At 34.9% G+C, this 57,671-nt stretch carries 45 protein-coding genes and 3 tRNA genes (1 of these 48 running past the window's edge); 37 read left to right on the top strand and 11 right to left on the bottom strand.

The genetic code is table 11. The features are described 5' to 3' along the window. On the bottom strand, nucleotides 1-466 hold the 5' portion of the coding sequence (locus ACI6PS_RS11220) for a DUF6607 family protein (protein ID WP_421012661.1). It extends 428 nt beyond the left edge of the window; 466 of the gene's 894 nt are visible here — the first part of the coding sequence; its start codon is at nucleotides 464-466; the stop codon falls past the left edge of the window. Nucleotides 467-580: 114 nt separating this feature from the next. Here ACI6PS_RS11220 and ACI6PS_RS11215 point away from each other — a divergent pair, with 114 nt between their 5' ends. The 3 genes from ACI6PS_RS11215 to ACI6PS_RS11205 are packed head-to-tail and all read left to right on the top strand — an operon-like array spanning nucleotide 581 to nucleotide 5,372. Next, nucleotides 581-2,698 carry a TonB-dependent receptor plug domain-containing protein gene (locus ACI6PS_RS11215; protein WP_421012660.1) on the top strand — a complete coding sequence of 706 codons (2,118 nt, stop codon included), beginning with the start codon at nucleotides 581-583 and terminating at the stop codon, nucleotides 2,696-2,698. A gap of 4 nt (nucleotides 2,699-2,702) precedes the next feature. Then, nucleotides 2,703-4,103, top strand: a complete 1,401-nt coding sequence (locus ACI6PS_RS11210; RefSeq protein WP_421012659.1) for an HmuY family protein — start codon at nucleotides 2,703-2,705, stop codon at nucleotides 4,101-4,103. Between the two features lie 21 nt (nucleotides 4,104-4,124). Continuing rightward, the gene (locus ACI6PS_RS11205) at nucleotides 4,125-5,372 is read left to right on the top strand and encodes a T9SS type A sorting domain-containing protein (RefSeq protein WP_421012658.1); all 1,248 of its coding nucleotides are present in this window, start codon (nucleotides 4,125-4,127) and stop codon (nucleotides 5,370-5,372) included. An 89-nt stretch (nucleotides 5,373-5,461) separates the two neighbouring features. Here ACI6PS_RS11205 and ACI6PS_RS11200 read toward each other — a convergent pair whose 3' ends face one another. Beyond that, on the bottom strand, nucleotides 5,462-6,094 hold the full coding sequence (locus ACI6PS_RS11200; RefSeq protein WP_421012657.1) for a MarC family NAAT transporter: 633 nt from the start codon (nucleotides 6,092-6,094) through the stop codon (nucleotides 5,462-5,464). Nucleotides 6,095-6,211: 117 nt separating this feature from the next. On the opposite strand from ACI6PS_RS11200, the gene ACI6PS_RS11195 reads away from it, so the two are divergent. Together ACI6PS_RS11195 and ACI6PS_RS11190 are read left to right on the top strand one after the other, a co-directional pair. After that, nucleotides 6,212-7,330 (top strand): carboxypeptidase-like regulatory domain-containing protein, encoded by a 1,119-nt coding sequence (locus tag ACI6PS_RS11195; protein WP_421012656.1) that lies wholly within the window; start codon nucleotides 6,212-6,214, stop codon nucleotides 7,328-7,330. Nucleotides 7,331-7,373: 43 nt separating this feature from the next. Further along, the gene (locus ACI6PS_RS11190) at nucleotides 7,374-7,739 is read left to right on the top strand and encodes a CoA-binding protein (protein WP_421012655.1); all 366 of its coding nucleotides are present in this window, start codon (nucleotides 7,374-7,376) and stop codon (nucleotides 7,737-7,739) included. Between the two features lie 167 nt (nucleotides 7,740-7,906). Here ACI6PS_RS11190 and ACI6PS_RS11185 read toward each other — a convergent pair whose 3' ends face one another. After that, on the bottom strand, nucleotides 7,907-9,409 hold the full coding sequence (locus ACI6PS_RS11185) for a sodium:solute symporter (protein WP_421012654.1): 1,503 nt from the start codon (nucleotides 9,407-9,409) through the stop codon (nucleotides 7,907-7,909). A 188-nt stretch (nucleotides 9,410-9,597) separates the two neighbouring features. On the opposite strand from ACI6PS_RS11185, the gene recR reads away from it, so the two are divergent. The 20 genes from recR (at nucleotide 9,598) to ACI6PS_RS11085 (ending at nucleotide 34,108) form a co-directional block, all read left to right on the top strand. After that, complete coding sequence (gene recR, locus ACI6PS_RS11180) at nucleotides 9,598-10,218, top strand: recombination mediator RecR (RefSeq protein WP_421012653.1); 621 nt, start codon at nucleotides 9,598-9,600, stop codon at nucleotides 10,216-10,218. A gap of 71 nt (nucleotides 10,219-10,289) precedes the next feature. Next, nucleotides 10,290-11,090, top strand: coding sequence for a polysaccharide biosynthesis/export family protein (locus tag ACI6PS_RS11175; protein WP_421012652.1), 801 nt, complete (start codon nucleotides 10,290-10,292; stop codon nucleotides 11,088-11,090). Between the two features lie 4 nt (nucleotides 11,091-11,094). Then, nucleotides 11,095-13,554 carry a polysaccharide biosynthesis tyrosine autokinase gene (locus tag ACI6PS_RS11170; RefSeq protein ID WP_421012651.1) on the top strand — a complete coding sequence of 820 codons (2,460 nt, stop codon included), beginning with the start codon at nucleotides 11,095-11,097 and terminating at the stop codon, nucleotides 13,552-13,554. A 189-nt stretch (nucleotides 13,555-13,743) separates the two neighbouring features. Beyond that, nucleotides 13,744-15,141, top strand: coding sequence for a UDP-glucose 6-dehydrogenase (locus tag ACI6PS_RS11165; RefSeq protein WP_421012650.1), 1,398 nt, complete (start codon nucleotides 13,744-13,746; stop codon nucleotides 15,139-15,141). Nucleotides 15,142-15,146: 5 nt separating this feature from the next. Continuing rightward, nucleotides 15,147-16,193 (top strand): dTDP-glucose 4,6-dehydratase, encoded by a 1,047-nt coding sequence (rfbB, locus tag ACI6PS_RS11160; protein ID WP_421012649.1) that lies wholly within the window; start codon nucleotides 15,147-15,149, stop codon nucleotides 16,191-16,193. 131 nt (nucleotides 16,194-16,324) lie between these two features. After that, the gene (locus ACI6PS_RS11155) at nucleotides 16,325-17,308 is read left to right on the top strand and encodes an SDR family oxidoreductase (protein WP_421012648.1); all 984 of its coding nucleotides are present in this window, start codon (nucleotides 16,325-16,327) and stop codon (nucleotides 17,306-17,308) included. Nucleotides 17,309-17,323: 15 nt separating this feature from the next. Further along, complete coding sequence (locus tag ACI6PS_RS11150) at nucleotides 17,324-18,604, top strand: nucleotide sugar dehydrogenase (protein ID WP_421012647.1); 1,281 nt, start codon at nucleotides 17,324-17,326, stop codon at nucleotides 18,602-18,604. A 50-nt stretch (nucleotides 18,605-18,654) separates the two neighbouring features. Beyond that, entirely contained in the window at nucleotides 18,655-19,665 is a 1,011-nt protein-coding gene (locus tag ACI6PS_RS11145; protein ID WP_421012646.1) for an NAD-dependent epimerase, read from the top strand. Between the two features lie 6 nt (nucleotides 19,666-19,671). After that, a complete protein-coding gene (locus tag ACI6PS_RS11140) occupies nucleotides 19,672-21,108 on the top strand; it encodes a lipopolysaccharide biosynthesis protein (protein ID WP_421012645.1) in 1,437 nt (478 codons plus the stop codon). Continuing rightward, nucleotides 21,098-21,622 (top strand): acyltransferase, encoded by a 525-nt coding sequence (locus ACI6PS_RS11135; protein WP_421012644.1) that lies wholly within the window; start codon nucleotides 21,098-21,100, stop codon nucleotides 21,620-21,622. Before ACI6PS_RS11140 ends, ACI6PS_RS11135 begins: the two co-directional genes overlap by 11 nt. A 574-nt stretch (nucleotides 21,623-22,196) precedes the next feature. Beyond that, nucleotides 22,197-22,844, top strand: a complete 648-nt coding sequence (locus ACI6PS_RS11130) for a hypothetical protein (RefSeq protein ID WP_421012643.1) — start codon at nucleotides 22,197-22,199, stop codon at nucleotides 22,842-22,844. After that, a complete protein-coding gene (locus ACI6PS_RS11125; RefSeq protein WP_421012642.1) occupies nucleotides 22,828-23,907 on the top strand; it encodes a glycosyltransferase in 1,080 nt (359 codons plus the stop codon). The genes ACI6PS_RS11130 and ACI6PS_RS11125 overlap by 17 nt, the downstream gene beginning before the upstream one ends. A 1-nt stretch (nucleotide 23,908) precedes the next feature. Continuing rightward, nucleotides 23,909-25,279, top strand: coding sequence for a phenylacetate--CoA ligase family protein (locus tag ACI6PS_RS11120; protein ID WP_421012641.1), 1,371 nt, complete (start codon nucleotides 23,909-23,911; stop codon nucleotides 25,277-25,279). Then, on the top strand, nucleotides 25,276-26,433 hold the full coding sequence (locus ACI6PS_RS11115) for a glycosyltransferase family 4 protein (protein ID WP_421012640.1): 1,158 nt from the start codon (nucleotides 25,276-25,278) through the stop codon (nucleotides 26,431-26,433). The genes ACI6PS_RS11120 and ACI6PS_RS11115 overlap by 4 nt, the downstream gene beginning before the upstream one ends. A gap of 11 nt (nucleotides 26,434-26,444) precedes the next feature. Further along, nucleotides 26,445-27,047 (top strand): sugar transferase, encoded by a 603-nt coding sequence (locus tag ACI6PS_RS11110; RefSeq protein WP_421012639.1) that lies wholly within the window; start codon nucleotides 26,445-26,447, stop codon nucleotides 27,045-27,047. Beyond that, on the top strand, nucleotides 27,037-27,657 hold the full coding sequence (locus tag ACI6PS_RS11105; RefSeq protein ID WP_421012638.1) for an acetyltransferase: 621 nt from the start codon (nucleotides 27,037-27,039) through the stop codon (nucleotides 27,655-27,657). Before ACI6PS_RS11110 ends, ACI6PS_RS11105 begins: the two co-directional genes overlap by 11 nt. Before the next feature lie 6 nt (nucleotides 27,658-27,663). Next, nucleotides 27,664-28,803 (top strand): DegT/DnrJ/EryC1/StrS family aminotransferase, encoded by a 1,140-nt coding sequence (locus ACI6PS_RS11100; RefSeq protein ID WP_421012637.1) that lies wholly within the window; start codon nucleotides 27,664-27,666, stop codon nucleotides 28,801-28,803. A 227-nt stretch (nucleotides 28,804-29,030) separates the two neighbouring features. Next, nucleotides 29,031-30,878 carry a polysaccharide biosynthesis protein gene (locus ACI6PS_RS11095; protein WP_421012636.1) on the top strand — a complete coding sequence of 616 codons (1,848 nt, stop codon included), beginning with the start codon at nucleotides 29,031-29,033 and terminating at the stop codon, nucleotides 30,876-30,878. Nucleotides 30,879-30,942: 64 nt separating this feature from the next. Further along, entirely contained in the window at nucleotides 30,943-31,728 is a 786-nt protein-coding gene (locus ACI6PS_RS11090) for a polysaccharide biosynthesis/export family protein (protein ID WP_421012635.1), read from the top strand. A gap of 1 nt (nucleotide 31,729) precedes the next feature. Then, on the top strand, nucleotides 31,730-34,108 hold the full coding sequence (locus tag ACI6PS_RS11085; protein WP_421012634.1) for a GumC family protein: 2,379 nt from the start codon (nucleotides 31,730-31,732) through the stop codon (nucleotides 34,106-34,108). 119 nt (nucleotides 34,109-34,227) lie between these two features. On the opposite strand, the gene ACI6PS_RS11080 is transcribed toward ACI6PS_RS11085, so the two are convergent. Beyond that, nucleotides 34,228-35,694, bottom strand: a complete 1,467-nt coding sequence (locus tag ACI6PS_RS11080; protein WP_421012633.1) for a S41 family peptidase — start codon at nucleotides 35,692-35,694, stop codon at nucleotides 34,228-34,230. Between the two features lie 146 nt (nucleotides 35,695-35,840). Between ACI6PS_RS11080 and ACI6PS_RS11075 the strand changes: the two genes are divergently transcribed. The 5 genes from ACI6PS_RS11075 to ACI6PS_RS11055 are packed head-to-tail and all read left to right on the top strand — an operon-like array spanning nucleotide 35,841 to nucleotide 38,395. Continuing rightward, a complete protein-coding gene (locus tag ACI6PS_RS11075; RefSeq protein WP_421012632.1) occupies nucleotides 35,841-36,350 on the top strand; it encodes an RNA polymerase sigma factor in 510 nt (169 codons plus the stop codon). Further along, nucleotides 36,337-36,792: a hypothetical protein gene (locus ACI6PS_RS11070; protein WP_421012631.1), complete on the top strand. Its 456-nt coding sequence runs from the start codon at nucleotides 36,337-36,339 to the stop codon at nucleotides 36,790-36,792. Before ACI6PS_RS11075 ends, ACI6PS_RS11070 begins: the two co-directional genes overlap by 14 nt. Nucleotides 36,793-36,826: 34 nt before the next feature. Further along, nucleotides 36,827-37,294, top strand: a complete 468-nt coding sequence (locus ACI6PS_RS11065) for a DUF4252 domain-containing protein (protein WP_421012630.1) — start codon at nucleotides 36,827-36,829, stop codon at nucleotides 37,292-37,294. Between the two features lie 25 nt (nucleotides 37,295-37,319). Next, complete coding sequence (locus ACI6PS_RS11060) at nucleotides 37,320-37,853, top strand: DUF4252 domain-containing protein (RefSeq protein ID WP_421012629.1); 534 nt, start codon at nucleotides 37,320-37,322, stop codon at nucleotides 37,851-37,853. Continuing rightward, entirely contained in the window at nucleotides 37,853-38,395 is a 543-nt protein-coding gene (locus tag ACI6PS_RS11055) for a DUF4252 domain-containing protein (RefSeq protein ID WP_421012628.1), read from the top strand. Before ACI6PS_RS11060 ends, ACI6PS_RS11055 begins: the two co-directional genes overlap by 1 nt. Nucleotides 38,396-38,632: 237 nt before the next feature. Here ACI6PS_RS11055 and ACI6PS_RS11050 read toward each other — a convergent pair whose 3' ends face one another. From ACI6PS_RS11050 to ACI6PS_RS11035, 4 genes are read right to left on the bottom strand one after another with little or no spacing between them, the layout of a single operon-like run. Then, nucleotides 38,633-39,076, bottom strand: coding sequence for a beta-carotene hydroxylase (locus ACI6PS_RS11050; RefSeq protein ID WP_421012627.1), 444 nt, complete (start codon nucleotides 39,074-39,076; stop codon nucleotides 38,633-38,635). Nucleotides 39,077-39,086: 10 nt separating this feature from the next. After that, nucleotides 39,087-39,926 (bottom strand): phytoene/squalene synthase family protein, encoded by an 840-nt coding sequence (locus ACI6PS_RS11045; protein WP_421012626.1) that lies wholly within the window; start codon nucleotides 39,924-39,926, stop codon nucleotides 39,087-39,089. A gap of 3 nt (nucleotides 39,927-39,929) precedes the next feature. Further along, a complete protein-coding gene (locus tag ACI6PS_RS11040) occupies nucleotides 39,930-41,390 on the bottom strand; it encodes a phytoene desaturase family protein (protein ID WP_421012625.1) in 1,461 nt (486 codons plus the stop codon). 58 nt (nucleotides 41,391-41,448) lie between these two features. Further along, nucleotides 41,449-42,348, bottom strand: coding sequence for a MerR family transcriptional regulator (locus ACI6PS_RS11035; RefSeq protein WP_421012624.1), 900 nt, complete (start codon nucleotides 42,346-42,348; stop codon nucleotides 41,449-41,451). Between the two features lie 224 nt (nucleotides 42,349-42,572). On the opposite strand from ACI6PS_RS11035, the gene ACI6PS_RS11030 reads away from it, so the two are divergent. The 7 genes from ACI6PS_RS11030 (at nucleotide 42,573) to ACI6PS_RS11000 (ending at nucleotide 57,309) form a co-directional block, all read left to right on the top strand. After that, nucleotides 42,573-46,778 (top strand): hybrid sensor histidine kinase/response regulator transcription factor, encoded by a 4,206-nt coding sequence (locus ACI6PS_RS11030; protein WP_421012623.1) that lies wholly within the window; start codon nucleotides 42,573-42,575, stop codon nucleotides 46,776-46,778. Nucleotides 46,779-46,961: 183 nt separating this feature from the next. Then, the gene (locus ACI6PS_RS11025; RefSeq protein WP_421012622.1) at nucleotides 46,962-50,021 is read left to right on the top strand and encodes a SusC/RagA family TonB-linked outer membrane protein; all 3,060 of its coding nucleotides are present in this window, start codon (nucleotides 46,962-46,964) and stop codon (nucleotides 50,019-50,021) included. Between the two features lie 17 nt (nucleotides 50,022-50,038). Beyond that, complete coding sequence (locus ACI6PS_RS11020) at nucleotides 50,039-51,502, top strand: RagB/SusD family nutrient uptake outer membrane protein (RefSeq protein ID WP_421012621.1); 1,464 nt, start codon at nucleotides 50,039-50,041, stop codon at nucleotides 51,500-51,502. Nucleotides 51,503-51,590: 88 nt separating this feature from the next. Next, complete coding sequence (locus ACI6PS_RS11015; protein WP_421012620.1) at nucleotides 51,591-52,643, top strand: glycoside hydrolase family 130 protein; 1,053 nt, start codon at nucleotides 51,591-51,593, stop codon at nucleotides 52,641-52,643. A 5-nt stretch (nucleotides 52,644-52,648) separates the two neighbouring features. Next, nucleotides 52,649-53,941 carry an MFS transporter gene (locus ACI6PS_RS11010; protein WP_421012619.1) on the top strand — a complete coding sequence of 431 codons (1,293 nt, stop codon included), beginning with the start codon at nucleotides 52,649-52,651 and terminating at the stop codon, nucleotides 53,939-53,941. Nucleotides 53,942-53,959: 18 nt separating this feature from the next. Then, a complete protein-coding gene (locus ACI6PS_RS11005; RefSeq protein WP_421012618.1) occupies nucleotides 53,960-55,678 on the top strand; it encodes a hypothetical protein in 1,719 nt (572 codons plus the stop codon). Between the two features lie 128 nt (nucleotides 55,679-55,806). Then, nucleotides 55,807-57,309: an alpha-glucosidase gene (locus ACI6PS_RS11000; protein WP_421012617.1), complete on the top strand. Its 1,503-nt coding sequence runs from the start codon at nucleotides 55,807-55,809 to the stop codon at nucleotides 57,307-57,309. Nucleotides 57,310-57,363: 54 nt separating this feature from the next. Here the strand turns inward: ACI6PS_RS11000 and ACI6PS_RS10995 are convergent. The 3 genes from ACI6PS_RS10995 to ACI6PS_RS10985 all read right to left on the bottom strand — a co-directional run bounded on the left by ACI6PS_RS10995 (nucleotide 57,364) and on the right by ACI6PS_RS10985 (nucleotide 57,671). Beyond that, nucleotides 57,364-57,446 (bottom strand) — tRNA-Leu (locus ACI6PS_RS10995). A gap of 40 nt (nucleotides 57,447-57,486) precedes the next feature. Further along, a tRNA-Lys gene (locus tag ACI6PS_RS10990) sits at nucleotides 57,487-57,559 on the bottom strand. Nucleotides 57,560-57,599: 40 nt separating this feature from the next. Continuing rightward, nucleotides 57,600-57,671 (bottom strand) — tRNA-Lys (locus tag ACI6PS_RS10985).

Here is a 57,671-nt window from a genome sequence, read left to right as displayed (position 1 = left end):
GTCTTCCGTCAACGTGAACCCATGTAGCTGAACCTTCATATCTTGGACTGTCATCAACTTGGTAAACTCTTTGTGTCCATTGTCCTTTTACAGCCTCTTTTGGTAAAGTTTGGAACTTCCAAGTTCTGTCTTTAAAGAATTGGTAGAATTTAGTGTTTTCATATTCCCAATCTTGTCTCCAGTGCTTGATGATCATAGTATCGCTAACAATCAACAAATGTTGCATAACGATTTTGTTGGGTGTGTCTTCTAGTAATTCTACCCATTCCAAAGCTTTTTCATGCTTGGTTTTAGATGGTTTGTAGTTTTCATCTTTCGAATAATTGAAAGTTTCTGCAAAGTTGAACTCAACTTCATAACATCCGCACATCGACTTAATGGCTTTGATGTCTTCTTTTTTGTTGTTTTGTGCATTTCCGCTGAAAGAAAGCAATGCGACAGCTGATAAAGCAATCAGGGTTTTCATTTTATAGTTGTTTAAAAATTTCTGGTGCAAAAATATTTAAAATTTATTTAGAACAAGTAAAAATAACTTATATATTTGCAAAAAATATTTAATTATTAAGATTAAGTCTAAATAATGCGAAACAAAACCCTTTTTCTTCTTTTGCCTTTCTTATCTCTTACTGCTTTTAGTCAGGAAAAAGAAAACGATTCAATAAATAATCTTTCAGAAGTTGTAATAACAGGTCAATATAATGCCCAATCAGTAAAGAAATCTGTATTCCAGGTAAAAGTAATTTCCCGTGAAGACATCGATAGACAGGCAGGAAACAATCTTGCTGATTTATTGAATCAGACTTTGAATATCAATATCATTCCAAATGCTTCAACAGGGAAATCTGGAGTGCAGTTATTTGGATTGGATGCTCAATATTTTAAAATTCTTGTTGATAATATTCCAATTATCAACGACGAAGGACTAGGGAATAATACCGATTTGACACAAATCAATTTAGATGATATTCAGCAAATAGAAATTGTGGAAGGTTCCATGGGAGTTGAATATGGTGCAAATGCCGTTTCAGGAATCATCAACATTATTACCAAAAAGAATTCTAAGTATAAATGGGAAATCACACCCTATATTCAGGAAGAAACCATTGGCAGTGAGTACAATTTGGTTGACAGAGGAAGGCATATTCAATCGTTGAAAGTAGGACATAACTTTAATGAAAAATGGTATGCAAATGCGGTAGTCACTACAAATGATTTCAAAGGTTTTTTAAATGATAAGAAAGGTCCTAATCATATAGAGAATGACGGTTTAAGAGGTTATGAATGGTTGCCGAAAGAACAATTAAATGTAAAATCTCTAATTAGCTACAACTTGATGGACCACCGTTTCTTTTACAAGTTTGAATTTTTTAAAGAAACGACCGATCGATTTGGCTCATTTGTAGAGCTAAATGAAAATACCCAAACCGGTACCAACGATCCAAAATCTGCTGATGCAATTTTTAATTCGGAACGTTTTTTTCATCATTTGAATTTTACAGGAAAGTTTGAAAACATTATGAACTATGATGCCTCATTTTCATATCAACAGCAAAAAAGAAACGTAGAAGAATTTTTCTATTGGATTAGAAGAGGAGAAAAGACGGATGTAAATAAATTTGAATATGAATCCAGAGATGGTTTTTATTCAAAGGCAAACTTTAGTAATTTTTTAGATAACAAGACCGTGGATTTTCAGGTAGGCTATGAAGTAAGCGAGATAAATGGTTATTCTTCGAGCCTTGCGGGAACCGGAATGTTCCAGGATAATATTGAAAGAAGATTGGGTTCTTATGATGTATATGGATCAAGCGAAATCAATATCAATGATAAAATCTCCATCCGACCAGGGATAAGAGCTTTGTTTTCTTCTCAATTTGATACACAAACAGCCTTGTCGCTTAGTAGCAGATTTCTTTTGAAGAACGATTATGAGCTAAGAGCAATTGTAGGAACATCACCACGTTTGCCAAATTATGAAGAGCTTTACACCTATCTGGTGGATGTGAATCATAACGTTCAGGGAAATCCGGATTTAAATCCTGAGCAAGGAGTTTCTGCTTTCTTGCATTTGAATAAAACTTCTAAATTAAAAGAAGGAATCCAGTTAAATAATAAATTTTCAGCTTGGTATATCGATGTAAAGGATAGGATTGAGCTTGTAATTGTTAATGAAACGCCTTTAGAATACAAGTATAGAAATATTGATATCTATAGAACCATCGGAACTTCATTTACCACTTCGTTGAATTATAAAAACTGGATTGCAAATGCAGGAGTAACGTTTGCCGGAGTTTCAAAAGTTTTGGATAGCGGAGAAAATTACAACGACGACTTCTTATATGGTTTTCAAGTAAATGCAAACCTTTCTTATAAAATTGAAAAAATTAATACCGTTTTTTCTGCTTTTGTAAAATACAGCGGGCCTCAGTATCTGTTTGTAAACAAGCGAAATGAAGCAAACGAATCAATATTGGTGAGAGGAAAACAAGATGGATTTACATGGCTTGATGCAACTGTAAAAAAATCATTTTTCAAGAACAACTTTGAAGTTACGGTAGGAGCCAGAAACATAATGGATATTACAACTATCAACACAACTGCTGTTGAAGGTGGAGCACATTCTGGACCTGCGACCAACATCTTGATGGGATATGGAAGATCCTATTTTATGAAATTACTATACAAATTAAACTTTTAATAAGATGAAATTTAGACTTTACGCAGTAGCCCTATTTTTTATTCTATTCGGAATAAACGCCTGTCAAACCGATGATTCAATTCCATCTCAACCTTTTGTAATTGCGTTTGATAAGCTGTCATACGATTTTTCAAAGATTCAAGATGTTCAAGAAATAAAGCTTGTTTTTTCAGAAAAAGCCCAAGTTGATGGATCTGTCTTAGTTCGTATAACCCCAACCAATGCTACCTACGGCGTAGATTTTTCTACACTACCATTAGCTCAAAATAATACGCTAGATTTGCCTTTCCAAACAGGTCAAAAGACCATTTCTTTCAGTTTTAAGAACCTTATTTTTCCGTTTGATAGCGATACTAAGGCTGTTGAATTTGAAGTTATAAAAATCAATTACAATTCAGAAACGGCTATTCAAGGCTATACCAAGTCCATAATTTCATTTGAGCGTTCTATCGGTGCAGTGATGCAACCAGAAGTAGGAGGTCCAAACCAAGGCGATCAAGTGTTTATTGATTTGAGTACGGAGGAAATAACAAAAGCCCGAAGAGACAGCTGGGATCTAGGTTTTTATGGAGGTGAAGCTTCTAGAGTAACCATAAACGGATCGATTTATATGGCCGTTAAGCAACTTGATGCAACCAATATTGATGCCGTTACCCAGTCAAGTGTGGAGCAATTTTTTCCGAGTGTTGCAATAGGTACTTTCGACCCAACGAATGAAAATTACATCGACAATCCAAACGGACATCTAAACCAAACTGCCATTGAGGAGATTTCTGATATTGCAGAAAATAATAAAGTTTATTTGGTAAATATGGGCTATACGGTTGGTACATCAACACCACCGGTAGGAAGTGTGGCTGTAGCCGGAGATTCAAGAGGTTGGAAGAAGATCAGAATTTTGAAACAAGCCAATGGCTATCTGCTTCAACATGCTGATTTGAATAGTACTACTCACGAAGAAATAAGTATTTCTAAAAATAATGCCTACAATTTTACATTCTTCAGTCTTGCAACAAAAAGTATTGTTGCCGTAGAACCAGAAAAAGCAAAGTGGGATTTATGCTTCACTGTTTTTACCAATACAATTGACGGTGCAGGTTCTTATGGATATTCCGATTTTGTTCTGAATAATCTAAAAGCCGGTGTAAAATTATACCGCGTCAATACAAACGTAAAAGCGTATGCCGATTATAAATTGTCGGATGTAAGTGAAGACAGTTTCCAAAACGATCAGCGCGTTATCGGTGCAGATTGGAGAGATGTTTTTACAGGGGGCGCTTTTGCAGATAGATACTACATCATCAAAGATATCGATAACAATTACTACAAGATAAAAATGCTTGGCTTTCTTAATGATAGCGGCGTTAGAGGCTATCCTAAATTTGAATATCAACTTTTACAATAACATAATTTAATACTCACAATCATGAAAAAAAGTTTACTTTTATTTTCGTCCTTACTTTTCAGTGCACTTGTATCTGCTCAGGTAACAACAAGTACTGTAACAATGGGACCATCTTATGGCAACCAAGTCTATTTTAAATTAGCTAATCAAACAGCAACACCTTTTGCTAATACATTATGGGATATTGCTTTCTACAGAAAAAGCAGTATGAGCATGGCAATTAGAACTAATGACGCGAAGGGAATTCAAACTTTTGAAGCTTCAAACAATCTAGCGGATTGGGCAAACATTAACGTAGCTAATGAGGCTAACTGGACACGTCTTTACAACAGCGAAACAATTTGGGAAAGAGGAGCATTTGACAATGGTAGCGCATCAACACCTCCTTTTGGATTTGGTTGGGGAACTTACAACGTAGCCACTCATAAGGTAACAGGAACAATCATATTTGTTTTGAAGTATGCTAACAATACTTATAAGAAAGTAAAAATGGTTGAATACTTTGGAGGTTATACTTTCATTTACTCTAGCTGGGACGGAACGGCTTGGTCTGCAGATCAAACGGTTGCTCTACCTAATACAGCAAACCCTACAAACAATTTCAACTACTATTCTTTGGAAACAAATGCTCAAGTAGTGGCTGAGCCTGCAAATACAGAGTGGGATTTATTGTTTACAAAATATGAAGCAATGCAACCAAGTCAAGTAATGTATCCAGTAACTGGAGTTCTACACCACCCAGATGTTCAAGTTGCAGAAAGCGCTAGTGGAACTGCTACAGATTTGACATATTCAGAAGATATCAATACTATTGGTTATGATTGGAAAACGTTCAATATGTCTACCTTTGGTTATAATGTTGACTCTCAAAAATCATTCTTCGTTAAGTTGCTGAATGGTTCAATCTATAAAATAAATTTCCAAACTTTCGTAGGAAGTAGTACTGGTGTAATCACTTTTAATCAAGAAGATGTAACCGCACAGCTTGATAGCGAAAAATTTGAAAACAACGTGACTTTTGGTGTATATCCAAACCCGTCAACAGACAAGAAAATCAACTTGGTATATGAAATGCCATCTGGAAACAGTGATAAGAATGTAGTAACAATCTACAGCATGACAGGTGCACAAGTGTACCAGACTTCAATCAACAGCAATGGAGGTTTTTTCAGCAGAGAATTAGATTTGAATTTCTTGAATTCAGGAGTTTACCTTTTGAAGTTTGATGCAGGAGATTATTCTACCACTAAAAAAATCATTCTTAAATAATTAAGAACAAAATATAGAAGACAGTTTTTTTGTTTGAATTTTTTTGAAGTTTATTTAATGGAAACCTTCACTTTCGAGTGAAGGTTTTTTTATGACATTAAGTTTCCTTTGATTATCGTTACGATAGCGCTCACTATATATTGGATACCAATTGCAATAACAATAAAACCAACAATCCTAGAAATAGCAACAATACCCGAAGCTCCAAGTATTTTAGATAAATAATGGGCGCTTCTTAATATAATAAAAATAGAAAAAGCAACAGCCAAAATTGCCAAACTCGCAATTATAATTTCATGCGTTTCCTGATGATCTTGATAAAAAGCAATCAATAAAGAAATAGAACCCGGACCAGCTAACATAGGAATTGCTAGAGGCGTCAAGGCAATATCATTTCGGTTTTGAACATCATTTTCCACCTTTTTATTAATCCCCCTGGTTTTTTTAAACTTTCCCGTCAGCAACGAAAATCCCGAACTCACGATAATCAAACCACCCGCAATTCTCAATGCTTCAATGCTTATTCCGAAGAAGTCCAGAACATATTGGCCTACAAAAAAGGAAATAATCAAAATTAGGAATACATCAATTGCAGTCCATAACGAAATTCTTGAACGTTCCTTTTTATCATCGTGCTGTGTCAGACCCACAAAGATAGGAACAGTGCCAATCGGATTCAAGACTGAAAAAAGAGCGGCAAAAATGTAGATAAATAATTCCATAGTTTTTTTGGCAAAATTAAGGTTCGTGGTTTTGGTTACTCGTAAAGTTATGAATAAATAATTATTACGATATAGAAAAAAAAATTAAAGCGATATATTTGTAAAAAACCCAGACAAATGGACAAAACCTACAAACTCATTCTGTTGCTTGTTTTTATACTATCCAATACTGTAATGGTAGCCCAAGTGCTCGAAGGTACTGTCGTAGATAGTAAGACCAAAGAAACACTTCCCGGGGCAACGGTCTATCTGGATGGTACAACCATCTCTACAATCACAGACCCTAACGGCTATTTTAAAATTTATACCAAAAACAATAATGCTTCTTTGGTCGTAAGTTTTGTGGGCTATTCGACCTATAGATTGGATAATACTTTACAATATGCCGGTAAAAAACTCAAAGTGCTTCTGGAAGAAGAGTCCATCCACCTGGATGAGGTAGTCGTGGGCAGAGGCCCTTTTAGTCGAAAGCAGATGATGAAAGTGTTTAAAGAAGAATTTCTCGGAGAGTCTAAAGCTGGCAGATCCTGTAAAATTCTCAATGAGAATGATATTGTCCTGTACTATGATGTTACCAACAACACGCTTAACGCTACCGCGAGAAATCCTCTAAAGATTGTAAACAAGCATCTGGATTATGAAGTAAATTTTGATCTGGAAGACTTCAAAGTGTTCTACACCTATAAAAGTCTGAGTAAATTTAATCAAAGCCGTAGCTTTTTCGCAGGAACTACCTTCTACAAAGATATTTCCAAAAACAAGCGCGCCGATAAGAAACGTAAGGAAGCCTTCTACGGATCTGCCACACATTTTGCGCTTACAGTAGCTAACAATGCATGGCAAGAGAATGAAACCCGACTTTTTGTAGAGGGATTTCAAGTAAATCCGAACGATTATTTCCAAATGAAAGATACCCTTGGGCTAAAAAAAGTGACGCTTATCAAGGAGCCACAAAAAGAGGTTTCAAGTGTAAAAGTCCAGGAAAATCTAAACAATACCATCCGACTTTCGAAAACAAAGAACAATAAATTTGTAAAAACCAATTTCAACATACTTTATAAAAAGGACAAACAGTCTATTGTGGAATTCACCGATAAGGTAATTTATGTGGACAGAAATGGTAATTATAGCCCCATCTACGGAATACTTTATGGAGGTTATATTGGCAGTTTGAAAGCCGGTGACATGCTTCCGGTGGATTACTACGAAACTATTAAAGAAATGCAAAAGGAATAAAAACTTCCATTGATAAACACTACATTTATATAAAATATAAGCTATGAAAAACAAGAAAACATTGGTGCTCGGGGCATCCGAAAATACATCGCGATATTCCAATATGGCCATCAAAAGGTTATTGGGAAGCGAGCAATCGGTTGTGGCTATCGGGCAGAAGGAAGGCGAGGTAGAAGGAGTGAAGATCCAAACCAAGCAAGTGCCTTTCACGAATGTCCACACCGTGACCCTATATTTGAATCCTTCGCGTCAAAGGGACTATTACAATTACATCGTAGGGCTACAGCCAAAACGTGTCATCTTCAATCCGGGAACCGAAAATCCTGAGTTTTATCAATTATTGAAGCTTAATAATATAGAAGTTTCCATTGGATGCACGCTTGTGATGCTTTCAATGAGGCAGTACTAATATGATTCTTTGCCATATTTAGGAGCGAGAGGTGGTTTTGTATTTTTAATCCATGTTCCCACTTTCCACTACTATCCTTTTTTTCTTGTCCCGAAGCTTCGGGACAAGAAAAAAAGGATAGTAGCTCCAATCGGGGCTAGGGAACAATCCATTTTTGTTCCCGAAACTTAAAACCTCGTTTGCTGTGTCGCCTTCTTGCTGATGAGCATCAAACCGATAAAAGTCAAGGCGCCGTTCAGGATAATCAACTCTTCCGCAAATTCATAATTGCCAAAAAGTTCCTTCGAATAAGCACTGATTACAAAAGTTATGGCTGGAGCCAAAAGACAAATGATGGGAACAAACTTATCCTTCACCGTTTTTGTTTTCATAAACAGCCCAAACGTATACAATCCCAAAAGCGGACCGTAGGTATAGGAAGCAATCTTGAAAATCAAACTCACGACAGAATCGCTGTTCAGCAGATAGATGATGACAATCACGACAAACATCAACGCCGAAAAACCAATATGAACCAGGTGTCTTGTCCTAACCATGTTTGGATTCGAAGCATTTTCGGCTTTGTCCATCCCAAGAAAATCTACGCAGAAAGAGGTTGTCAAAGCCGTCAATGCCGAATCGGTTGTGGCAAAAGTCGCAGCCGTCAAACCAAGAAGAAAGACAATTGCGGGAATCAAGGTAAGATGATTGAAGGCAATTTCTGGGAACAATAAATCGGTTCTTGGTTTTCCGGTAAAACTGTCCAATGGCACCGAGATTCCGTTTTTCTCGGCATACATATATAATAATGCACCAACGCTCAGGAAAAAGATGTTGATGATGACAAAAATTCCCGTAAAGGTGAACATGTTTTTTTGGGCTTCGCCAATGTTTTTACAGCTCAGGTTTTTCTGCATCAAATCTTGGTCGAGTCCTACCATTGCAATGGTTACGAAAATACCACCGAGAATTTGTTTCACTACAAAATTACTCTTGAGCCAATCTTCATAAAAGAAAATCTTTGAGTAATTACTGTTCTTCACGGCTTCAAATGCCTGTGGGATATTATAATCAAGGCTGTCGCAGATAAAATAAATGGTGAAAATTACCGATGAAACCAAGAAAACGGTTTGCAAAGTGTCAGTAATAATAATCGTTTTGAGTCCGCCGCGATAAGTATAAGCAAAAATCAAGGCCAAAGATCCAAAGACCGTTACCCAAAACGGAACACCAAAGGCATCAAAAACATAGCGCTGCAGGACGATAACCACCAGATACAAGCGTGCTGCCGAACCTATTGTCCTGCTTATTAAAAATATCGAAGCTGCCGTTTTATAGGAAACAATCCCAAGCCGTTGCTCGATATAACCATAAATTGAAGTGAGGTTCATCCTATAATAAAGTGGCAGGAGGACTTTTGCAATCAAAATAAAACCGATGGCATTTCCCAGTACAAACTGGAAATATTTAAACTGAATGTCGGGCGACCCCACTTGTCCCGGAACGGAAATGAAAGTAACGCCAGAAAGTGCTGTTCCAATCATTCCAAAGGCCACCAAATACCATTTTGAGTTTTTATTGGCTTTGAAAAAAGCATCGTTTCCGCTGTCTTTCTTGCTTACAAAATGCGAAATCAGGAATAGGATTCCGAAATAAATAATGATTAAAACGAGGATTGTAATCGGTGTCATCAGCTGGTTTTTATTTAAAGCCAAAGTAGAAAAAAAATGTTTATTTGACTATTTGTTTATACGATTATTTGACCAAGTTCTCAAATCGGTTTTATCTAAGGAATAAACCATTTATTTTGATGGCAAAAGTCATGGAATTACCCAAATAATCGAAGCATCAAATAAACAATTTCCTTACTTTTGCACCTATGGAATTTTCTTCAAAATTATTAGAAAAAGCAGTAAACGAAATGTCGCAATTGCCGGGAATTGGCAAGCGAACGGCGCTTCGATTGGTCTTGCATTTATTGAAACAGCCACAAGAGCAAACGGCTTTCCTGTCACAATCATTATTGAATATGCGCGAGGATATAAAATTCTGCGAAAGCTGCCATAATATATCCGATGTTGACGTTTGTGAAATCTGCACGAACAAAAATCGCGACCATCAACTGATTTGTGTGGTGGAGGATATCCGCGATGTGATGGCGATAGAGAACACAGGGCAATTCAAGGGAATCTATCACGTTTTGGGCGGTAAAATTTCTCCAATCGATGGAGTTGGGCCTAGCCAGTTGAAGATTACATCATTGGTAGATAAAATAAAAAGTGGAACTGTAAGAGAATTGATTTTTGCCTTGAGCTCAACAATGGAGGGAGATACGACCAATTTTTATATCTACAAGCAGATTCAAGATTGTGAAATCATCACTTCTACAATTGCAAGAGGAATATCGGTGGGAGACGAGTTGGAATATGCCGATGAGGTTACTTTGGGACGCAGTATCTTGCATCGCGTGCCGTTTGAAAACTCCTTTAAGAGCAATTAAATGATTTTATAACACGGATGAATTTTATTATTGTAAATGAAAAACTATATTTGCTTGCTAAAAAGATAAAAATGAAGAAATACGCAGTGCTTTTTTTACTAAGCATGGGGCTTTTTTTTACCTCCTGTGTCCCAACAAAAGATTTGATTTATTTACAAACAAAAGATAAAGGCAAAGCAGAGAACAATGTAACCCCCGTTGTTATCAAGCCCTATAGATTACAAACAAATGACATCTTAAATATTACTATAAAAGCGATTGATCCAACATTGGTGGCGCTTTTTAACCCTTCAAATCTGGAGAGCGGAAATAGTTTTCAAGGATTAAGTGAGCAAGGATTGTATTTTAATGGTTTTATAGTCAATGATCATGGTAATATTAGAATACCAGTTTTAGGAGAAGTTAATGTTTTAGGATATACATTAGAGGAAACAAGAATTAAAATTGAAAAGGAATTATTGGAGAATTACTTCAATAAGGAAGCTAATATTTTTGTAAATGTAAAATTATCAGGCCTCAGGTTTACAGTAAATGGAGAAATAAATTTGCCAGGATCAAAAGTGCTCTATCAAGAAAAAGTAAATGTTTTGGAAGCGATTGCTAATGCGGGTGATATCCTGGTAACGGGAGATAGGAAAAATGTAACTGTAATTAGGCAATATCCGCATGGCACTGAAATTCATGATATTGATTTGACTGATGTGGATGTGATTAAATCTCCTTATTACTACTTGCAGCCAAATGATTATATCTATGTAAAACCATTGAAACAAAAAGCTTGGGGAACTGGAAAAACGGGTATAGAATCCCTAAGCACAATTGTTACATTATTGAGCTTGGCGACTACAACTTATTTACTACTTACAAGATAATAAAATGCTGGATACGAAAGATTTTTCATTTTTTGAAGGACAAAATAATTTTGATTTTAAAGGATTTCTGTTTAAGACTATCGGCTATTGGAAATGGTTTGTTTTAAGTTGGACAATAGCTTTTATTGTTGCCTATCAAGTAAATATTAGGAAAGAGAAGATTTATGGAATGTCAAATATGATTTCTGTAAAAGAAGAAACGAATCCTTTATTTAGTGGTAATACTAATTTGGTCTTTAATTGGGGAGGAACTTCAGATCAGGTGCAGACGGTTTCTACAACTCTTAAGTCAAGATCGCATAATGAGGTTGTAGTAGAAAAGTTAGAATTTTATATTGATTACTTAAAACAATCCAAGTATAATATTGTAGATGCTTATGGAGAAGTTCCTTTCTATGTAAATATAGATAAGAAACAAGGACAACTGTTAGGGCAGTTAATAAAGATAAAGTTTATTAGCGAATCTGTTTACGAAATAAGCATTCCATTTGAAACAGATAATGTTTCATTAATCCACTATTCCCATAATAGTTACACGACAACTTCGGTACAAAAAGAAACGTTTACAAAAAGATATAGAGTTGGAGAGCAAGTTGAATTACCTTTTTTGAACTGGAAACTCGAAATAATAGACAAACCGGGATTTTACAAGGGTAATGAATATTTTGTGAGCTTTAATAGTTTTGATGGAACAGTTTCTCAATATCAGGGATTAAACGTTGTGCCTAATGCTCAAGGCAGTTCTATACTTACACTCTCGATGCAAGGTACTAATAAAGCAAGACTTGTTAAGTATTTGAATGCCACCGTAAACGTATTGAGGGATAATCAGCTTGCCGCCAAAAATCAATTTGCCAAGAATACAATTGAATTCATTGATGGCACAATGCTGGATATGGAACGACAATTGGCAGATAATGGAGATGAGTTAAAAAAATTCACTAAAGACAAGAAAGTATTCGATATTGAAAGCGGAGGAGCTAGAATTGCAGAAAGGCTTACCCAATTTGATATTGAAAGAGATGGGATAACTAGAAAAATAGCCTACTATGATTTTTTAAGGAACTATTTAAATCAAAGTGTTGATTTTTCAAAACTTCCGGCTCCATCAGTAGCCGGAATAGAAGATCCAAACATCGTTGGAAATGTTTCAAAGCTGATAGAGCTTTCAACCAGAAGATCGGAATACAAATATGCTGTTAAAAACGAAAAACTTTTTCAAGACTTTGACAACCAAATGGAAGCGGTAAAAAAAGTGTTGTTAGAGAACATCAATTCTGCAAAAACGGCCATACGTTATGATTTAAATTTAATTAATGAAAAAATAGGTAAGGCAGAAACTTCCATAAAAAAATTACCAGAAGAACAGCAACAACTTGTAACTATACAAAGAAAATACGACCTAAACAGTACGATCTATAGTGATCTTCTTGCAAAAAGAAGCCAAGCAGATATCATTAAAGCCGCAAACGTGTCGGATATAAAATTTATTGATCCGGCCAAAGACGTAGGCGGAGGCTTGGTAGGTCCTAAAACAGGGGTTAATTATGTTTTGGCTATGTTTATAGGTTTTTTAATTCCCTTGCTTTTTGTTGTCGGAAATTTCTTCATCAATGATTCGGTACAAAACACAGATGATATTAGCAAAAGTACTAATTTACCTTTGATAGGTATTATTGGTAAAAAACCAAGCGACGGTAATCTGGCTGTATTCGAAAAATCTAAATCTGCCTTGGCAGAGTCATTTAGATCTATCCGATCATCTTTGCAGTTTTTGTATAAAAAACAAAAAGTTCAAGGTGCAAAAACACTTATGGTAACTTCTTCTGTCAGCGGTGAGGGAAAGACATTTTCGTCTATCAATATCGCTACAGTTTTTGCAATGAGCGAGAAGAAAACAATCATCATAGGTCTGGACTTAAGAAAGCCAAAAATATTTGACGATTTTAAAATTTCAAATGAAATTGGAGCAGTAAATTATTTGATAGGTCAGAGATCTCTTGAAGAAATTACACAGAAAACACAAATTCCTTTTTTGGATGTCATAACATCAGGGCCAATTCCTCCAAATCCTTCAGAGCTCATCATGAGTGATGCTATGAAAGAAATGCTAGACGAACTCAAAGATAAATATGATTATATAATCCTTGATACGCCTCCGGTAGGTTTGGTTTCAGATTCACTTGAATTAGTTAATTATGTTGATCATACACTCTATATTGTCAGACAAAACTTTACCAAAAAAGGAATGATAACGATTCTTAATAATAGAGTGAAGCGAGGAGAACTAAAAAATGTTAGTATCATTCTCAATGGATTTGAGAGTAAGGCAAAATATGGTTACGGCTATGGTTACGGTTACGGCTATGGTAATTATTCAGCCGGATACCATGAAGAGGAGGAAAATAGAAATTTACTAACGGCAATTAAAAAGATTCTAAAAAAGAAGTCAGAAAGGGAATAATAAGCCGATTTATATAAAGATTTAATTGTTTAAGAAAAAAAATAGGCAGTTCAAGTAGTATTTGCGGGATTTTAAAAATATAAAAATTCAGCACTATTATAAGTTCTATCTTTGCCGCTGGTTTCTAATATAGCAGTAAAAAAGAGGAAAAAGAATAGTGATTTTTAAATATTAGTAATATAAATAATAATGAAAATAAATAATATTTGCTGTATAGGTGCTGGGTATGTTGGCGGTCCAACAATGTCTATCATAGCCCAAAAGTGTCCAAATATAAAAGTTACTGTTGTTGATTTAAATGAAGAAAGAATTGCATTGTGGAATGATCCAGATGTAAATAATATTCCAATTTATGAGCCAGGCTTGAGTGATATTGTAGCTGAAGCCAGAGGAAGAAATTTATTCTTCTCCACCGATGTTGAAAAAGCAATTGACGAAGCTCAAATGATTTTTATTTCTGTAAATACACCCACCAAGACTTATGGTCTTGGAAAAGGTATGGCTGCAGACTTGAAATATATTGAACTTTGCGCAAGACAAATTGCATCGATTGCAAAAGAGGATAAAATTGTTGTAGAAAAATCAACATTACCCGTTAGAACTGCCGAAGCTATCAAGAATATCCTCGACAATACAGGAAACGGAGTTCAATTTCAAATACTTTCAAACCCAGAATTTCTAGCTGAAGGAACTGCAGTAACTGATTTGCTTAACCCAGATAGGGTTTTAATTGGCGGTGATACCACTCCAGAAGGAGCAGAAGCTATTCAGGCACTTGTTGACGTCTATGCTAACTGGGTTCCAGAAAAACAGATATTGACAACAAATTTATGGTCCTCTGAATTGTCTAAACTAACAGCAAATGCTTTCCTAGCACAAAGAGTTTCCTCGATAAACGCTATGTCTGAATTATGCGAAAAAACTGGAGCAGATGTTAGTGAGGTTGCAAGAGCAATTGGAATGGATAGCAGAATAGGTTCAAAATTCCTTAAAGCATCCGTAGGATTTGGAGGCTCATGCTTTCAAAAAGATATCCTCAATTTAGTTTACATAGCAAAATCTTACGGATTGAATGAAGTGGCAGATTATTGGGAACAAGTAATCATCATGAACGATCATCAAAAAAGAAGGTTTGCTAGCAATATAGTCACGACTTTATACAATACCGTTTCAGATAAAAAGATTGCGTTTTTAGGTTGGGCGTTTAAAAAAGATACAAATGACACTAGAGAATCTGCAGCAATTTATGTTGCCGATTATCTATTGAATGAGCAGGCTAAAATTTCAGTATTTGATCCTCAAGTAAAAGAAAATAAAGTCCTAAATGATTTGAATTATCTGGAAACTAGATCTTCTGACTTGAATAAAAAAGGCATTACTGTAGTTGAAGATGCTTATGAGGCTTGTAAAGGAGCTCATGCCATAGCAATACTAACAGAATGGGATGAATTCAAAGAATATGATTGGCAGAAAATTTACGATAACATGCAAAAGCCAGCTTTTGTATTTGATGGCAGAAATATCTTGGATGCCAAAAAAATGGCTAGTTATGGTTTTATATTTCAATCAGTAGGAAGCTCAAACTAAGAAAGATGAAAAAAGTACTTATAACAGGAGGAGCTGGATTCATAGGATCACATGTTGTGAGACATTTTTTAAAAACCTATATTGGATATCATATCTTTAATTTGGACGCATTGACCTATGCAGGAAACTTAGAGAATTTGTCAGACATTGAAGATTATCCAAATTATACCTTTTTGAAAGGCGATATAACGAACGAGATCTATATAGATTCGATTTTTTCCGAATACAAATTTGAAAAAGTAATCCATCTAGCAGCAGAATCTCACGTTGATAGGTCTATCGAAAATCCTTTGGATTTTGTAAAAACAAATGTAATTGGTACACTCAACTTGTTGAATGCCTTTAAAGCCTTATGGAAAGATAATTGGAACGATAAACTATTTTATCACATCAGTACAGATGAGGTTTATGGAACATTAGGGGCTGAAGGACTTTTTAGCGAAACGACTTCATACGAACCAAATTCTCCTTATTCTGCATCAAAAGCTAGCTCGGATCATTTTGTAAGGGCCTATGGAGAAACTTATGGATTGCCTTATGTTATTACAAATTGTTCTAATAATTATGGTCCGAATCAATTTCCAGAAAAGTTGATTCCGCTTTTTATCCATAATATTATCCATAATAAATCGTTGCCGGTATATGGAGATGGAAAATACACCCGCGATTGGCTTTTCGTTGAAGACCATGCCAAGGCAATAGATTTAGTATTTCATCAAGCAAAAACAAAGGAAACCTACAATATTGGTGGTTTCAATGAATGGCAGAATATCGAATTGATTCATCTTTTATGCAAAATAATGGATAGAAAATTAGATAGGGAAGAAGGAACATCTGCTAATTTGATTACCTATGTTAAGGACAGACCGGGTCATGATTTGCGTTACGCTATTGATGCTTCCAAAATTAATGAAAAGCTTGGCTGGAAACCATCAGTAACATTTGAACAAGGCTTGGAAAAAACCATAGACTGGTATCTTGAAAACCAAGAATGGTTACAGCATATTGTTTCTGGAGAATACCAAAAGTATCATGATAAATTAATTAGGTAAGGGCTAATAATTCGTACATTTAATTACAAAACCTTATTCAAAAGTTAATAAAGTATCAACTGCCAATCATAGAAATGAAATAACTGTTTATAAATCTACAAACAGTATACATCATAATTTAAGCATCATAAATGAATCAAATTACAAATAGCAAAATTTTAGTTACAGGGGGAGCAGGATTTATCGGTTCTAACCTTTGCGAACATCTATTGAAACACGATAATCAAGTAGTTTGTCTTGATAACTTTGCAACTGGTAGAACGCAAAATATACAGCATCTGTTTGCTAATCCAAACTTTACACTCATTGTTGGAGATATAAGGAATTTAGTTGATTGCCATAAGGCAGCCCAGGGCGTAGATTATATATTACATGAAGCAGCTCTTGGATCTGTACCACGTTCAATTAACGATCCAATCACAAGTAATGATGTGAATGTTTCAGGTTTTTTAAACATGCTTGTAGCGGCAAGAGATGCTAAAGTGAAAAAATTCATTTATGCCGCAAGTTCTTCTACTTATGGAGATTCAGAAGCTCTGCCAAAAGTTGAGGAAAACATTGGAAAACCATTATCACCTTATGCCATAACAAAATATGTGAATGAATTGTATGCCGATATTTTCTTTAGAACTTATGGGCTAAACACAATTGGATTACGATATTTTAATGTTTTTGGTAGAAAACAAGATCCAAATGGAGCCTACGCAGCTGTTATTCCAAAATTTGTAATGCAACTGATGAAGCACGAAAGTCCTGTAATTAATGGAGATGGAAACTATTCTCGGGACTTTACCTATATTGACAATGTAATACAAATGAATGTTTTGGCAATGTTGACTGAAAATCCAGAAGCAATGAATACTGTTTACAATACTGCTTTTGGAGACAGAACAACTTTGAACGATTTAATGACTTCGCTGAAAAAGTATCTATCTGTATTTGATGTAGAAATCGGCACTATTGAAACCATTTATGGACCAAATAGAGCAGGAGATATTCCGCATTCTTTGGCAAGTATTGATAAAGCAAAAACACTATTAGGATACAATCCACAATTTTCAATGCAAGAAGGTCTAGAACAAGCAGTGAAGTGGTATTGGGAAAATTTAAAATAAAAAAACACCAGCATAATGAGTATAAAAATTGCAGTTATAGGATTAGGATATGTAGGACTTCCTTTGGCAAGATTATTTGCCACTAAGTATCCAGTTGTAGGATTTGATATCAATCAAAGCAGAATTCAAGGATTACGCTCTGGAACAGATAGTACGTTAGAAGTTTCAGATGAAATTTTACAAAGTGTTTTAGTTGACAACTTGGCAGACAATAAAAACGGTTTGCTTTGTTCTTCAGACCTTAATGATATAGCTGATTGTAATTATTATGTAGTGACAGTTCCTACACCGGTTGATAAAAATAACCGTCCAGATTTGACACCTCTATACAAATCAAGCGAAACTGTAGCAAAAGTGCTGAAAAAAGGAGATATTGTAATCTACGAATCTACCGTTTATCCAGGTGTTACTGAGGAGGAATGTGTACCTGTCTTAGAAAAAATATCAGGATTAAAATTCAATGTTGATTTCTATGCCGGATATTCTCCTGAAAGAATTAATCCAGGAGATAAAGAGCATACCGTTGAAAAAATACTTAAAGTTACTGCTGGTTCTACACCCGAAATAGGAATAAAAGTTAATGATTTGTATAAATCAGTTATAACTGCAGGTACGCATTTAGCACCAACAATTAAAGTTGCAGAAGCGGCAAAAGTTATCGAAAACTCACAACGCGACATCAATATTGCTTTTGTGAACGAATTAGCTAAAATATTTAATTGTATGGACATCGATACCAATGCTGTACTAGAAGCCGCTGGAACTAAATGGAATTTCTTGCCTTTCAGACCAGGATTGGTTGGCGGGCATTGTATTGGTGTAGATCCTTACTATTTGGCACAAAGAGCACAAGAATTTGGCTACCATCCAGAAATTATCTTGGCAGGGAGAAGATTGAATGACAGTATGGGAGAATATGTTGCCTCACAAGTTGTTAAGTTGATGATCAAGAAGGGCATAACAATCAACGGTGCAAAACTATTGATGCTGGGGATTACCTTCAAGGAAAATTGCCCGGACGTTAGGAATACCAAGATTGTTGATGTGATTACTTCCTTGAAAGATTACGGTATTGAAATTAAAATCTATGATCCTTGGGCAAGCCCGGAAGAGGTTGACCACGAATATAAATTAACAACTACAAGGGAATTACCTTCAGACAAATTTGATGCTATAGTTTTGGGTGTAGCCCATAAGGAATTTTCCAGCATTGATTTTGATATCCTTAAAAAGGAAACAAATGTGTTATACGATGTCAAAGGAATATTAGGGAACATTGTGGACGGAAAATTATAGGGATTCGAATTTCAAATAGGTAAGATACATTAAACAATTAATGTAAAATTATGAAGATATTAGTTACTGGAGCGGCAGGATTCATAGGATACCATTTGTGCGAAAAATTACTTTCGTTGGGTCATTATGTGATAGGACTCGATAATCTGAATGATTATTACGAGGTCCAACTTAAAAAAGATAGGTTGAAGCAATTAGGAATTGGAAACATTACGGATTCGGTTCTTATAAGAAGTCATATCCATAATGAAAAGTTCCAGTTCATAAAAATAAATTTGGAAGATAAGGTCCGGTTACCCGAACTTTTTGATAATCATAATTTTGACGTAGTCTGTAATTTAGCGGCCCAAGCGGGAGTCCGATATAGTTTAGAAAAACCTTTCACCTACATAGACAGCAACATATTGGGTTTTATGAACGTCTTAGAATGCTGCAGGAATTTTAAAGTTTCCAAACTGGTTTATGCAAGCAGTTCCAGTGTTTATGGGCTGAATGAAAAAGTTCCCTTTTCTACAGATGATAACGTGGATCATCCAATCAGTTTATATGCGGCAACTAAGAAAAGCAACGAGCTGATGGCCCATACGTATAGTCATTTATTTAATATTGAGACAATTGGATTGAGATTTTTTACCGTCTATGGACCTTGGGGAAGGCCCGATATGGCAATGTTTCTCTTTACGGATGCAATACTGAACAATAAATCAATTAAAGTATTCAATAATGGCGAACTCTCGAGAGACTTTACCTATATTGATGATATTGTTGATGGTGTTGTGGCAACAATCGAGAAATCTAAAAAAGCAAGTAGCTTATATTCTATCTACAACATAGGAAATAGCAAACCGGTAAAGCTTCTGGATTTTATAACCGAGATAGAGAAAAGTACTGGTAGGGTGGCAGAAAAAGAATTCCTACCGATGCAGCCAGGCGATGTAGAGAAAACATGGGCGGATGTAGCTTTATTACAAGAAAATTTTCAGTATTCATCAAATACGGACATATCCTTAGGAGTGAAGAAATTTGTTGAATGGTATATGGATTATTTTAATAAAAAATAAATTTACGTGAAATCCGCATTTTTAAAGAATACATTTTGGGCTTTCTTTGGCCAATTTGGCTATATGTTCCTTGGTCTATTGGGCAACATAATCTTAGCTAGATTATTAAGTCCGGATGATTTTGGACAATTAGGAATCTTAATGTTTTTTGTTCTGATTTCTAATGTTTTAGTTGAAAGCGGATTTAGTGGAGCGTTAATAAGAAAACACGATGTTGATAAAGATGATTATTCCACCATATTTATTTTCAACCTTGTAATTAGTGTTTTACTATATATTATATTAGGACTTTCAGCAGATAGTATTTCTATTTTTTATAACTCCCCTTCTTTATCCTTGATGATATACATTATAGGTCTTGTTTTAATATTCAACTCGTTTCAAATAACCCAAAATGCAAGACTGGTTAAAGAAATGCGTTTTAAAGAAAGATCTATATATAAATTCATTTCATTGTTTCTTGCTACAATTTTATCCATATATCTTGCCTATAAAGGCTTTGGGATATGGTCACTTATTGCTTTGCAGGTGCTTTCATCACTTTTTTTTACAATAATATTGTTTTTTAAAGTCGAAAATGCATTTCATTTTAAATTTAGTAAAAACAGCTTTAAGGAAATGTATGCTTTTGGCTTGAATACAACTTTAGCCTCTGTTATCAATACAGCTTTTGAAAATAGTTATCAGTTAATTTTAGGAAAATATTTTTCACTAAATTTAGTTGGAATTTATTATCAAGCAAAAAAGCTTCAAGACGTACCTGATACATTGTATAAAAACGTAATTTTGAATGTTTTTTATTCGCAGTTATCTCGCTATCAAGGTGATATTAATTTGTTTAAAAAAAAATATTTAGAAATAACGGTGTATTCTACAGTATTAATAGGGCTTAGTACTTTGTTGGTATTGAGTTTTTCAAGCGAATTAATTGGTTTGATTTATGGGGAAAAATGGATTGAATCTGCTTTTTTTTTACAATTATTGGCAGTTGCATCATTCTTTTACTTAATCGAAATTTTAAATCGAAATATTTTTAAAATTTTTAATGAGACAAAAAGGATATTAATATTAGAGATCATTAAAAAAATTATTCAGTCCGTTACTATTTTTATAGGTATTTATTATAATAGCATTGAATATTTAATTGTAGGATATGTGATAACTTCATTTATTAGCCTTATAATGAATTACTACTTTTCAAGTAAAATTTTAAATGGAATTGATCCCAGAGAATTAAAAGTAATTTTTATTATCTTAGTTTTAATATGTCTGTTGTATTTTTCTGTATACATGATTAATAATGTATTGGGGATGAATTATTTAATATTAAGCTTGGAAATGATTTTTATAGTATTATTCTATACATTGATAATTTTCAAGTCTAAAATTATTTGTTTGGATGATCTAAAAAAAACATTAAAAGGCAATAAGGATGGTAAATAAAATCAATAAAATATTTGACGTTTATAAAAGGACATTTTGGTCATCAGAAAGATATGCCCGTTCTATCGGAGTAAAGATAGGAAGTGGGTGTGCAATAGCAACTAAAAAATTTGGTTCCGAACCATATTTGATCACCATAGGAAACAACGTTCAGATAACAAATGATGTCAAATTCTTCAACCATGGAGGCGGATGGTTATTTAGGAACGACTACCCTGATTTTGATACCTTCGGTAAGATATTAATTGGCAACAATGTCTATATAGGAAATAATTCTTTAATCATGCCAGGAGTTAAAATTGGTGATAATGTCATAATTGGTGCAGGCAGTGTAGTTACAAAATCAATACCATCCGATAGTATATATGGAGGGAATCCAGCAAAAAAAATAGGAATTCCAGGAGAATATTTAGAGAAAAATTTAAAATTTAATTTAGGAACTAAAAAGTTGTCGTATAAGGAAAAGAAAAAATTCTTATTGAGTAAAAATGATGATTCATTTATAAAGAAATAAAATGGCAATACTGTTTCTATTGATACAAAGTTTACTGCTGATTAAGCTCTATATTAGATTTGGATTAAAAAATGCTATTTTTTTTATTTACTTAATAGTTTTTTTTTACTGCAGTTCGATAATTATCGATATGTATATTCTATTGGATGTACAGTATTATAATGAGTTTATTGTGATCGATAGACAAAACTCCTCATTCATTAATGTGGTTTTTGTTTACACACTTTTTTTAGTGACTTTCTATTTTCTATTTGCCAATACCAAAAAAGAATTTGAAAGACAGCATTTTTCACATCCCTCTTCCAGAATCCATAATTTTTTGCTGGGTACCGCTAGTGTGGTCATGCTGTTTTATATCATGCGAAACATTACCTTGACAAGGATGGAAATTAAAGCGGTTAGTAATATAATTTCAACGACAATTCTTTTTTTGATATCTTATTATTGGGCATTTTTAATTTTTTGTGTAAAGAAAATACAAACGACTAAACTGTTTCTTTTCTCATTTTTATTCTTATTATACTCAGTATTTACATACGAGCGCGAGCCCATCATCTTTATTATACTTACCCTTTTGATTAAATTTAAAGATAAGATCAACTTTAAATATTTTATACCCATCTCAATAGTTACAGTTTATGTAATATTTTACTACAAGGCATTCTACCAAATTTTATTGGTTGATTACAATTTTACTGATTTTATGCTTTATGTAGAGGCGCACCCCATAAGCTTGGCAAGAATGGACCCATCAGCCTCATTCGCATTGCTATATGATTATTTTGATACTTATCCTCTTCTTTATTACGATTATAATTTTACCTATGTAACTGCTTTCACGGATCAGATTAATTTATTTTTTGGAGGCGATCAGGTTGAGTCCATGTCTAAAGTTGTTTCAAAGCATTATGTTGGAGATAGTTATGGTTTAGCCTATTCAATGATTTTGGAATCAATGATAAATTTTTGGTATTTCGGACCCGTTTTCTTGGCAATTGCTACGAAGACAATTTATTCCTATCTGAAGGGCAAGTTTTTTTATCTTAATGAAGTAATTGATTTAATGTGCATCATGTTCTTCTTGAGTTTTGTAAGAACCGAATTAATCGTTATGTCAAAAATATTTATTTTCCCAATGACCATTTTTTTGGTTCTTTGTGGAATTTATTACAGAAAAAATAAAAACAAAATTTTTACGGAAAGCAATGAACCATCCAATTAAAAATAAAAAAATATTCTTCTTGTCGCCCTCTTTGAGAAAAGGTGGAGCAGAGAATCAATTAACCAAGATTGCAATCCACTTATCAAAAAAAAATGAGGTTAAAATAATAACATTTATTGAAGGAAATGACTTCGTTGATCAGCTAAAAGAGAATGATATAGAACTGAAGGTTTTTAATATCAAATCAGCCCTTACTTTTATAAAACTGATTTCCTATTTAAAAGAACAAAAGCCGAGTTTGTTGATCTGCTTTATGTTTAGCGCAAATATAGTCGGTCGGATAATAAAGGTTACGACCAAAATACCAATAATCACATCAGTTAGGGCCAATGTAATGTCGAAGCTTTATAGATTCCTTTATAAATTTACATATAAATGGGATGATTACAGTACCTTTAATTCTAAATATTCCTTTGAAGCGTTTATACATAACAAATTGACAGTTCCTTCAAAATCAATCACCATCAATAACGGTATTGAAATAGATAGGAATATTGAAAAAGTAAATTATAATTTTTCAAGAACTGTAAATCTTATATCGATAGCCCATTTCAGGCCATCTAAAGATTATAAGACACTGTTTAAGGCCATAAGGATTTTAAAGGATAAAGGATACAGTGTCAATCTCAAGGTATTGGGGAACTTAGACAATCAGACTTGGCCCGGTGAAATGTTAAGGGAGTTGGATATTGATGATGAAGTTGAAATCGTAGGCTTTACACAGAATACCAAGCAATACCTTGACCAATCCGACCTATTGATTCTGTCTTCTTTTCTGGAAGGAACACCAAATGCTTTATTGGAAGCAATGAGTAGAAAATTGCCAGTAATTGCCAGTAACATACCGGGTAATGATTTTGTTATTGAAGAATCTAATGCAGGTCTTTTATTTAAATTGCAGGATGAAAATGATTTGGCAAGTAAGGTTATTGATATATTATCCCTATCCAGCGAAGCCCGGGAAACACTTGGCAGGAATGGATTGAACTTCATACTTGAGAATTATGAGCTGGATAGTATTTTGTCAAAATGGGAACAAATAATTGAAAAAGTTGTCAATTAATATGAAAGAAGTATTATATAGAGCGTTGCCAGATACTTTGCAGGGAATGTTAATCTCAATATTCAATTATCTTGCCTACAGGAGCAGGTATGGAGGAGCATATAATTCGTATGTGAAGAAGTTCAGCGCAAATAGGACATTGGGTCTTGTAGAATTAAAACAGATACAGGAAAAAAAATTCGAAGAGTGTCTACGGCATGCAAAATTGAATTCTAATTTTTATAAGAATCACAATCTAGTAACACTTGACAACATATCTGCCTTGCCTATAATTACAAAGGAGGATTTGCGAAAAGATATATATGAAGTATTTACCATTCCTAAAACCAAGGGCATAGTATCAAAAACAGGAGGGACAACAGGAAAATCATTAGAGGTTGTCTTTACCACGGAAGATATGCAAGAACGTTTTGCAATGCTTGACGATTTTCGAAATAGGTTTGGTTATAAATTAGGGAAGACTACGGCATGGTTTTCTGGAAAAAATCTCCTGACCACAAAGGATATTAAGAAAAAAAGATTTTGGAAAACTGATAACCTCTATAAAGTCAGGTATTATTCTACTTTCCATATCAAAGAAGATTACTTGAAATATTATGTGGATGACTTAATTAAGTACCAACCGGAGTATTTGGTTGGATTTCCTTCCACTATTTTGGAGATTGCAAGATATGGCCTAAGAAATGGTTATGATTATCCTGAAGGAGTTACCAAAGCCATTTTTCCTACAGCAGAAACTGTCAACCCCGAAATGAGGAGCCACATCGAATCTTTCTTTAAAACTAAAATGTACGATCAATACGCCTCCTCTGAAGGAGCTCCATTTATTTTTGAATGTTCAAATGGGAATCTACACATGGAACTTCAAAGCGGTGTGTTTGAGGTTCTAGACAATAACAATGAGCCGGCACAATCTGGACGTTTAATTGTAACGTCTTTTACAACAAAGGGGACCCCTTTGATTCGATACGATATAGGCGATAGTATCACATTGGAGGACAGCAGTAAAACATGCAATTGTGGAAATAATAATCCGCTGGTTAAAGAAATTCAAGGAAGGGTAGATGATTACATATACTCACCTGAAAACGGTAAAATAAATTTAGGGAATATTTCCAATACGTTAAAGGATACTAAAGGAATATTGAAGTTCCAGGTTGTACAGAATGAACTCAATAAGATTGAATTACTGTTGGTGACTGATGGCCTGACATATAACAAGGAAATAGAAAATAAGCTTACTCAAAATTGGAGGGATAGGATTGGGAATTCCATGGATTTCAATATAATCCATGTCAATGATATACCCGTAGAGAAAAGTGGAAAATACCGTCTTGTAAAAAATAATATTAAGCTTTTAATAGACAAATGAAAAAGCTAATCAGAATCACAACCGTTCCTTTATCGCTTGATAAATTGCTTTCAGGTCAACTCAAGTTCATGAGTTCTTTTTATAATGTTATTGCGATATCTTCTGATAGTGAGGCATTAAAAAAAATAAGCGAGAAAGAAGGCGTTGCAGTTTTTCCAGTTGAAATGACTCGTAAAATAACACCATTTCAGGATACAAAAGCAGTTTGGGAATTATTCAAATATTTGAAGAAAGAAAAGCCTTTTATTGTTCATACACATACGCCAAAAGCAGGAATTGTCGGAATGCTTGCCGCCAAAATGGCCGGAGTGCCAAACAGGCTACACACTGTTGCTGGGTTACCATTATTGGAAGCAAAAGGAAGTAAAAGAAAGGTCTTGGATCTTGTGGAGAAATTAACTTATTCCTGTGCAACAGGCGTTTATCCAAATTCATTCGGTCTGGAAAAAATTATTCTAGATAATAAATATTGTGATTCAAAAAAGTTAAAAGTTCTTGCAAATGGAAGTTCAAACGGTATCGATACCGCTTTTTTTAGTCCAGATTTAATCGGAAGCGAACAAAGGTTGAACTTGAGGCAATCCTTGAATATTCAAGAGGATGACTATGTTTTTATATTTGTAGGTAGATTAGTTTCAGACAAAGGAATAACAGAATTAGTCAGAGCATTTGAGAATGTCAATAAAGAAAACAGTAAAACAAAGCTTCTCCTAGTAGGACCACTAGAATCAGATCTGGATCCTTTATCAAAAGAAACAGAAAAAAGCATTCAGGAAAATGAATCAATCCTAACTGTAGGATATCAAAATGATGTCCGTCCCTATTTCGGGATAGCAGATGTCTTAACTTTTCCAAGTTATAGGGAAGGATTTCCAAATGTTGTGTTGCAAGCTGGAGCAATGGGACTGCCATGTATTGTTAGCAATATTAATGGTTGTAATGAAATCATTATTGAGAATAATAACGGCTTGATAGTACCAGTAAAAAACACCGAAAAGCTCGAAAAAGCAATGCGTAGAATATTGGATGATCAGGATTTAATGAAGCATTTACAATTCAACTCCCGTAAAAGAATTATAGAAAATTATGAGCAAAAAGTTATTTGGGAAGCAATTTTAAAAGAATATAAAAATTTAGAAAAATCAATACAGTAAATCATATTTAAATGTATAAAAATATTTTTAAAAGGTTGTTCGATTTTATTTTATCGCTCTCAGGATTTATAATTATCCTACCAGTTTTTTTGATAGTTTTAATTGGATTGTATTTTGCCAATCAAGGAAAACCATTTTTTATTCAACCAAGACCTGGGAAAAACACAGTTATTTTCAAGATTATAAAGTTCAAAACCATGAACGATAAAAAAGACAGTGATGGAAATTTATTGTCAGATGCCGAAAGATTAACGCCAATTGGAAAATTTGTCAGGAAAACATCATTAGATGAAATTCCACAGCTTATCAATGTCATCAAAGGCGATATGAGTTTAATAGGTCCAAGACCATTATTAACACAGTATGTCTCCCTATACAGTGATTTTCAGAATAGGAGACATGAAGTAAAGCCAGGAATTACCGGGTGGGCTCAAGTTAATGGAAGGAATGCAATAAGCTGGGACAAAAAATTTGAACTTGATGTTTGGTATGTTGACAATATTTCATTTTTACTTGATGTGAAAATTTTATTCAAGACTATACAAAAAGTGGTTAAGAGTGAGGGTATTAATGCTGTTGATGCAGCGACAATTGAACCTTTTAATGGAAAATGATATTTGTTTATTTGGAGCCAGTGGACATTGCAAAGTCATCATTGATATATTAGAATCAAATAATGTTTCGGTAGATTTTATTGTAGATGACAATCCAAAAACAAATGAATTACTGAGTATTCCTGTGATTCATTCTAATGAATTATCAGATTTGAGAAACAAAAAGATGATAGTTTCAATAGGAAATAATTCTATTAGAAAAAAAATTGTAGCTAATCTAAAAACACAATTTTTCAAAACCATCCACAATAGAGCAATCGTTTCCGGATATTCCACGATTCAAGAAGGAACTGTAGTGATGGCTGGAGCAATAATTAATGCATCAGTTAAAATTGGGAGTCACTGCATTATTAATACAGGAGCTGTCATTGAACACGATTGCCAAATAAACAATTTTGTTCATATTTCTCCAAATGCTTCACTAGCCGGTGGTGTAGAAATTGGAGAAGGTGCTCATATTGGAATTGGAGCTTCCATAATACAAGGAATCAAAATCGGCAAATGGGCCATTGTGGGAGCAGGTACAGTAGTGATTAAGGATGTTCCTGACTATGCCGTTGTTGTAGGGAACCCAGGAAAAATAATTAAATACTTAAATAAAGAAATTTAGAATAAAATGAACAATTCAAAAATATGGCTATCTTCTCCACACATGGGAGGTTCAGAGCAAAAATTTGTAAACGAAGCATTCGATACCAATTGGGTAGCTCCATTGGGGCCAAATGTTAATGGTTTGGAAGAAGACCTAGAAAAATATTTAGGAGAAGAATCATTCGTAGGAGCATTGAGTTCTGGAACAGCAGCCATTCATTTGGGACTTATAGCTTTAGATGTAAAAGCAGAAGACGAGGTTATCTGTCAAACCATGACTTTTTCAGCCTCAGCCAATCCTATTATGTACCAAGGAGCAACTCCAGTTTTTGTTGATAGTGAAAATGAAACATGGAACATGTGTCCTCTAGCATTAGAAGAGGCAATTGTTGATAGAATTTCAAAAGGAAAAAAACCGAAAGCAATAATTGCAGTGCACCTTTATGGAATGCCTTATAAAGTTGAAGAAATTAGAACTATTGCAGATAAATACCAAATCCCAATCCTAGAAGATAGTGCAGAGGCTTTGGGGAGTTCATACAAAGGACAAAGATGTGGCACTTTTGGAGATATTGGTATCCTTTCCTTCAACGGAAACAAAATAATTACCACATCTGGTGGTGGGGCAATAGTAGCCAAAACAAAGGAACAAAAGGATAAAATTGTTTTTCTTTCTACCCAAGCTCGGGATAATGCGCCACACTACCAGCACAGCGAAGTGGGATATAATTATAGGATGAGTAACATTTGTGCTGGAATTGGGCGAGGACAAATGGAAGTATTGGATAAGCATGTTGGATTAAGACGAAGCATGCACGATTTCTATGTATCTATTTGTTCTGAAATTCGCGGAATAACGGTTTTTAAAGAGCCAAGTGCAGATTATTTTTCAAATCATTGGTTGAGTGCAGTACTTATTGATCCATCAATTACAAAGGGAAATAAAACACGAGAAGACTTTAGATTGTATTTAGAATTTTTAAATATTGAAAGCCGACCACTTTGGAAACCAATGCATTTGCAACCCATCTTTGCAAAATGTCCTTATTATGGACAGCGCATAGCTGAAGAGTTATTTGAAAACGGTTTATGCTTACCTTCAGGTTCAAACTTGACAAGTGAAGATAGGGATCGATTAAAAGAAGCCTTTCATAAGTTTTTTTAGACCTTTCATAGTTAAAACCTTTGCTTCTGTAACAATAGATAATGCAGAGTTTCTTTTTAAAGTACCTTTGCAAAAAATAAAGTTATAATTAATAAAACGAGTCAATGCAGTCTGATAAAAGAGCAAGTTTTTTTTTCATATTTACTGATCTTTTCAATAGATTTACTTCTGTTGGAAATGTCAGAAATTTAAGCTATTTGCCTAGATGGGTTATTTTAACCATTGATATGTCAATCGTTATTTTTGCTGCATTTCTAACAATGGAAATGCTCAATAGTATGGGGCTTCATTATGTAAATGAAGATTTTCTATACATTATAATCCCTACATTTTTATTTCTAAATCTATTCTTCTTTTGGCTTTTTAGAACCTATTCTGGAATCATCCGCCATTCAGGTTACATTGATGCGGTTAAGATATTTATAGCCTTGTTTTTTTCTTTACTTGTTTTAGTAATCATTAACCTTTCGGGGTTTTTCCTCAACGGAAAAAAACTTTTTATGAATACGGGATTGTTCATCAATTTTGTACTTTCCTTTTCAGGCTTGTTTATTTACAGGATAGTTGTTAAGCAAACTTTTGAAACCTATTTTTCAGAAAGTAAATCAGCTGATTTAATGCGAGCATTAATTTATGGATCTGATGCAAATGCAATATCCGTTGCTAATGCTTTAAAATCTGAAAAGCCATCGCGTTTTAAGATCATCGGTTTCGTTGATAAGCAAAATCAAAATACTTCTAAGAGAATCTTAGACTTGCCAATTCTGAATTTAAGAAAAAGGATTCCCGTAATCATGCGATCGGTTGATGCTGAAGCTTTGATTATGGCAGATAAGAGTCTTTCAAAAGATGAAAAACTACAAATCGTAGATGAATGCCTAGAATTCAATTATAAAGTTTACACTGTACCGCTTATCTCGGATTGGGAAGATCGTAATGAAATTTCAAAAAAAGTAAAGAATTTCCAAATTCAAGATTTATTGGAGCGAAAACCAATTGTTTTGGATAACAAGTCAATATCGGATCAGCTTTATAACAAAACAGTCCTTATAACAGGTGCTGCAGGTTCCATAGGAAGCGAGATAGTTAGACAAGTTATTGGTTTCAATCCTAAGAAAGTGATCATGCTTGATCAAGCAGAAACGCCATTGCACCATCTTAGCTTGGAAATGAATAAACTGCTTCAAACAAAGGTAAAAATCCGTACAGTAATTTCAGATATACGGAATCGAGAGGCAATGGAAGAGATTTTCAAAAAATTCAAGCCAGAAGTGGTATTCCATGCGGCGGCTTACAAGCACGTCCCTTTAATGGAAGAAAATCCTTCACAGGCAATATTTGTAAATGTTCAAGGAACAAAAAATTTAACAGATTTGTCCTGTAAATATAATGTAGATAGTTTTGTAATGGTTTCAACAGATAAAGCTGTGAATCCAAGTAATGTGATGGGGGCGAGTAAAAGAATTGCCGAGAAATATGTACAATCTATTCATTACAAGTTAAATATAGAGCATAAAATTTGCAAGACAAAATTTATTACAACTCGATTTGGAAATGTTTTAGGTTCAAATGGATCTGTAGTGCCCCTATTTACTGAACAAATTGCAAATGGAGGTCCAATAACCATTACACATCCCGAAATTATTCGATACTTTATGACAATTCCAGAAGCTTGTCAATTAGTATTGGAAGCTGGAGCCATGGGTAACGGAGGAGAAATTTATATATTTGATATGGGCAAGCCAGTTAAAATTATAGATTTGGCCAATAAAATGATCCGTCTTGCTGGATTTACTCCCGAAAAAGATATCAAAATTAAGATTGTAGGACTAAGACCAGGTGAAAAATTATATGAGGAATTATTGAATGATTCATCTAAGACCTTGCCTACACATCACGAGAAAATTATGATTGCTCAGGAACAACATGATGATTTTGAAAATTTATTTGAAAGCATCGACGATTTAATTGATACTGCAAAAACGTATTCCAGTACAGACATTGTTTCTAAGATGAAGGTTATAGTTCCAGAATTTATAAGTATGAATTCTGATTTTGTAACCTTAGATAAATAAGAAATTAAATGTTAATAATGTATATTTGCAACTTCAAAATTTTTACGATATAAAATTACCAGTTATGAAAAAAAGATTTTTTGCTATCGCAATTCTCACAATGCTACTTACATCTTGTGCATCAAGGGAAAAAATCGTATATTATCAGGATATTAAAAATCTTTCAAGTTCAGAAAACAAAACGTATGAACCTTTGCTAAAGCCAGATGATTTATTGATGATCTTTATATCTGCACCAGATCCAGAAGCTGCAGCTCCTTTTAATCTAAGCACTGTCAGTTTAGCTGGAAATACAGGATCTGGATTGTCAAATGTTGAAAATTCAGGTGGACAAGTTAGATATCAAACCTATTTGATAGATAGTAATGGATATATCCAATTTCCCATTGTAGGAAACATTAAATTAGGAGGGCTTACCCGTGAAGCGGCATTACTAAGCATTAAAACTTCGTTGAAAAAATATATTCAAGAACCAATTGTAAATCTAAGAATTCTTAATTATAAAGTAACTGTTCAAGGAGAAGTTGTTAGGCCAGGAGTGTTTAATATATTAACAGAAAGAGTTACGCTACCTGAAGCTATAAGCATGGCTGGAGATATGACAATTTATGGAAAAAGAGATAATGTTTTAATAATTAGAGAAGTTGATGGTGTAAGAACTTCTAATTTCGTAGATATGACCAAATCAGATTTTATCAATTCTCCTTTTTATTATTTATCTCAAAACGATTTAATAGTTGTAGAACCTAACAAAACAAGAGTTAATTCATCTGTTGTAGGACCAAATATTTCGGTAATTATATCTTCACTATCTCTTTTAATAACTGTTGTAGCTTTACTTGTACGTTAATATGCAAAACAATAATCTTCCCATAATAGAAAGTACTGAAGATAATTCTTTCAGCATTAAAGAACAATTAGAAAAATACATCATACACTTAAAATGGTTTGTTTTAAGTGTATTTATATTTTTGGTTGGTGCATTTCTCTATTTACGATATGCAACTCCAGAGTATAGTGTTAACGCAACAATATTAATAAAAGATGATAAAAAAGGAGGCTTAGGAGAGCTTTCTGAAAGTTTTTCTGATTTAGGTATTTTAGGAGGCGGAAAAAGCAATGTAGACAACGAGATTGAAATATTGAAATCTAGAACTTTAGTAGAAAATACAGTAAAGGATTTGGAACTTAATATCTCTTATTTTAGAGATGGAAGGTTAAAAACAACTGAAGCATATAAACAATCACCCGTAAGGATAAGTTTTTTTGATAAATCAGAAGAATTTTACGACAAGGATACAACATTTGTAATTGAGACACTATCATCCTTAAAATTCAATCTGTTAGATAATGAAAAGAATAAGATTGGAGAGTTTGGTTTTGGGAAAACAATAAACACTACACTTGGAAGCATGGTGGTGCTTTATAAAAATGAAAATGTTAAACCAAATAGAAACTTTACAACTGTTAGGCTTTCATCCCTAGAAAAAGTAACAAATCGCTATAGAAAAAAGCTCCAAGTTACTCCTGTGAATAAGATGACTAGCGTATTAACGCTGTCAATAGTAGATCCAGTAAAAGAAATTGGTGTTGATTTTCTAAACAAGCTTATTGACAAATACAACGAAGATGCAATAAACGACAAAAATCTTGTTGCAAAAAACACAGAGACATTTATCAATAAAAGGCTTGAAAGTATTGTTGTAGAATTGGACACTGTTGAAAGCGATATTGAAAAATTTAAAAAAATTAATAGAGTTACAGATATTGTATCGGAAGCTGAATTGTTTCTTAAGAGCTCAAGTGAATATGAAAAAAATGCTATTGATACTGCAATAAAGTTAAAAGTTGTTGAGGATGTTTTGAACCTAATTGGTAATAGCACCAATGAGGATTTGATACCGGTAAATATAGTCCCAGATGGAGGTAATACTTCGGGATTGATTCAAGAATATAATCAATTAGTATTAGATAAGAAAAGAATTTCCAAAGGAGCTACCTCAGAAAATCCGAAAGTAGTCAATTTAGAGCAACAATTGAGTGGTTTAAGACAAAGTATAACAGAAAGTCTTAAGAACCTGAGAACATCATTAAACATTTCACAAAATGATCTGCGAAGACAAGGTGGAGTACTTGGCGGAAAAATAGGCGAAATTCCTAGACAAGAAAGAGAAGCTAGAGAAATAGGAAGGAAACAACAGGTAAAAGAAGCTTTGTATTTGTATTTATTGCAAAAACGTGAAGAAAATGCAATAGCATTAAATGTTACAGCTCCTAATTCTAAAGTTATTGATGATGCATATGCTAATCCAATTCCAGTTTCTCCGAGATCAAGTATTATTTATATTGTAGCCTTAATTTTAGGATTATTTGTTCCTTTTGGAATTATTTACCTTTATGATTTATTGGATACAAAAATCAAAAATAGAGGAGATATAGAAGGTAAAGTGCATGTCCCTTTTATAGGAGATGTACCTCGATCTGAATCTCATGAAGAATTGATAAAAGCTGATAGCCGATCCAGTTCAGCCGAAGCAATGAGAATTATCAGAACCAATCTTGATTTTATTGTAAATCAGGTTCCCGATGGTATTGCAAAAACGATATTCATGACTTCAACCTTTCCAAAGGAAGGGAAAACTTTTATTTCGGTTAACCTTGCCGGAACTTTTGCACTTTCTGGAAAAAAAGTGCTTTTAATTGGTTTAGACATTAGAAATCCAAAACTGGACGAATATATGAATTTGCCTAATAGAGGGGTAACAACCTATTTGTCATCCAAAGATGTTGATTTGAATGATTACTTAATCAAGCAAGATGGATATGAGCACTTTTATGTTTTACCAGCTGGTCTGATACCACCAAACCCTGCTGAGTTATTGATGGGATCTAGAGTGGAAGAAATGTTTGAAACTTTAAAAAAACAGTTTGATTATATTGTTGTAGATACGGCTCCTGTTAGTCTAGTTACAGATACATTGCTTATTGCAAAGCATGCCGATGCCTTCATCTATGTGGTAAGAGCAAATTTCCTAGATAAGAGAATGCTTAGAATACCAGAAACATTGTATAGAGAAAAGAAATTACCTAATATGTCGATTCTGTTAAATGATACCGATACTAAAAAAGGCTATGGTTACGGATATGGTTATGGCTACGGCTATGGTGTAGAAGTAATAAAAGAGCCTTGGTACAAAGAGATTCTAAATTCAATAAAAAAGAAGTCGTAAGACTTCTTTTTTATTTGGTATTATTTGTCAAATTCGTTATTTCAATTCACTTATAAACTTCATTTAGTTTTTGTTTTAAAAGAACCCAACTGCTTTAATTCCTGAAATAGATTCAATATTTAAAATCTTTTCAAAACATCTGAAAAGCCTTCTGGAATTTCAACATACATATCTGTTACGAAATGCTTCATCGATTTTGAATCTTTAAAGTCCTTGGTTGCTTTCTGTGGACTGGATTTTAACATTCTGGCATTATTGGTTATCAATCCAATGGCAGTGCTCAAAAGTGGTTCTGCAGGATTCCCTAGCTGGCTCAAATTTCCGATATCTTCCTTTAAAAGAATAGTCGGTGGCAAACCATCTTGATACTCTCCAAAACCATCCTTATTAATAGTTTTAAAAACCAAAGGTTGCATAGCATATTTATGTCTTCTACTGCGATTATCTCTTGAAAAATCAGGTGAATCATACAATGTAATTGAACCAACATTTTTTCCAGTAGTTATATCTCCAATCTGAATTACATTGATGTAAGACTTCAATCCATTGATAATTAATTCGCTTGCAGAAGCAGTTCCCGGAGCCGTTAAAATGTAAACTCTTGATAGATTCATGCTGTTAATTCCTCCGCTTGCCATTGTATTTGTAAAATTGTTTATAAACCTTGACGCATCAATTGCTGCCTCCACTTTGCTGTTCCATTGCTGTTTTGCGAAAAGCTGTCCGGTGAATTGTCCAGTAATCATACTGGCCAAATAAGTAGCCGTTTGAACAGATCCTCCACCGTTATATCGCAAATCCAAAACCAAGTCAGTAGCGCCTTCTGCCAAGAATGTTCCAAACGCGGCATTAAGCTGTTGATCAAAGTTGGCTGTAAAACCATTATACATCAAATAGGCAACCTTATGACTGCCCGTTTCTATAACATCAGATAGGAGAACTGGATTTTCGGTAAGTTCTGTTTTAGTTAATGATACAGATTGTCCGTTAGGAGTAATTGCACCTTCATCATACTCGGCAAGATTCAAAGTATAACTTTGAGAGTTTAACAAGCCTTGGTAATTATTCACTGTTAGAGGAGTTCCGTTTACGGCATAAAAAATATCTCCGCGTTGAATTTCCTTGTTTGCAGCATCCGATCCAGGAATAATGTATTTGACCCAACCATAGATATAGGTCGTGCTACCTTCTTTATATCGTAATCCAAACTCTACACCATTATGTGTGCTAACTCCTTGAAAAAGATTTTCCAAATAGGTATAATCATCTACTAAAACGCTAAAACGATCCACGGCTTGCGGTACTGGAAACTGACTAACAGGTTTGTAGAGTAAGTTTTGAAATAATGTTTCAGGTCCTTGACTTGCTGCCAAAAAATCATTTAACTCTGATTGATTTGCAAATCGATCGTCGGCCAAATCCGGAACATCTTCCTGCCATAAATAATAAAGATTAAGTCCTTTCCAGATAAAGTCGTCAATTTCTACTTCGGTGGCTACGCCAAGACTATCATCCTTGTCGTCACAACTCTGGAATGAAAATGCAACTACAATAAATAATATCAAGGCTTTATAAGAATTTTTCATAGGGGAGTTTTTATTTTACAAACGTAAATTTAATTACTTTAGTTTTATTTTCAATTCTTTTGTAACAAAAAAGATTGAGCCTCGTCTAGCTTATATAATCATCAATCAATTGCTGGGAAACTGGCAGATCATCAAAAAATAATCGGATGCATCAAAACGAATTTGTTAATCTAATCGCTCCTTTCAAGGATAAAATCTTTAGGATTGCCCGGCGGTTGCTGGTGAGTACTGAAGAGGCAGAGGATGCAACCCAAGAAGTTCTGGTAAAATTGTGGAATAAGAAAGAAAGTCTGAGCGACTATAATAGTGTAGAGGCTCTTGCGATGACCATGACAAAGAATTATTGTCTGGATCAGTTAAAATCAAAACGGGCAAGCAATCTCAAAATAGTTCACAATAATTTTACCGATAGGGAAGCAGGGTTGCAGCAGAAGATTGAAGATGTTGACAGTTTGAGTTGGGTTGAAAAGATAATCGACCAACTGCCAGAACAGCAAAAATTGATTGTTCAGATGCGGGACATAGAGCAATATGAATTTGAAGATATTGCTAAGATTTTAGAAATGAATGAAACGGCGGTGAGGGTTGCACTCTCCAGAGCCAGGAAAACGATAAGAGAATTTATGTTAAAAACACACAGCTATGGAATTGGATAAATTAGAAATACTATTAGAAAAATACTTCGAAGGAGAAACAAGTATTGCCGAAGAGACTCGATTGAAAGAGTACTTTTCATCCTCAAATGTTGCGCAGCATTTGGAGCAGTACAAACCGTTATTTGGTTATTTCTCTGCCGCAAAACAGCAAGAGTTCACGCAAGTGGTTCCCTTAATCTCGACACCTCGAGCTAAAAAAAGAACAACAACGTGGTTATCCATTGCAGCATCAGTAACTGTTTTGCTTGGCGCCGGAACGTTTACTTACTTTAATTATGACAACACGCAAAATCAGGAATTAGGAACCTATGATGATCCAGAAGTTGCCTTTAGAGAAACCCAGAAAGCCTTGTCGTTATTGTCTCAGAATGTAAACGTTGGGATGGAAAGTGTTCAATACATTCAGGAATACGAAACTGCCAAAAGCAAAGTATTCAATTAAATCAATCAAAATCAACAATTAAATTTTAGAAATCATGAGAAAATTCATAATCACAACCGTATTAGTTTTATTGCCATCTTTATTTTTCGCACAATCAGCATTTGACAAGTACAGCGATATGGATGATGTAACGATGGTAGTCATCAACAAAAAATCATTTGATTTGCTGGACCAATTATCATTCAAGATGGATGCAAAAACAGAGAAATATGTAAGCCAATTAAAGAATGTTAAAAACTTCAAGATGTATTCCACTTCCAGCAACAAGATTTCTGGAGATATGAAACAAACCTTTGATGCATACAGAAAAAAACAAAATCTTGAACCATTGATGACCGTCAAACAAGACGGAAACAACATCAATATCTATGTAAAATCTAACGATGACTCTTCAAAAGTTTCTGAGTTCCTGATGTTCATCGAAGGAGGAGATAAAAAAGGCGACCAAACCGTATTGCTATCGCTTACTGGAGATTTTGATTTAGCTGCTTTAGATAAATAATAAAAAACATAAAAATAAAAATAAGATGAAAAAGTTTATAATTGCCACCGTATTCGCCCTAATGCCATCACTGTTTTTCGCACAGCAATCGGTTTTTGATAAGTTTGAAGGTCCAGATGAAATTACCGTTGTCACAGTTACCAAAAAGATGTTTCAAATGATGGGTAACGTAAAGATGGACTCGAAAGACAAGGAAGCACAGCAATTCTTGAGCCTGACTAAAAAGTTGAACAACCTTAAAGTGTTTACAACTTCCAATTCAAAATATGCTGCCGATATGAAAGTCACTGCCGAAAAATATCTAAAAACAGCAGGTTTGGAAGAACTTATGCGAGTGAAAGATGGAGGGCAAAATATTAGAATATTAATCAAATCTGGAGCAAAAGAAAGCCAAGTAAAAGAACTCTTGATGTTCATTGAAGGTTCAGGAAAAGGAAACGATACTGTCCTGATGTCCTTAACTGGAGATTTCGATTTGAACGATCTTTCTGTCCTGACCGACAAGATGAATTTACCTGGAGGGAGTGCTTTAAGCAAGGGATCTAAAGGTGCCAAGTAATGAAAAAGATACATCTGATAGCCATCATTTGCAGCTTGTTTCTAGCAAGCTGCAATTCTGAACCATCACTACAGAAATATTTCGTAGAGAACACCGAAAACAAGGATTTCATTGCTGTTGATATTTCGCCAGATATATTAAATATTGAAAAAACAAAGCTTACCCCAGAACAATCTGAAGCATTGAAATCGTTCGACAAGATGAACATCTTAGCCTTTAAATTGGATTCATCAAACGTTGCACAATACGATGTCGAAAGAACCAAAGTAACCGATATTCTAAAAAACGAAAAATACCAAAAGCTAATGTCTTTCGGTTCTGGAAAAAATGGTGTAACGGTTAGTTTTGTTGGAGAAGAAGAAAATATCGAAGAGTTTGTAGTCTATGCCAAAAGCAAGGAAGCCGGCTTTGCCGTAGTCCGAATCATCGGCGATAAAATGAACCCGACGCACATCATGAACATGCTTTCAGTAATGCAACAATCCAACATCGATTTGGACCAGCTGAAACCACTCCAAGAAATGATGATGCAACAAAAATAGATTTTAGGTTAATGTTAATTTGAGGAAAACGTTCAGGTAATTTATCTGGACGTTTTTTTTTGAAACCAATCCCGCCAACCGCTACAACTCCTCCTTTTCAAAGCTTTTTTTCTAAGGCGTTGCAGGAGCTTCCGCTGGTCGCTCTGCAACGCCAAGAAAAAATAGCCTTGAAAAGTCCGGGGTTTCCGCTCATGTCGGGGTTAGCTTCGCCATCTGGATTAGAAGGCAAGAATAAAACTATTTCTTGAAATATTTAAACGGAACCAAAAGCATCCCGAAACATTCTCCCTCTTCTTTTCCAATATGCTTGTGGTGCATTTTATGAGCTCTTCTAACGGCTTTTGCATACCGATTATTAGCATTTCTAAAAAGCTTGAAGCGTTGATGTATAAAGATATCGTGCACTAAAAAATAAGCCAAACCATAAGCAAAGATTCCCAACCCAATCGCAAGACCAATTTCAAGAATATCATATTGCCAAAGCAGGAAAAATCCAATACTGATAACCGCATAAATGATAAAAAAGGCATCATTACGTTCAAACCAAGAATCATGGTCCTTCTTGTGATGATCCGCATGCAACGACCATAAAAAACCGTGCATAATAAACTTATGACTGAACCAAGCCATAAATTCCATAAAGCAAAACGTCAGAAAAAAGACTAAAATATGAATCCACATAAGTTTATTTTTATAAAATATTCAATCGATAGGTAACATAACATTTCGCGAACAATCCCAACTTTTGATAATCGGAAACGCGTATTCGTGTGTTTTTAATTTCTGCCGAAGGTGTTTTCTTCAACTTCGAAAGCAATTTTTTGTAATATACATAAGCTGTATAAACACCAAATTTAGCCTCAAGTGGCAGATGCAATATCCCTTGATACGCTTCCTTGAAATCAGCTTCAATTTCATCTACAATTTTTTGTTTTGAAATTTCGTCGAGTTTGTTCAAATCGGTATCTGGAAAATACGTACGGTTTAAATCTTCGAAATCAGCTTTTAAATCCCTCAAGAAATTGACTTTCTGGAAAGCCGAACCCAATCGCATTGCAGAATGTTTCAATTCTTCATATTTCTCATCATTTCCTTTTACAAAAACCTTCAAACACATCAGTCCAACCACATCAGCCGAACCATAAATATATTCGTTGTATTCCTGTTTCGTTGTATATTCGTTCTTCACCAAATCGAGTTTCATGCTTTGCATAAAAGCATCGATCAACTCCTTTGGAATATTGTATTTGGTGACTGTATGCTGAAATGAGTTCAAAATCGGATTCAAACTGATTTTATCTTTCAAGGCCAAATGAAGGTTGTCTTCAAATAATTGCAATAAATTGGCCTTGTCATAATCATGAAAACTATCCACAATTTCATCTGCAAAACGCACAAACCCATAAATATTATAAATATCCTGACGGATACTTGGGGCAAGCATTTTTACCGCAGTAGAAAAGGAAGTACTGTAGGATTTTGTGACGTTCCTACTGCAATCAAATGAAACTTTGTCGAAAATAGACTTCATAAATTATAAATGTTTCTCGATTAATTCAGCAACCAATTTTCCCGAAATCAACGCTGGCGGAACTCCAGGTCCTGGAACGGTCAATTGTCCTGTAAAATATAAATGCTTGACTTTTTTACTCTTTAATTTGGGGCGTAAAAATGCTGTTTGCAACAGCGTGTTGGCCATTCCGTAGGCATTTCCTTTGTATGAATTGTATTGTTCTACAAAATCATTTTTACAGAATGATTCCTTAAATATAATATTTTCTTTTAAATTTTGCTGTGTCAATCGCTCTAATCTAGTTACGATTTTTTCAAAATATTGGTCCCTTAATGCTTCCGTATCTTCAATTCCAGGCGCTAACGGTATCAAGAAAATAGCCGATTCTTTTCCTTCAGGAGCAGAATTCAAATCCGTTTTCGATGGAAAACTCGCATAAAAAAGCGGATTTTCAGGCCATTTTGGATTGTCGTAAATATCAGAAGCGTGTACATCAAAATCGACATCAAAAAACAACGAATGATGCTCAACGTTTTTAATCTTCTTGTCAAAACCTACGTAAAAAAGTAGTGATGAAGGTGCAAACACACGGCTTTCCCAATATTTTTCCGAATAGGCTCTGTTGGTTTCATCCAATAATGTTTCAGTGTGATGATAATCGGCACCACTTAAAACAACATCTGCTTCAACAAATTCCTCATTTACAATCAAGCCATAAGCTTCTTTATCTTTAACTAAGATTTTTGAAATATTGCTATCCGTTTTTATTGTAACTCCCAATTCTACAGCCAATTTTTCAATGGCTTCAATTACGGAATACATACCGTTTTTCGGATGCCAAGTGCCCAAACCAAAATCAGCATAATTCATAAAGCTGTAAAACGATGGCGTTTCAGATGGTTTTGCACCTAAGAATAAAACCGGAAATTCCAAAATTTGAACCAGCTTCTGATTTTTGAATTTCTTGCGGACGTTTTTTGAAATATTCCCAAAAAACTGCCCTACTTTCATGGCTGTTTCCACCGTAATCAATTCTAATGGCGAAACTCCAGGACGATAAACCAAGTCTTTTATGGCAATGTCATAATTGCTTCTGGCTTCGTCCATAAAATCCTGCAAGACTTTTCCACTTCCTTCTTCGATGGTTTCAAACGTGGCTTTTATTTCTTCTAAATTATCTGAAATCAGAACAAATTCATCAATTCCAAAATAAACTTGATAGGCAGGTGAAAGCTTTTTCAACTCATAATAATCCGAAGGTTTTTTACCAAAATCAGCAAAGAAACGTTCGAAAACATCAGGCATCCAGTACCAAGTTGGACCAATATCAAATGTAAAGCCTTCCTTTTTTAATTGTCTGGCTCTTCCTCCTATTGTTGTGTTTTTCTCATATACCGTAACTTGATGTCCGGCTTTCGCCAAATAACAAGCACCCGCCAATGAGGAAAATCCAGATCCAATAACTTTTATATCTTTTTTCATATTGTTTAACAAATATAATAAATAGTTAAACAAAAAGTATTTGTCTTTAACATATTATTTACAGTCTGGTGATGAGTTCGTTCAGCGAGCGAAACATATTGATTCCGGGTAGGTTTATTTTCTGATAGATATGTTCGGTGTTTTTGCCTAAAAGCCACAATTCTGATGAAGTTTCTTTTATAATTTCATTTTTTATTCTTAATATATAATCTTCAACAGCTTCTTTTTCCGGTGAAACCGTCATATAAGACACAAATACAATATCATTGAAAATCTGAGCAATGTCCTTCAAATCTTCAAAAGGAATATTGGCTCCAAGATAGATGCTACGGTAGCCGTTTAGACTGATTTCATAATTTAAATACATCAATCCCAATTCATGAACCTCATTTATAGGCAGAAATAGAACAAAAACTTTCTCTTTCTTTTCAGGTTCTAAAATTTGTACTTTTTCAGTGTTGATGATGAGTTTTTGCAGGATTAAATTGCTGATAAAATGTTCGTGTGCTGGCTTTATTGTGTCTGTTTGCCATAGCAATCCAATTTCATTCAGAAGCGGAATAAAGATTTCGTTGAAGATTTCGCGGAATGATTTTTCCGAAAGCAGATTGTTGTAAGTGGTAATAAATAGAGATTGATCAAAATTTATCATTGCCATTTTAAAGGCATTGATGGCGTGGTTCTTTACACTTTTTTCAGAAATTATTTCCCTAACCAAAACAGGAATTTTTTCTGCTGGATATTTTGAGATCGTTGAAATCTTGTAGCCATAATTATGAAGCAAAGTGATATTGAGCAATTTTTGCAAATTATAAATGTCATAGAACCGGATGTTGGTTTCCGTTCGCATTGGCTCGAGAATGTTGTATCGTTTTTCCCAAATCCTAATCGTATGTGCTTTTATTCCCGAAAGATTTTCTAAATCTTTAATACTGAATACACTTTTAACGCTCTGCATAATTATAATTTTGTTTAACAAAAGTAATGATTTAATTAAACAAATTGAGATTCCACTTTTTTTTTATATCTGCATTTCTATATTATTCGTACAAATAAGTAAGATTTATAGATGATTTCATAAAGAATAAAAGGTCATGATTTTTATTGAAAGGATTTGTTTGTACATTTGAGAAATCGGTTATGTCAATTCACGACACGAAACTAAAAGCCCAATTTGCATTTATGAATATTAGATTATTTTTCCTCAGCTCTATTTTTATAGGATTGATTGCCTGTAATAATTCGGAAAAACCAGTTTCGTTAGCGGATAAATATGTTGATAATCAATATGATAAAACAAGTGTTTCGAAACAAGATACATTAAAAAATTCTGATTTAAAGTACTCTTTGGAACAATTGGACAATACAAAAGGGTTGTCTAACAGTTCGGTGAATTGTATTTTTCAGGATTCTCAGAACCTACTTTGGATAGGAACTTGGGACGGATTGAATCGCTACGACGGAAACAGTTTTAAAATTTTCAGGTCGGAAGAAGACAATGAAAGTTCTCTGAGCAATCAGGTTATTCTTAAAGTTGGCGAAGATAACGAAGGCCAAATTTGGGTATTAACCATGCACGGCATCAACCGATACAATAAAAAAACAGATGCTTTCGAGCATTTTTACTTTTCCAGAAAAAACAAGCCACCTTTATCGGAATCCGAATTTAATATGGCTCTGGATGCTTCCAAGCAAGTATTTTGTGCGGTAAAAGATTGGGGAATCGGCTATTTTGATGGGAACGATTTTCAGTCAATGGAAAGCAAAATTTTTTCATCGAATACGGTTCGTAAAATGGAGTTCTCAGCAACTGGTCAACTATTGGTTTTATTCGATAATAACGAACTTCATTCGACAACTATTTCAACCCAAAACGGCAAAAAGATAATTTCAAAATCAGCATTGCTTGCGAAGAATATTAAAACATTTGATTTTCTTCCCAATCGAGATATTTGCACCGTCGTTACTACTGGAGAAGTTGAACTTTATCATTCCAATTTCAAAAGGAAAAATAAATTTCCTCAAAAAAATATTGAAAATATAATCGGACATATTCCTGAAGGATTGGTTTTATCGGGAAAATCAGGTTATTCGATTGTTGATTTTGAAGGTAATCCTGTAATCAAACCTTGGTCGAAATACCTCAAAAATCAAAAGATTACAACTCTTGTTCAAGGAAGTGAAAATATCATCTGGACCGGAACCGATGGGGATGGCGTTTTTAAAATGTATCCGCTTAAAAAATCGTTCAACTTGATTTCAAAGGCTCAAATGCCGGAATTGGATGGCGGTATTGTTCGTTCTTTTCTGGAAGTGGGTGGAAAATCGTTTTGGGTTGGAACAAAAGGGAAAGGTTTATTTCGGTTTTCTTCGGATTTTTATCTGAATCCAGAAAAATCGTTAAATTATCAGAACTTCAATGAAAGCAACAGCATCCTGAACAATGCGGTTTTTGCTTTGGCGGAAGGTCAAGATAATCTTGTATTTATAGGAACAGACGGCGATGGCATTACGGTTTACGATAATGAACAATCAAAACTAATCAGTTGGCGGGAAATTGATGGCAGTGAAAAAGTGGATTATTTCAAGTCCATTTATGCCATCCATCAGGATAAAAAGGGCTTTATCTGGCTGGGAACAAATGGTTACGGAATGATTCGATGCAAAATTGACCGTTTGGGTTCAAAACTGAAAGTGACGGATTTTCAAAGGTATTTAGCTGGAAATAAAGGGGAAAATTCGTTGAGCAGTAACATCATTTTTTCGATTGTTCCTAGAAACGACAACCAGCTTTGGATTGGAACGCGGTTGGGAGGATTGAATCTTTTTGACAAGCAATCGGGAAAGTTTCAAACTTATAAAAATAGAACCAATGATTCGGAAAGCCTTTCCAATAATGATATTTTGTGTTTGGTTACCGATGCGAATAATAAACTTTGGATAGGAACCAGCTTCGGTTTGAACGTCCTGCAGGAATTGAAAAGCGATGGGAAAGCCATCTTTAAAACTTACACAACTAAAGAAGGTTTGCCTAATAATACCATTCATGGAATTGTTTCGGACAAGAAATCAAACCTGTGGATTAGTACGAATTTCGGATTGTCAAATTTCAGCATCAATCCCGAAAAATTCATCAATTACACCAAAAATGAAGGTCTGCAGAACAATGAATTTGCGGATGGAGCTTTTTACAAAGATCCAAAATCGGATTATATCTTTATGGGTGGCATCAAGGGTTTTAATTATTTTCTGCCTCAAAAAATCAAAGAATCGAATGTTGTTCCGGATCTTTTGATTGATAAAATCAGCGGGCAAAACCAGGCTACGCCTTATTATCAAGGTTTGGTTATTTCGCCTGATTCAAAAACCTATCCGTCGATAGTTTTGAAACACAACCAGAATTTTTTTGACATTCAATTGGCTTCGTTGACCTATATCAATAACGAAAAATGTCAATATGCCTATCAATTGGAAGGATTTGATAAGGATTGGAATAATATCGATAATCGTAAAATCATCTCTTTTACGAATGTTCCCCGAGGAAATTATTCTTTGTGGTTGAAATGGACGAACAGTGACGGTGTTTGGAGCGAGCCTGTTCAAGCGATTGATATCCGCATTAAGCCTGTTTTTTGGCAATCAAATGTAGCCATTGCAATTTATTTGGTGCTTCTGGCATCTTTTATATTATTTGTAAGAAGCTATTATCTGAAACGTCAATCGCTGAAGCAAAATATCCTTATCCGACAGAATGAAGAAGAGTTGCACGAAAACAGATTGACTTTCTTTACGAATATTGCCCACGAATTTTTGACGCCTTTGACGTTGATTGTTGGTCCGATTCAGAAATTATCGGAAACCACAAATTTGAATGAAAAGAATCAGAAATTCATCCATATGATTCAGAGAAATTCTTCGAGATTGTTGTTTCTGACCCAGCAATTGCTTGAGTTTAGAAAGGCAGAATACGATTATCTGGAAAATACCGTAAAGAAATTTGACCTAGTAAATCTAGTGGAACAAATAGCAGAATTGTTCGATGATTGGGCTTTGGATAAAAAAATCGAGTACCATGTAGAAGTTCCGTCCACTTTAGAAGGTTGGTTTGATAAGGATAAATTGGAAAAGATTGTTTTCAATTTGATGTCGAATGCGTTCAAATATACACCATCAAATGGAACCATCAATCTTTCATTTAAAATTGAGGATAAAAGCGTCAAAACGCTAAACATCACCATTACCAATTCGGGAAAAGGCATTCCAAAAGAAAAATTAGATTCGCTGTTCGACCGTTTTTTCCTGTCGGATACCAATCAAACCTCCGATACAGAAATGTTTCGAACAGGAATTGGATTAGCGTACATCAAGAAGCTGGTTACGGTTTTACGGGGTGAAATATTGGTTTCGAGTATTCCGAACGAGCAAACGACCTTTACAATTCTGATTCCATGCGAAAAATCGGCTTTTACTGAAAAGGAAATTGATCCGGAAAATGCTCCGGTCTTGATTTCGCATCACCTTAAAAATATTTTGGAAGAAACCATCGAGAAAGCGGATGGTATTCCCGATAAGATTTCAGCATTGGATAAGGTTGAAAACAATCAAAAAAAGGTGCTGATTGTGGAGGATGAAAAGGAAATACATTTATTCCTAAATGATTTGTTGGCTGACAAATATAAAATCATCACGGCTTATAACGGTGTTGAAGCTTTAGAGCTAATTGAGAAAGAACTTCCGGATATTATTATCAGTGATGTGATGATGCCTTTGATGGATGGAGTTGAACTCTGTAAAAAAGTAAAAACCGATTTACGAACCTGCCACATTCCGTTTATCATGCTTACCGCCAAAGATTCGGTCATCCACAGGATAGAAGGATTGGAAAGTGGCGCCAATTCGTATATTCCAAAACCATTTTATCCCGATCATTTATTGATAAGAATTCAAAAATTATTGGAAGAAAAAGCGTTGATCTTACAACATTTTACTCAAGATGCCGTGGTTGGAACATTATCGGATGTTCCAATTAACAACGAAGAAAAGACATTTATAAAGCAAGTTATTGATTTGATTCGTAAAAATATCGACAGCGAAAAGCTCCAAAGTTCATTCATTGAACAAACTTTAGGGATAAGTACCTCGCAATTGTATCGAAAAACGAAGGAAATTTTTGGGCTTTCTCCAGGTGATTTGATTCGAACGATCCGCTTGAAACATTCGGCCGAACTTTTACGCAGAAACCAATTGACAGTGTCGGAAGTGTGCTATGCATCGGGATTCAACAACCGTTCCTACTTTTACAGGGAGTTTAAAAAGGTATACAACACGACTCCAAAGAATTATCAGTTGCAATACAAAACAAAAAATTCTTCTTTTTCAAATAACTGAAAATCAACTATATCGTTATAGTGTACACTTTTGAAGAAATAGTGTACACTCTTTTTTATACCCTTAACTTAAATTTATGAAATCATTTTAAGGTCATAAAAATGATTATCACAATTAAACTCAACCAAATTTTATTAACATGAAAAAAAAGTTACACATTATTAACAAATCAGCATTATTGGTATGAAAAACAAAATTATTTACAATCTTGTTCTGATATGGACAATATTGACTGGAAGTGTTATGTATGCACAAACAGTTAGCGGAACGGTAACTGATGCAAACGGTCCATTACCGATGGTAAACGTTAGTGTAAAAGGAACCACAAATGGTACAGCTACAGATTTTGATGGAAAGTATTCTATCAATAATGTTGCACCTGGTTCTACATTGGTTTTTACATATATTGGATATGTTACAAAAGAGGAAGTTGCTACAGGTGCTACTTTGAATGTGGCTTTAACAGAAGATTCCCAAGCTTTAGATGAAGTGGTTGTTACTGGATATGTAGGTCAGAGAAGGAATTCCATTTCTGGAGCTGTATCAGAGGTTAATATGGAAAATTTATCAAAGACAAGAATCGCAGATGTTGCTCAAGCCTTACAGGGTCAGGTAGCGGGTGTTTTTGTTGCGGCAAATACTGGAGCACCTGGAGATGGTATTAAGTTGCGTATTCGTGGAGAAGGGACTCTAGGAAATAATGAAGCGTTATATATAGTTGATGGTGTTCCAACAAGGGATATATCATTTCTTACTCAGTCAGATGTGAAAACGATGACAGTACTTAAGGACGCTTCTTCAACAGCAATCTATGGATCCAGAGCAGCTGGTGGTGTTGTGGTTATTACGACAAAAAAAGGTGTAGTAGGCAAAACCAGCATTGATGCCGATATGTTTACTGGGGTTCATTTTGCCGTAAATCTTCCTAAAATGTTGAACAGTAGTCAATATTTAGAGATTAAGGATCGGGCTTGGCATAACACTATAGGTAATAGTGAAGCTGCAGAAAGTCCATATGCTCTAGATAGAAGAACCAGAACTGATTTAGCTAATACCAATTGGTTAGATGAATTGTTTACAACTGGTATTTCCAAAAATTTCCAATTATCTGTAAGTGGAGCCACAGAAAAGACACAGTATCTTATTTCTGGAGGATATTATGGTATTGACGGTATCGTAACAGAAGATAATGATCGATATAGACGTGTTAATTTTAGAACAAATATTAACACGAATGTCACTGATCGTTTCTCAGTAGGAACCAATATGCAACTGAATTATATAACACAGGATAAATTATCATCTAGTGGAGATGCTCCGGGAGTTATACGCCATGCATTGATACGTCCGCCAGTTTTAAGTGTTTTTAAAGATGTTAATGATCCTACTTATTCAGAAGGAAATCCATACACAGATTTGCCATTTTATACAGGGCCAAATGACGGATGGAGCAAAAATTACGAATATTCTTCTAATCCACTGGCTATCGTTCATTTTACAAATGACAAGAGAAACACATTTCAAGCATTTGGAAATGTATATGCGGAATATGCTCTTTTGAAAGATAAATCGCTTAAATTCAGAAGTAATTTTGGGGCAGATATTAAATTTTCTCACAATAAAAATTTTGCAGAAAATTATGGAGATGCAAATATAAGTGATGTTTCCAACCAATATTACGGAATGGGTAGAAATAATAGACCTAATAGCCTAAACGAAAATAGAGGACAGGATATGACTTTTACTTTGAGTAATACTTTGAACTATGTAAAGACAATTAATGACGTTCATAGTCTAAACCTTTTATTGGGAATGGAAAATATCAGCAATAAAGCTGCAGCAATTGGAGGAAGTAGGAATAACTATATAAACAGCAATCCAGAATTCCAATATTTGGATTATGGAAATACTTCTCTGGACGTATGGAGTTCTGGAGCAGCAACCAGCTGGACATTACAATCGTATTTTGCTTCTGCAAATTATGGTTATGATAATAAATATTTTGCTTCAGCTAGCTTACGTTCAGATGCTTCATCAAGATTTGGACCAAATAATAGATGGGCTTATTTTCCATCCGTTTCTGCAGGTTGGATTGTTTCAAGAGAATCTTTTCTTGAAAAAACAGAATGGTTGTCAAATCTTAAATTAAGAGCAAGTTGGGGACAATCCGGAAATCAAGAAATTCCAGACCATCAATGGTATAATTTGTACTCAATAGGTGATACACCTCATTTGATAAGAATTGGAAATCCTGATATAAAATGGGAAACAACAACGCAAACAAACTTTGGGCTTGATTTAGGAATTATAGATAGCAAGTTAAATTTTACGCTAGATTATTTTTCAAAAATAACAGATGATGTAATGCTAAGTGTTACACCTCCTGGGACTGTTGGAAATTTCGCACCTACAAGTGTTAATTCAGCATCTGTTAGTAATAAAGGTTTTGAATTTGGGTTGAATTTACAAAATAATGATCGTGAATTTAAGTATGGTGTTAATGCAAATTTGGCAACTTTAACGAATGAAGTTACCAAACTAAATAGAAATGTACCTTATCTGGATAATGGTGTTTCACGCACAAGAACCGAAGTTGGGCAGCCAATAAACTCTTATTATGGTTATCAATTTGAGGGCATTTATCAGAATGCAGAAGAAGTTAGTTCACATTTATTTACAAACCAAGGAAATGTGCAACCTGGAGACATGAAATTTAAAGATATCAATGGTGATGGAGAAATCAATGCGGATGACAGGACCTACATAGGAAGTTCAATTCCAAAATTAACCTATGGTTTTGCATTCAATTGTCAGTACAAGAATTTTGATTTTTCATTCTTATTGCAAGGAGTTGACGGTGTAGAACGCTATAACGATTTGAAACAGATACTAAATTTTGATAGCCGTCCATTCAATTCTACTACGGATGTTTTAAATAGCTGGAATGGTGAAGGAACAAGTAACACACAACCTCGTGTAACTTTCAACGATAATGGCGGAAGCAAAGTTTCAAGTGCTTTTGTCGAAGATGCTTCTTATTTAAGATTAAAAAATATTGAAATTGGTTACACCTTCAATAATTCAATTCCAGGAATAAATTCTATGAGAGTATACGCTTCGGGACAAAATCTATTGACATTCACGGATTATACAGGTTTAGATCCGGAATCTACTTCGTTAATTGATCAAGGAACTTACCCTCAATCAGCTTCGGTTATTTTCGGGGTAAGAGTTAAGCTTTAAAATTTAAAAAGATAAACATGAAAAATATATTTAAAATCGGATTACTGGCATGTTTTATAGCATTTGTAGGATGTGAAGATGACTTGGATACTGAAACTACAGGATTAGCTACGAAAGGTGGATTACTTACAAATGAAGTAATGGAAAGTTCTATTATATCGTCTTATGAATTACTTTCAAATAGACTAAATATACTTGGAAATTGGAATTGGGATGGGGGTCTGGTTTTCCAAAATGATTACATTATGCAAGATATTGCTTCTGATGATATGGAGAAGAAATGGATCTCGGACGGAGATCAGCCATGGATTGATGAAATTAATAATTTTACATTTACATCTACAAATGGTGGTCCGAATGGACTATGGAAATATAATTATGAAGGAATAAACCGTCTTAATCTGGTAATGGCATCTTTATTATTGTCAGACGTGGAAGAACTTACTGGAATTACAGAAGCAAGGAAAAACCAATTATTAGGAGAAGCATATTTCTTACGTTCGTATTATTATTTTTCTTTGGTAACAAATTTCGGAGATGTGCCTTTACTTTTAAAACCAGTTGAAAGTTTAGGAGAAGCATTTGATGTTTCTGTAAGAGCAAATAAAGATTTGGTTTGGGATCAAATAAAATCCGATTTAACTCTAGCCAAAGATTTATTGCCAAACACAAAATACTCTTCTGAAAACGAAAAATGGAGAGTTTCGAAAGGTGCCGTTATTGCACTTTTGGCAAAATCGCAACTATACACTAAAAATTGGAGTGCAGTTCCACCTTTGGTTGACGAATTGGCAGGATTAGGTTTCAGTTTGAATACACATTATTTTGACAGTTTCAGAACTGAATTCACTGATAACGAAGTTATATTTGCTTTCGATCATCAAACCAATGCAGTTCCAAGAAGAGGTAACGGTATTTGTGCACCACTAGGTTGGGGATTTTTTGCTCCTAGCCAGGATTTCCTGAATGCATTTGAACCAAATGATCCAAGAAAGTCACTAACCGTAAACGTTGCCGATCAAAATGTAAACAAAATGCTGGGAAGCCTTAACGGTGCCAACAAAGGAAACGATGATGCTCCAAATAACAAAATTTACATTCGCTATGCAGATGCGCTGTTATGGAAGGCAGAAGCACTTCTTGAAACGGGTGATTATACAGGAGCAGTTGGTTTAATCAATGAAATTAGAACTAGAGCAAGAAATACACCTGATGCGGCTGGAGTTGTTCCACCAGCGGGAACTTTGCCTAACAGACCAGCTTCAACTGATCCCGCAACAATAAAAGGATGGTTGATTTCTGAAAGAAGGGTCGAACTTGGTTTTGAAAACCAAAGAATGCTCGATCTGAAAAGATGGGGAATAGCCAAGCAAGTCATGACAGCTCATGGAAAAAATTTCCAAGACAAGCACATGTTGTACCCAATTCCACAATCAGAAATTGATGCTTCAGCTGGAACGTTGACGCAAAACGACTACTAAAACATAAAGAAAAAGGTTGGCTCAGAGTTAGTTTGAGTCAGTTAGTTCCGGGTCAACCTTTCTTATAAATTACAATACCATACCGAATATGAAAGACATCGCAAAACGCTTTGTAGAGAACCCATTGCTATCTCCCAACGATATTCCAGCCAGTACCGAAGGTTTGGAAATTACTTGTTTGCTTAATCCTGGTGTTTTTCAATTTAAAGGAAAAAAGTGGCTGATTGTGAGAGTTGCAGAACGCCCAAAACAAAATGATGCTATCATTTCTTTTCCAATTCTTACGGAAACCGGAGGAATAAATATCATCGAAATTAAAAAAGACGACCCAGAATTGGTTGCAACCGATGCAAGGGTTATTAATTATAAAGGAACCGACTATTTAACCACATTGTCGCATCTTCGATTGTTATGCAGTGATGATGGAATCAAATTCTACGAGCCTGAAGATTATCCGTCATTGGTTGGAGAAGGAATTCTGGAAGCTTTCGGAATCGAAGATTGTCGTGTAGCATTGATCGAAGGAAAATACTACCTGACGTTTACATCTGTATCCGATAATGGAGTAGGAGTAGGTTTGCGAACCACAACCGATTGGAAGTATTTCGAAAAGCACGGAATGATTCTTCCTGCTCATAACAAGGATTGTGCGATTTTCGAAGAAAAAATAAACGGACTTTTTTATGCGTTGCATCGCCCGAGTAGTGTGGATATTGGAGGAAATTATATCTGGATTGCTTCCTCTCCTGATGGAATCCATTGGGGAAACCACCATTGTATCGTCAGAACTCGAAAAGGTTTATGGGATTCAAAACGAGTTGGTGCTGGAGCAGCTCCAATAAAAACCGATAAAGGGTGGTTGGAAATCTACCACGGTGCCAACGAAAATCACCAATATTGTTTGGGTGCTTTTTTATTGGATTTAAATGATCCTACCAAAGTTTTAGCAAGAACGGAAGAGCCGATTATGGTTCCAACAGCGGAATATGAAATAAGCGGTTTCTTCGGAAATGTCGTGTTCACAAACGGTCACGTTGTAGAACCTGACGGAGATACTGTAACGATCTATTATGGAGCTTCGGATGAATTTGTTTGCGGTGCAAAATTTTCTATCAACGAAATAATTTCACTTTTAAAATAAAGCTAATGCTAAAAAAACTTACATTAGAATTTGACCATTTTAAAAGTCAGAGCCATAATTTTAAGATATTGGTTTTAACCAATCTGGTGTACGCCCTTGTGCAACCCGTTATCGATATTTTTGTGGCGGCTTACATTATGCGAAATTCGGATGACACTTCAAAAGTTGTAATCTATCAATTGGCCATCTATACCGGAATTCCGCTTACCTTTTTGTTGAACGGATTGCTTCTGAAATATTTCAACATCAGAAAATTATATTCCATTGGAATGATGCTTAGCGGTGTTTCGATGATTATAATGATGTCCTTAAAAGACTTGGATTTGCTTGGAATCGGAGTAGCGGGAATTACCATGGGACTTTCGTTTGGGCTGTATTGGTCCAACAGAGATTACCTTGTACTTTCCATTACAAACGACTATAACCGAAACTATTATTATGGTCTGGAAACGTTTTTTTACACCATTATTGCCATCGTAATTCCTGCAACAATCGGCTGGTTCATCCAGTCTAAAACGGGTGCCGATTCAAAACATGGAGCTTATGAAGTGATAACAGGAGTTGTATTTGTGATTACTATTTTGGCTTCAGTCGTATGTTTCAGAGGGAAATTTCAAAATCCAATCCAAAAGAAGTACATCTTCTTCAAGTTTCATCCGCTTTGGAACAAATTATTGACCTTGGCGATGTTTAAAGGTTTGGCACAAGGATTTTTGGTAACCGCTCCAGCAATGCTGATCTTTAAACTTTTAGGTGAAGAAGGTGCACTTGGAAAAGCACAGTCTATCGGAGCGATTCTTGCTGCAATCATTATTTATTTTATCGGACGTTTTTCTAAACCCGAAGATCGAATCAAGACGTTTTCAGCCGGACTTATTCTTTTTGCAATTGGAGCTTGTTTCAATGCCGCGTTGTTCAATGAAATGGGTGTAATTGTATTCTTATTGCTTTTATTGATTGCGAAACCGCTGATGGATTTGGCTTATTATCCAATTCAATTAAGGGTCATCGATATCGTTTCTAAAATTGAAAAAAGAGGAGAATTTACTTATATTCTAAATCACGAAGCGGGATTATATCTAGGAAGATTACTTGGAGCTGGAACATTTTTAGTGCTGTATTTTGCCGTATCCGAAAATGTAGCGTTGCGTTATGCCGTTGGAATCATTGCCTTGTTGCAACTTTGCTCTATCTTTATAAGTAAGAAAATTATTGCCCAAGGAAATAAATTAGCACCAGAAGAGGAAGAAGAAATAAATCCAAAAGCGTTGGAAGAAACGGCCAACAATATTACCTAAATTTAAAAATACCTACGAATGAATACTTATTTTAAAGCCACAATAATTTGTTTTCTGCTCTTAAATCTGCATGTTGAAGCTCAGGTAAAACAACAGTCGATTCCAAGAGTCGATTTGATGGCAGATGTGCCAAAACCTTTCGGAATCATCGATTATAACAAACTTACAAAAGATTTTGATGAGGTTGTTTTTGATTTCGATGCAAAAGGAAAATTCTGGCCGTTGGTTTGGATTGATAAAAGTCAGAAAAATTATCCTCAGGATGTTGTTGGGTTATACACAGCCATGGGGGATGTCCGTCAAGGCGAAGCCAATAAAGGAATGTTTCATGAATCATTGGCAACAATGGGCGCGACTTTAGGTGCGAGTTTGGTTGGAATTGACAAAACAAATCAAGACAATCGCAATTATGTTGCAATGCTGAAAAACTATTTCAACAGCGAAACGGGTTGGGATATCATGATGAACAATACGTGTCCAGAAGTTGCTTTATTGGGTGGCGGATACGGACGTGATTGGTGGTACGACGTTTATCCAAATTTATTGTTTTATGCCGTTTATGATTTATATCCGAACGAACCAGGATTTGAGGAAATGGCTCGAAAGATTGCCGATAAATTCTACGAGGCCGATGTTATTTTAAAAGGAAATTACAATTATTCATATTTCGATTATGCGAAAATGACACCGATGACCAACAATATTTGTACGCAACCCGATACAGCTGCAGGTCATGCTTGGATTTTATATTCCGCCTATAAAAAATTCGGAGATCAAAAATATTTAAAAGGAGCGCTTTCGGCACTTTCGGCTTTGGAAGCACAGCCAATAAATCCAACGTATGAATTGTTGATGCCTTTCGGAGCGTATTTATCTGCAAGAATTAATGCGGAAGAAGGAAAAAAATACGACACAGCCAAAATGTTAGATTGGACCTTTGATGGAACTGCAATCTGTCGTGAAGGCTGGGGATTCTTGGTAGGAAATTGGAATGGATATGATATTTCGGGAACAGTAGGAAGTACGGTTCACAACGGGGGATACGGTTTTTTAATGAATACCTATGATGCTGCTTGGCCTTTGGTACCTATGGTTCGCTACGACCAATCGTATGCGAATGCCATTGGTAAATGGATGCTGAATGCCGCAAATGCTTCAAAATTCTTCTATCCGGAACACATGCCAGATGAGCACGAAACAATTCCAGAATTGGCACATGTTGGAAAAAATGTAATTGCTTATGAGGGAATCATCAAAAAATCGCTTTATCCTGAAAATGAAAATATTCCAGCACCAGTAGCGCAAGGCGATGGACCGCTTTGGGTTCCCGGGAAAAATCCAAAAGAGTCACAATTGAGTGTTTACGGAAGCGGACACGTGGGGATTTTCGGAAGTATCATCAAGAAAACAAATGTTGAGGGAATCCTTCAATTGGATTTATTGGCAACCGATTTCTTCAACGACAAAGCCTATCCATCTTATCTGTATTACAACCCATTTAACGAAAACCATACGGTAACAGTTAATGTCGAAAAAGGTAAAAAAGTAGATTTATACGATACGGTTTCAGGAAAATTCTTGGCGAAAAATGTTTCTTCTTCGTCTAAGATAAAATTGAACGGAAAAACTTCGGCAGTTATTGTGATGGTTCCTGCCAAAGGAAAAATTTCTCATTCAGGCACAAAGATGCTCGTGAATGATATTGTAGTGGATTATAATATTCAACCTAAAAAATAAATATTCTGACTAGATTATTTAAAAATACAGCGGTTTCTTTCTGTTTGATTTTTAGTTTTTTCGCAAAAGCCCAAGAGGCCGAAAATTCAAAAAAATGGTGGAAAGAAACCGTTTTTTATCAAATTTATATGCCGAGTTATGCAGATAGCAATGACGACGGCTATGGCGATTTTAAAGGCATCACAAGCAAGCTAGATTATCTCCAAGATTTAGGTATCAAAGGGATTTGGCTGACACCATTTCTCAAATCTCCAAAAGTAGACAACGGTTATGATGTGGCTGATTATTATGAGATTGACCCAACTTATGGAAGCAAGCAAGATTTTGATAATTTCTTAAAAGAAGCCCATAAAAGAGACATCAAAGTCATCATGGATTTGGTTTTGAATCATACTTCCACCGATTCCAAATGGTTCCAAGAAGCAAAAAAATCCAAGGACAATCCGTATCGCGATTATTACATCTGGAAAGACAAGCCCAACAATTGGGAATCTTTTTTTGGCGGAACGGCATGGGAACTGGACACGACAACCAATCAATATTACTATCATAAATTCGATATAAGAATGGCCGACCTCAATTGGTCGAATCCAAAAGTAGTGGATGAGGTTCAAAAAATACTTCAATTTTGGTTGGATGCTGGCGTGGATGGTTTTCGTCTCGATGTTATCAATTTTCTAACTACCGATGGAATTCTAGCCGATAATCCGATGAAGGATGGAAATCAACAACATCTATACGACATCGATCAATCAGGGGTGAAAGAAGCAATGAAGATGATAAAATCAACAGTCAACGCTTATCCAAACCGTTTTATCGTGGGAGAAATTGGCAGTGATAAGATTGAAGTCCTGAAGCAATACCAGTCGGAAGAATTATTGGATGTAGTCTTTAATTTTAACTTCGGAAGTATTCCAACTTTTTCAGCCCAAAGAATTTTCAATGAATTGCAAAGCATGGAAAAAGAGATGAGCAATTACCCAACGTTGTTCTTCGGAAGCCATGACATGCCTCGAATGATGGATAGATTGGCGGATGGAAACACCGAAAAAGCTTCGGCTTTAGCGACATTGATTTTTACGGCAAAAGGAGTTCCGTTTGTGTATTATGGCGAAGAAATCGGGATGCACAATATCATTGCTGATAGTTTCGAGGAAATAGCAGACATTCAAGGAAAAACGCATTATCAATTGGCCTTGCAAAAAGGAAAAACTCCCGAAGAAGCATTATTGGAAGGAAATAAAAGCAACCGCGATAAATCCCGCAGTCCGATGCAATGGAATACAAGTAAATTGGCCGGATTTTCTACCGAAAAATCGTGGATAAAAGTCAGTCCCGATTACAAGGAAAACAATGTTGAAGTTTTAAAAAAGAATAAAAATTCAATATTTTACAAGTACAAAGAATTGATTGCTTTGCGAAATAGAGAGAAAGTTTTGCAATATGGAAAATACGATAGGTTGGAATATAAAGACAATCACATTCTGTACACCAGAAGCTTCGAAGGCGAAAGTATTACGGTAATTGTCAACTTTGGCAAATCAACTCAAATAAAGCTTCCTAAAGGCGCTAAAATTCTTTTAGGAGAAACTAATCTCCGAACGAATGGTAGCATCATTTATAATAACTAATTTGAAAATAAAGAGCATAAAAAAATCCTAACTTTCGTTAGGATTTTTTTGTAGTGACCAAGGAGGGATTTGAACCCTCACGCCCTTACGAGCACCACCCCCTCAAGATGGCGAGTCTACCGTTTCTCCACTTGGCCCAAAACAAAAAAAGTTATTTACCGCAGCAAATAACTTTTGTGACCCGACTGGGGCTCGAACCCAGGACCCCATCATTAAAAGTGATGTGCTCTACCGACTGAGCTATCGAGTCAATGCGTTCAAGAAAATGTTGTAAATGACTGGTCATTTTGTGACCCGACTGGGGCTCGAACCCAGGACCCCATCATTAAAAGTGATGTGCTCTACCGACTGAGCTATCGAGT

This window comes from Flavobacterium sp. PLA-1-15 (assembly GCF_049060005.1).
GTDB lineage: Bacteria > Bacteroidota > Bacteroidia > Flavobacteriales > Flavobacteriaceae > Flavobacterium.
The sequence above is the reverse complement of the archived record's forward strand: the minus strand, read 5'-3'. Positions and strand labels throughout refer to the sequence as shown.

What these genes read in the sequence shown, in the direction of transcription:
- ACI6PS_RS11210 (WP_421012659.1), top strand. Translation starts at nt 2,703, where the DNA reads ATGAAATTTAGACTTTACGCAGTAGCCCTATTTTTTATTCTATTCGGA.
- ACI6PS_RS11150 (WP_421012647.1), top strand. Translation starts at nt 17,324, where the DNA reads ATGAGTATAAAAATTGCAGTTATAGGATTAGGATATGTAGGACTTCCT.
- ACI6PS_RS11185 (WP_421012654.1), bottom strand. Translation starts at nt 9,409, where the DNA reads ATGACACCGATTACAATCCTCGTTTTAATCATTATTTATTTCGGAATC.
- ACI6PS_RS11065 (WP_421012630.1), top strand. Translation starts at nt 36,827, where the DNA reads ATGAGAAAATTCATAATCACAACCGTATTAGTTTTATTGCCATCTTTA.
- recR (WP_421012653.1), top strand. Translation starts at nt 9,598, where the DNA reads ATGGAATTTTCTTCAAAATTATTAGAAAAAGCAGTAAACGAAATGTCG.
- ACI6PS_RS11015 (WP_421012620.1), top strand. Translation starts at nt 51,591, where the DNA reads ATGAAAGACATCGCAAAACGCTTTGTAGAGAACCCATTGCTATCTCCC.
- ACI6PS_RS11135 (WP_421012644.1), top strand. Translation starts at nt 21,098, where the DNA reads ATGGTAAATAAAATCAATAAAATATTTGACGTTTATAAAAGGACATTT.
- ACI6PS_RS11000 (WP_421012617.1), top strand. Translation starts at nt 55,807, where the DNA reads ATGCCGAGTTATGCAGATAGCAATGACGACGGCTATGGCGATTTTAAA.
- ACI6PS_RS11115 (WP_421012640.1), top strand. Translation starts at nt 25,276, where the DNA reads ATGAAAAAGCTAATCAGAATCACAACCGTTCCTTTATCGCTTGATAAA.
- ACI6PS_RS11085 (WP_421012634.1), top strand. Translation starts at nt 31,730, where the DNA reads ATGCAAAACAATAATCTTCCCATAATAGAAAGTACTGAAGATAATTCT.
- ACI6PS_RS11125 (WP_421012642.1), top strand. Translation starts at nt 22,828, where the DNA reads ATGAACCATCCAATTAAAAATAAAAAAATATTCTTCTTGTCGCCCTCT.
- ACI6PS_RS11030 (WP_421012623.1), top strand. Translation starts at nt 42,573, where the DNA reads ATGAATATTAGATTATTTTTCCTCAGCTCTATTTTTATAGGATTGATT.
- ACI6PS_RS11070 (WP_421012631.1), top strand. Translation starts at nt 36,337, where the DNA reads ATGGAATTGGATAAATTAGAAATACTATTAGAAAAATACTTCGAAGGA.
- ACI6PS_RS11080 (WP_421012633.1), bottom strand. Translation starts at nt 35,694, where the DNA reads ATGAAAAATTCTTATAAAGCCTTGATATTATTTATTGTAGTTGCATTT.
- ACI6PS_RS11040 (WP_421012625.1), bottom strand. Translation starts at nt 41,390, where the DNA reads ATGAAAAAAGATATAAAAGTTATTGGATCTGGATTTTCCTCATTGGCG.
- ACI6PS_RS11190 (WP_421012655.1), top strand. Translation starts at nt 7,374, where the DNA reads ATGAAAAACAAGAAAACATTGGTGCTCGGGGCATCCGAAAATACATCG.
- ACI6PS_RS11035 (WP_421012624.1), bottom strand. Translation starts at nt 42,348, where the DNA reads ATGCAGAGCGTTAAAAGTGTATTCAGTATTAAAGATTTAGAAAATCTT.
- ACI6PS_RS11155 (WP_421012648.1), top strand. Translation starts at nt 16,325, where the DNA reads ATGAATCAAATTACAAATAGCAAAATTTTAGTTACAGGGGGAGCAGGA.
- ACI6PS_RS11050 (WP_421012627.1), bottom strand. Translation starts at nt 39,076, where the DNA reads ATGTGGATTCATATTTTAGTCTTTTTTCTGACGTTTTGCTTTATGGAA.
- rfbB (WP_421012649.1), top strand. Translation starts at nt 15,147, where the DNA reads ATGAAAAAAGTACTTATAACAGGAGGAGCTGGATTCATAGGATCACAT.
- ACI6PS_RS11020 (WP_421012621.1), top strand. Translation starts at nt 50,039, where the DNA reads ATGAAAAATATATTTAAAATCGGATTACTGGCATGTTTTATAGCATTT.
- ACI6PS_RS11060 (WP_421012629.1), top strand. Translation starts at nt 37,320, where the DNA reads ATGAAAAAGTTTATAATTGCCACCGTATTCGCCCTAATGCCATCACTG.
- ACI6PS_RS11055 (WP_421012628.1), top strand. Translation starts at nt 37,853, where the DNA reads ATGAAAAAGATACATCTGATAGCCATCATTTGCAGCTTGTTTCTAGCA.
- ACI6PS_RS11075 (WP_421012632.1), top strand. Translation starts at nt 35,841, where the DNA reads ATGCATCAAAACGAATTTGTTAATCTAATCGCTCCTTTCAAGGATAAA.
- ACI6PS_RS11165 (WP_421012650.1), top strand. Translation starts at nt 13,744, where the DNA reads ATGAAAATAAATAATATTTGCTGTATAGGTGCTGGGTATGTTGGCGGT.
- ACI6PS_RS11105 (WP_421012638.1), top strand. Translation starts at nt 27,037, where the DNA reads ATGGAAAATGATATTTGTTTATTTGGAGCCAGTGGACATTGCAAAGTC.
- ACI6PS_RS11200 (WP_421012657.1), bottom strand. Translation starts at nt 6,094, where the DNA reads ATGGAATTATTTATCTACATTTTTGCCGCTCTTTTTTCAGTCTTGAAT.
- ACI6PS_RS11215 (WP_421012660.1), top strand. Translation starts at nt 581, where the DNA reads ATGCGAAACAAAACCCTTTTTCTTCTTTTGCCTTTCTTATCTCTTACT.
- ACI6PS_RS11145 (WP_421012646.1), top strand. Translation starts at nt 18,655, where the DNA reads ATGAAGATATTAGTTACTGGAGCGGCAGGATTCATAGGATACCATTTG.
- ACI6PS_RS11120 (WP_421012641.1), top strand. Translation starts at nt 23,909, where the DNA reads ATGAAAGAAGTATTATATAGAGCGTTGCCAGATACTTTGCAGGGAATG.
- ACI6PS_RS11045 (WP_421012626.1), bottom strand. Translation starts at nt 39,926, where the DNA reads ATGAAGTCTATTTTCGACAAAGTTTCATTTGATTGCAGTAGGAACGTC.
- ACI6PS_RS11095 (WP_421012636.1), top strand. Translation starts at nt 29,031, where the DNA reads ATGTCAATCGTTATTTTTGCTGCATTTCTAACAATGGAAATGCTCAAT.
- ACI6PS_RS11025 (WP_421012622.1), top strand. Translation starts at nt 46,962, where the DNA reads ATGAAAAACAAAATTATTTACAATCTTGTTCTGATATGGACAATATTG.
- ACI6PS_RS11005 (WP_421012618.1), top strand. Translation starts at nt 53,960, where the DNA reads ATGAATACTTATTTTAAAGCCACAATAATTTGTTTTCTGCTCTTAAAT.
- ACI6PS_RS11100 (WP_421012637.1), top strand. Translation starts at nt 27,664, where the DNA reads ATGAACAATTCAAAAATATGGCTATCTTCTCCACACATGGGAGGTTCA.
- ACI6PS_RS11175 (WP_421012652.1), top strand. Translation starts at nt 10,290, where the DNA reads ATGAAGAAATACGCAGTGCTTTTTTTACTAAGCATGGGGCTTTTTTTT.
- ACI6PS_RS11010 (WP_421012619.1), top strand. Translation starts at nt 52,649, where the DNA reads ATGCTAAAAAAACTTACATTAGAATTTGACCATTTTAAAAGTCAGAGC.
- ACI6PS_RS11205 (WP_421012658.1), top strand. Translation starts at nt 4,125, where the DNA reads ATGAAAAAAAGTTTACTTTTATTTTCGTCCTTACTTTTCAGTGCACTT.
- ACI6PS_RS11170 (WP_421012651.1), top strand. Translation starts at nt 11,095, where the DNA reads ATGCTGGATACGAAAGATTTTTCATTTTTTGAAGGACAAAATAATTTT.
- ACI6PS_RS11195 (WP_421012656.1), top strand. Translation starts at nt 6,212, where the DNA reads ATGGACAAAACCTACAAACTCATTCTGTTGCTTGTTTTTATACTATCC.
- ACI6PS_RS11110 (WP_421012639.1), top strand. Translation starts at nt 26,445, where the DNA reads ATGTATAAAAATATTTTTAAAAGGTTGTTCGATTTTATTTTATCGCTC.
- ACI6PS_RS11090 (WP_421012635.1), top strand. Translation starts at nt 30,943, where the DNA reads ATGAAAAAAAGATTTTTTGCTATCGCAATTCTCACAATGCTACTTACA.